The organism is Rhodococcus sp. MT28 (assembly GCF_058792695.1).
The window spans coordinates 1-57,671 of the sequence record NZ_JBXAFD010000015.1; the positions used below are offsets into that span (position 1 = coordinate 1).

Genomic DNA, 57,671 nt, shown 5'->3' on the forward strand with positions numbered 1-57,671 from the left:
GCGGTTGATGACTCCCTGGTAGCCGATGACGCCAAATAGCGATCACAGAACGCCGCCAATTATTGTTCAAGTCCACACCATATTTTCCCAGGTGAATCCTCTAACAGGCCGGGTTTGCGATCGTCCAGTATGACGATGGTCAAAACGCACACCCAAACACGCAGGGAAGGGCTCAGCGGACTTTCGAGTTACGGATCACGACGAAGTTCACCGAACTCCGACGCATCGAGCTCGGCGCCGGGCGTGGTGAGAATCTGCGCGGGACACCGTTGCTCACCTTGATGCAAAGTCGAGCGGCGACGATCAAGATCAACTGAAATGTGCTGATCGCGCGGATCTGCTGCACAGATATGTGAAATCGTTGACCTGTGCAGCAGATCCAAGATCCACTCGAAAGCTGTGGCTCTGCGTGTACTTCGTCAGTCGAGGACGGCAATCGCTTCGATCTCTACGAGAACATCGGGCTCGAAAAGTATTTCCACCCCGATCAGTGACGCGGGCGGCATCGGCACTGGCAGGCCTACCTCCTCTGCTACTGCTTCTACCCCTGCCATGAAGTCCACGATCTTGTCCGGATGCCAGTCAGTGACGTAGACAGTCAACCGCACGACATCACGGAACCCCGCGCCGGCGCCGGCCAATCCGTGTGCGACATTGCGGAGTGCCTGGGACACCTGGCCTGCCAGGTCTGGGGGAATCGACGAATCGTCTCGGGTGTGTGCCACCTGGCCGGCCACGTGGACCTGGCGGGTTCCCGTCGCGACGGCCACATGGTGGTACGGGGTGTTAGGCAGCATACCTGTGGGGCTGAACATCTTTACGGACATAGAAATCTCTCCTGATTTCGAAAATCGAGTAAGTATCCCGTTTATACTTGGTGTCAGAAGGTAACTTCAACGAAACCAGGTTCCATGACGAATACCACGACAGACCACGACTTGTTGGTCATCGCAGCGCATCGAGAACTTCTTGGTCAGGTTCTCGACAAGTGGTCGCTGAGTGTGCTGAACGAGTTGTGCGAGGCGCCGTGCCGTTTCAATGAGCTCCGCCGAGCGATTCCGGCAGTGTCACAGAAGTCGCTGACGAACACCTTGCGCCGCCTCGAGCGGAACGGGATCATCGACCGTCGCATGCTCGACACGCGACCGGTCGCGGTGCAGTACCGGATCACACCGTTGGGCAAAACTGCGCGCGAGCCGATCGATGCCTTACTGGCGTGGGCGTCGACGAACCTGCCTCATATCGAACTGGCTCGCCGGAACTTCGACGCTACCTTCGAAGCCTGATCGTCAACCGTTCTACGGATTGTCGTCTCACGGTGGTGGTTACGGCCCGCGCCCTGATCGAACGAGCAACTGGTATCCCACTCTCGAAGCACTTCCAGGGGGACACTTTCGGCGAATGGGACACCCTGATCAGTGCGCTACCACCTCGCCAGCCTGCCGATCGGTGCACTGGCAGACCGACGCCTGACCCGTCCACTTCCTCGTAGTGCAGCGACATTGTCATCTCTCTAAACTCCGGGACAATAACAGCGAAGTCCACTACAGGGACCGTCGGCGTGGAGCTACTAGCTTTGCGGGATCCGCTCACATCGCATCGATGACGCATTCCCCGCTGGCCAACCTTTGCAGGCCCGACTTTGCCAGGCCCACTATGTCGGAAGTCGTTGCCCTGTAAGGGGTCGGCGCGAATTCGATCACGTGGTTCGCGAGCATCCTGATGCACGGTGCGTGACCTACTAGGTTCGGTAATAGTTTTCGGAAACCCGGATGTGAGTGTGCTATTCCGCTGGTGGGCTAACCCATTGGCGGCGACGCGAACGTCCTACCGTCCTGAGGTGAAACCATTTGATTCAATTGCCGATTCAATTGCCTAGTGCGGCAATCGATTCCGACTTTTATTGCGGGACAATGATGTTTTCGCGGTTGGCGGCTCGCAGCGCTGTGATCGCTCGATGCTGTTCGATTCGGATCCGGTGAGCGGTGCTGGCCAAGGCGACAGAAACGTCATCGATGTGTAGGGCGCTGATAGTGCGCAGTGCGAGGATGTCGCGTTCTCGGACGGTGAGTGCCCGGCCTGCGGGAAAACCGACAGTGGATGAACCGAAATCGGAGGTTCGTCCGACCTCTTCGATGGCTTGTGCCGTGCATTCGTAGACCACGGCGAGTGCGGGGCGCAGACCTGGGCGTGCGATGAGCGCATGAAGAAACTTTCGGCAGGATTGCCGCGCGGCGGATTCGCGCAGATGTCGCGGCAGTGCAACAGCGGTGAGGACGTCGACGACCGGCCAGGTTGCGCTGAGAAAGCGAGATACGGCGCCCCTTTCGCCGGAGGTGAGTGAATCGGCCAGGCCGTCGACACGGTCGCTGATGGGGCTGAGGGCGTTGGAGGAGGGCATGTGCTCGTTGGGGAGCTTTCTGTTGTGCGCTGGATGCCTTGAGTAGCAATATGAGCAGAAACGGGTCGTTAGTAATGGAAAGGATCTCACGTTTCGGGCGTTGCCCGGAATGTCGGTTGTTCCTAAGGTCTTGTTCCTGACAGAACTGCACAGTCCGCCGTCGAACTTTGGTCAGTAGTGACCATCCGGACTGTGATGTGGGTCGCTACAGTTGTGCAGTCGGCGGCCGCACGTTTGAGCGAATTGTCACCATGTCCGGATTCAGTTCTCGGACTGCGCAACTCGGCGCAACTCGTCATCGAAGAATTCGCCGCAGACATCCTGCACGGACTGCAGGCGCCACAGCCTAAGAATCCGGGCGCCGCCGCCGCGCAAACATCATCGAAAAAACAACTCATCCAAGGAGAAACCATGGCAAAGGCCCTATTGATCGCGCACGTCCACCCCGCCAGCGCGGAGCAGGAAACCGAGTTCAACCGGTGGTACGACGAAGTTCACATTCCTCAGGTCCTCGAGCGGATTCCCGGTGTCGTCGGTGCATCGCGGCACAAGTACGCTGGCGCGCAACTGGTGCCGGAGGAAGCCGCGCCTATCCAGCGCTACTTGAGCTTGTACGAACTCGACACCGAGGACCTGGCTGCGACCGCGCAGCACTTCGGCACGGCACTCGCCGACGGCACGCTCGAATTGTCCGAAGCGCTCAACCGTTCGACTGCTGCTCCTGTGCTGCACTTTTACACCCCCGCGGTGTAATTCACGAACCCCTCGTGCCGGCCAATTGCCTTTTCGTCGGTCGGCACGAGATTGAGGACCGATCGCATCGGAGTGCATGCATGGTTCTGACGAATCAGGCGCAACTGCGCTCACGCAGGGTGGCTCTCGGACACGTGATTGTCACATGTGCACAACAGGCCGTGTGGAGTTGGTCAGTTCAGCCCACGCGAAGTGTGACCTACGTCGCCTACGGTTGGTTCATCGCAGCAATCTTCCCGGAGGCTCGTCAGGTTTCTGGATGAAATAAGAAGGGCCGAAGCATGATTCACACTTATCTGCCATGGAACCACCCGGACGAGTGGCTTCCACGCCCTTGGCTGCGCGACGCGAACACGGAATTGACCTACGGAAAAGCGGCCGCTTGGATCGATGCTGTTGCAGCGCAGCTGCATTCCAAGGAGATCGGGGAAGGCGACGTAGTTGCGGTCATGATGTCGAATCGCGTCGAGTTTCCCGTCGTCATGATGGCGGCATGGCGCCTCGGGGCTGTGGTGACACCCGTCAACCCGACACTGACGACGATGGAAGCGGACTACCAGATCGTCGATGCCGCAGCCAAACTGGTGATCCACGACAATGCCCCAGCAGACCTATCCGCCCACATGTCCCTCTCGCTCGACGATCTCGCCCCACCGCACAGCACCCCTGACCCAGCGATGTTGCCCCCCATTCCCTCCGACCTTGGTGACGCTGTCGCTCTTCTCATCTACACCAGCGGGTCGACCGGTCGGCCGAAGGGCGTGATGCTCACTCACGACAATCTCGTGTCGATGGCTGACATGCTGGCCACCCACTTTCACCTCACCGAAGTCGACCACTGCCTGCTGGTGCTGCCTCTGTTCCACGTCAATGCCATCTGTGTCAGCTTCCTCGCCTCGACGTACCGCGGCGCTCAGTTGACGATCCTGCGCCGCTTCGACGCTCCGTCCTTCATGACGGCAATCCGCGAGCACGGACCTACCTATTTCTCGGCGGTTCCGACTCTGCTGGCGCGCATCATCGAACTTCCCGAAGAGCAGACCGGACGGATCACCTCGGTGCGGTTCGTGCTCTGCGGAGCTGCGCCGGTCTCGGCGGAATTGTTGGACCGTGTCGAGAAACGGCTGGGGATCACGCTGGTCGAAGGATACGGCCTCACTGAAGGTACCTGCGTGAGCTGCTGCAACCCGATCGACGGGATCCGCCGCTTGGGAAGCGTCGGACCAGTCTTGCCCGGGCAGGAGGTGCGTCTGGTCGACGAGTCCGGAAAGACTGTCGCCACGGGTGAGACCGGTGAGGTGGTGGTGCGCGGTAAAAACGTCATGCGCGGCTACCTCAACCGTCCCGGTTCCACAGCAGAGACCATCGTTGACGGGTGGCTCCATACCGGCGATGTCGGCCGCTTCGACGAAGACGGTTACCTGACCTTGGTCGATCGGATCAAGGACATGATCATTCGAGGCGGAGAGAACCTCTACCCCAAGGAGATAGAGAACGCTCTGTACGGTCACGCCGATGTCCTCGAGGCCGCCGTCGTCGGACGATCGGACGACGTGTATGGCGAAGTTCCGGTCGCGTTCGTCGTTCCCTATCCCGGCGCCGAGGTAAGTGAGGAAACTCTCCGCTTACATCTCGAGAGCACTCTCGCCAAGATCAAGATCCCCGTCCAGATCCACATTCTCGCGAACATGCCGAAGAACCCCGTCGGCAAGATCGACAAACCCGGTCTGCGCACTCAACTACGCATGTAGGCAGACGAACCGACCCCTTAATCGCCGCATCAGGTCATCGACCTTGAAGCGAGGATCGTTGCGCCCAAAAAGCCCTCCACAGATACGTATTCATCATCTTTCAAGGAGCCCGTCATGGGATACAAGACTCCCGATCTGCCCGCTGCCGATGCAGCGGACATCGTTGCCATGCCCACCTTCGAACGCATCCGCTACCTGGCCACCCACTGGGTGGACTACGGATTCGGCACCGCGAAGAAAACCCACGTCGGTTACGTATTCAAGGTTCTGCTCTACATTGCCATCGGCATCACCGTCGCCACTGTCTCCACCGGCGCGGGCGCTCCGTGGGATGTGCCGGCCTGGTGGAACGAACCGATCGTGTATCAGAAGATGGTGATCTTCACGATCCTGTGGGAGATGCTGGGCATCGGCGCATCCTCCGGCCCGATGGCATTTCGCTTCAGTCCCAGGGTCGGTGGGCACCGCTACTGGCTCCGCTCGGGAACTTTGCGGAATCCGCCGTGGCCCGGAAAGATACCGTTCACCAAGGGCGGCGTGCGCGCCGAGATCGACGTCGCTCTCTACGCCTCGGTGGTCTTGAGCCTCATCGTCATCTTGACCCTGCCCGGCATCCACAGTGACTCGCTGTCCTCGGTGCACCCGAGTTCCACCGCAGGCCTTATTAATCCGGTTCTGTTGTGGCCGATGCTGATCCTCGCGGTCGTCATGGGGTTGCGAGACAAGATCACCTTCCTCGCCATGCGAGCGGAACAATACCTCCCCGCCGTGGTCTTCTTTGCGACCCTCGAATTCACCGACATGATCATCGCCTGCAAACTGCTGATGGCCGTCATCTGGATCGGCGCCGGAGTCTCGAAGTTCGGCCACCACTTCACCAAAGTCGTACCCGTCATGATGTCGAACGCGCCGATCATGTTCAGCAAGATCCTCAAGCGATCTCTGTACCGGAACTACCCGCACGACCTCCGTCCCTCGCGCGCCGGAAGCGGCGTCGCCCACATCTTGGGAACGACAGTAGAGATCGCAGCGCCCCTGATCCTGCTGTTCTCGACCAACCACACGGCAACTCTGCTCGCCGTCATGTTAATGGTTGCCTTCCACATCACCATCTTCTTGACCTTCCCGGTGGCCGTGCCCCTCGAATGGAACATCATGTTCGCGTTCGTCACCGTCTTCCTGTTCCTGGGATTCCCGACATGGGACGGCTACGGACTCGGCGACATGTCTTCTCCATGGCTCACCGCGGGCATCGTTGCCGCCCTGCTCTTCTTCCCCGTGTTGGGTAACCTGCGCCCCGACCTCGTCTCGTTCCTACCCTCGATGCGTCAATACGCCGGCAACTGGGCGTCCGCAATGTGGGCGTTCGCCCCCGGCGCGGAGAAAAAACTCGCCGACAAGGTGCTGATGTCGTCACCGAACCAGGTCGACCAACTCGGCGGCGCGTACGGATACGATCTCGCGGAGATGCTGTTGCAGAAGGCAATTGCCTGGCGGTCGATGCACACCCAGGGCCCGGCGATGCTCTCCGCTCTCGACCGCAACCTCGAAGACATCGACCGCTACACCCTCCGCGAAGGTGAATCGATGATCGCGAATCTCGTCGGATGGCACTTCGGTGACGGCCACCTCTTCAACGAGCGACTGCTCATGGAAATCCAGCGCCGCGCCGACTTCGCACCTGGCGAGGTCGTGGTCATGTGGATCGAATCACAGCCCTTGCACAAAAACCACCAGGAGTACAAGGTCATCGATCTCGGGCTCGGTGTGATCGAACGCGGCACCTATCGCGTCAAGGACACCCTCGAGACGCAACCGTGGCTCCCCGACGGGCCGATTCCGATGAACATCACCTGGCAGCGCGCGGCCCATGCCGAGCGAGTGACCGCAGAAGCAGGTAACTGACATGCCGACAGCGGTGGTGGTGGGAAGCGGACCGAATGGGCTTGCTGCAGCAATCGAACTGGCCCGCAACGGATTCACGGTTCGCGTCATCGAGGCCGCAGACAAGGTCGGAGGCGGCACCCGCAGCAGCGAGCGACTGGTGGACGGGCTCATTCACGACGACTGCTCCGCTTTTCATCCCACCGCGTTGGCTTCACCGTTCCTCCGTGAGCTCGACGCCACGTTCGACCTGGCCTCGCACGGCCTGCAATGGTGCTGGCCCGAAATCGATTTGGTACACCCCCTCGATGACGGCAGCGCCGGAGTCCTGTGGCGCGATCTCGATCGCACCTGCGCGCAGATGGGCATCGACGGCAGCCGATGGCAGCAGATATTCGGAAAGACCGCCGATCACTTCGACGAAATCGTCACCGACGTCTTCCGTCCACTGATCGACATCCCAGACCATCCGCTCCTACTCGCGCAGTTCGGGATCCGGGCGGCCCTGCCGGCATCGGTGCTCGCGAGAATATTTCGTACTCCACAGGCGAAGGCGCTTTTCGGAGGCGTTGCCGGTCATGTCTTCGGGTCACTGACGACCCCGATGTCGAGCGCGGTAGGGGTCATGCTCATCGCTGCCGCCCACGCACACGGTTGGCCCGTCGCCAAGGGAGGATCGCAGTCCATCGCGAACGCACTGACGTCGATCCTCACCGATCTCGGTGGCACGATCGAGACCGGTCGCATGATCACCGACATCGACCAGATCGACGACGTCGACCTCGTCATGCTCGATATCGCTCCCGATGCAGCAGCGCGGATCCTCGGGGACCGGTTGCCTCCGAGGATTGCTCGCGCATACCGGCGGTACCGCTTCGGGCCGGCCGCCTTCAAGGTCGACTTCGCCGTCCAAGGCGGACCTTCGGGCACTGGCGACGTCGTACCGTGGACCAACGAATACGCACGACGCGCCGGCACCCTGCATCTCGCCGGAACCATGGACGAACTCGTCACTGCGGAGGGCGACACCGCACGCGGCGACATGCCCGCCCGCCCCATGGTCCTGATCGGACAGCAGTTCCTCGCCGATCCCACCCGATCGGTCGGCACCGTACATCCAGTGTGGGCATATGCACACGTCCCCAACGGTTACCCGAACGACGTCACCGAGGTCGTCATCGATCAGATCGAGCGATTCGCCCCCGGATTCCGAAATCGCATCGTCGGCGTCCACACCCGCACCGTCCCGCACATGCAGGCGTACAACGCCAACTACGTGGGCGGCGACATCTCGGCGGGTGCAAACACCGCTCGCCAGATCGTCGCTCGCCCACGACTGGCGCTGGACCCATACTGGACTGGAGTACCTGGGATCTACTTGTGCTCCTCGGCCACACCGCCGGGCGCCGGTGTGCACGGGATGTGCGGACTGAACGCCGCGCGATCGGCACTACACGGAAAGAAACGGTGATCGACCATGCAGGCCGAGGGCGATAGAGCTCAGGCTGACCGCGACCGAGCCGAGAATGTGCGCCGGTTCGTCACGGCCAGCGGAAGTCGCCTCTATGCCCGGCAAGATGAAATCACCGAAGGTATGACCGCTGTCCTTGCAGGGGAAATCGAATTCATCGGCGCCGACCGACCGCTGATCGAGCAACTCGAGCGAAGTATCCGTGGAAACGTCACCACCGTCTTCAACGCCATGGCAAACGAAGCGATGATCGAGCGTCTCGAACCTCCCATCGGTGCGCTCGACTATGCGCGGTTGCTCGCCCAACGAGCCATTCCTGCAAGCCATCTCGTACGGGCTTACTCCATCGGGCAGAACTACCTTCTCGAGGCAGCGTTCGACGAAGTTCAACGCGGGAACTGTCCGAAGGACATCGAACACGAGGTCCTTCGGACCATCAACAAGTTCCTGTTTCACTACATCGACTGGGTCTCACTGATAGTTGGAAAGGCTCACGCAGACGAGCATGCACGATGGTCCCAAGCTAAGACGTCCTCCGCGCTACCACTGATCCGGGCACTGCTCGATGGCCGGACTGTCGAATCCCGCGAATTCGAACGGGAAACCGGCTACCGACTGACCGAAACACATCTCGCCATGGTGCTGTGGGTCCACCAGGCCGACAACGACACCCCGGATCCAGATAAGATGCGACGGTTCGTCCACACCATCGAAACGGCCTGCGGTGCCATAGGTCGCCCACTGCTGCAGATGATCGACAGCGCGACAATGTGGATCTGGATGCCCGTCGCCTCCGACGCGACCGGCCGGGCCATGACGCAACTCGGTGCCAGGCTCGAACAAGCTGGACCGTACCGAATAGCAGTAGGCGCTCCCGGCCGAGGACAGACCGGATTCGCACGATCGCACCGACAAGCGATAGCAACCCAAGACGTCGCAGTCACGGCATCTCGATCAGCTCAACGAACAGTCACCTGCTACCGAGACCGCGGCGTGCGTGCGGTGTCACTGGTAGTCAAAGACATCGATGTCACCACAGCGTGGATCGACGAGGTGCTCGGCGAACTCGCCACCGACGACGAAACCACCGCACTGCTGAGGGAGACATGGCGAGTGTTCTTCCACACCGGCGAAAACTACCTCCGCACCGCAGAACTACTCAATGTGCACCGCAACACCGTGAAGTATCGGCTCGGGAAAATCTCACCCCACATCGGCGACAGTGCTGATGACGACCGCACCGACATCGTCCTGGCCCTCGAAATATGCCACCTTCTCGGGGCACGGGTACTCAGGCCCGAGCCCAGAAAGAGAACATCGACCCACCGGCACAGCGGCGAGATATGAACCTTACTCGGATTCAGTAACTTTCACTCGCCGATTGCACGACGAAACATCACCGTAGACGGTTCCACAACAATCGAAAGGCTTGATCATGGGAAGAGTTGAAGGCAAGGTCGCACTCATCACCGGTGGCGCAAAAGGCATCGGCGCCGCAACGGCAAAACTACTCCTCGAGGAGGGAGCAAATGTTGTACTGACCGACATCGACCCAGACGGCCGCGATGTCGCGACCACACTCGACAGCACCGGGACGCGAGCCCATTTCTTGCGCCAAGATGTCACCGACGAAGACCAGTGGGCTGACGTTCTCGAGAAAACCGTGTCCGTATTCGGTCGGATCGACATCCTCGTCAACAACGCCGGCGTCGCATCAACAGCCAACGTCGAAGACGAAACCCTCGAACGCTGGAGATGGCTGCAGTCGATCAACCTCGACGCCGTGTTCCTCGGCACAAAGGCCGCGATCACAGCAATGAAACACACGGGGGGAGGCTCGATCGTGAACCTGGCGTCCATCGAGGGGCTGGTCGGCGATCCGTCACTCCCCGCATACAACGCGAGCAAAGGCGGCGTCCGCATCTTCACCAAATCCGCCGCACTGCACTGCGCTAAATCAGGTTACGGAATCCGAGTGAATTCTGTTCACCCGGGCTACATCTGGACGCCGATGGTCGAAGCAGTCGCATCCGAGGGCGGTGACATCGACGCTGGCCGAGCTGCACTCACAGAACTGCACCCGATCGGACGGCTCGGAACCCCCGAAGATATCGCCTACGCAATCCTCTACCTGGCCTCCGACGAGTCCTCCTTCGTTACCGGATCTGAACTTGTCATCGACGGCGGCTACACCGCTCAATAATTACACCGCACAAACAGCTCGGATGGCGACCGGATCAAACCCGCAGTATTCGAATACAGGCTGTGAGCGGCATTGGTTACGCGGGGGATGGATCTTTACCCGCGTAACCAATGCCGCTCATCCAGGCCGTCGTCTTGTCGTGTCGGTCTGGCAGCAGACTTGAAGAACTCTGTGACGATTCGGCAGTCTCCCCATTGTCTCCTCCTCACACGTCTGTCTCCTCCTCACACGTCTGTCTCCTCCCCACACGTCTGTCTCCTCCCCACACGTCTGATTCGAGTTTGTGCAACAGAGGCAAACACGACAGCGGGGTCGAGTGGGTGCTGCATCATCAATTCTCCAGACCCTCGGAACCGGGGTTCTCCGCGAGCTGAAGAAGAATTCCAGCAAGGTCGTCTGAGAATAGTGCACGTTTTGAATACTGCATATCCGCCAGTCGACCTACCCGGACGCCACTGACCACCGGAAACGACGGGCAGCCGGCACCACATCAGATGCATCAATCTTGCATCTGATGCAACCCGTCTCCCTGACCTCCGGACATGACGAAACCGCCGGCACCGAAAGGTGTCCAGCGGCTTCACAGGGTCGGTGCCCGCCTTGCGCCTCTCGGCAAGTGGCCGCTCGAAGCGGCATTTCTGGGGTGGTACCCGGGGCAAAGAACCGAACATCGACAGCCGCTACAACGAACACTCGCGCAGAGTTATTCCACGTTGCCGACCAGCGTATTGCTCATTTTCTGGTGACGATCGAGCGCAACACGAAGTGGAACACGAGGGCGGTACCGGCAGCGACCGCGACACCGGCCACCACCTCGCCCAGAAGAACCCCGACAGTGACGCCGAGGTGGCGGACGTGACCGCCAACGTGACATCAGCAGATGCCGGACGAGGACTGTTGATCGCAGAACCCCCTTCGAAGGTGGCACACCTACCCCCGGAGATAGTCTCACGCCGCAAAAACGGGAGTTGTACCTACACATATAGTGCTGGGCACGATCGACGGGTGGTCGACGGCTCCGAACGCCGCGTTGAACTTTCGAAGAAGAAGGCTCCCCGCTGGGATTCGGTGGGGAGCCTTCTTCTCAACCGACCGCACGATCAGGGGTGACTACTTGTGCGAATGCCCATCCTGGGACTTGTTCAGGAGGTGTATGCCTCCGCCGACCACCACGAAAGCCACTGCACCTACGCCCAGGACCTCGGCGAACAGCGACCATGAGGACGATTGAAGACCGGCGGTGACAGAGCACACCACCAGAATTATCAGGCCGGCAGTCAAGCCACGGGTTTCGTTCTGGCTCATTCGCATGTGTAATCCTTTAGAGGCACTTGATGTTCGGGCCGGGGTTCAGGAATCCTCCGAAGTGAACCTCCATCTCGTTCGGGCAGATCCCGTATGAAGCAACGTACGACGCCGCCGCAACGAGTGCACCCGCGACACCTCCGCAAGCCACGACATTGATGCCGGGCAAGCCGCAGATGATGATTCCCATTGACGTGGCACTGCCGGCCGCGAGAGCAGTCTGGTCTGCGCGGTTGAGGTAGATGTACACACCGTTCCCCACACCGACATGTAGACGTGGGGCGATCTGACCGGGATCGAGCGGTGCGGGCTCGGTGGTCTCGATGACCACACTAGGTGACCCTGCCTGCGTGACGTCGTACTCCTTGGTCAGGACGCCGCCATCGGTGCTCACGGTCGGAACATAACCCCGCCTTCGAGTGACTGTTGCAGCGCTGCTACCGATTCGGGGGTGGGCTCGGGAAGGACGTCCACCGGAACCGGCTCCACCGGCGCGGATGGTTCTGCCATCGCCGTGGCCCCGGACATTCCGATCAGCGAGAGTGCCATCGCGGCTCCCACAATGACAGCTTTCAATTTCATGACTCGTCCTTCCGTAAAGGAATCACCATGCCATGCGCATTCCGGAAGGCAGACAGGTTCCGTTAATCGCCTGTGTGCCAAAGTAATTCGCAGTAATTTCGCATTGTGCTGGTGATGCATCATTGGTTGTGGGTCGACCCGGGCCGAGTCAAACATCTTTACTTTTGCTTTGCAACCGGTCCTGATTCGGACATCTCACCAAAGTGCAGGTAGTTGATCCAGGAAAACCGAACGGTTCGAAAAAGTTCCTACTTTCGGAGGGTTTGACGAGCGAGTCATGTCGTCGTCCCTCATGTATCGAATGCTGGAGCAGTCAATAGGAATAGAACATGTGTTCGAGTAGAGTGACGTACGGGAGTAGCGCGAGGGAAGAGGTACGGCATGACTGAACTGGCCGACCAGGTCCCGCCAGCGGCGGCCACTCTCAGCAAGGCGGAGAAGCTCGAACAGCTCCGACGCAAAATGGCGTCGATCGCCGCACGATCCGACGGCACCGAACCAGCCACGCCATCCGTCGTGCTCTGCCCGGTCGACGAGCGTGAGCCGATTCCAATCGTGGCCACGGCGCAATCGACTCTCCGGATGCTCCCGGTGCCGGGGCCGATCGGTGATCTGCTCCCGCGCGGGGGACTGGCACGAGGAACCGTCGTCAGCGTCGACGGCGCAGCATCAGTCCTGATCGGACTACTCGCCACCGTCACCGCTGCCGGTGGGCACGTGGCGGTGATCGGAATGCCTGGCCTCGGACTTCTCGCCTTCCACGAGCAAGGTGGCGACTTGACGAAGGTCGCGCTGGTGCCGCAGCCCAAGGACGCTGCAATCGACTGCGCCGCAATTCTGCTGGAGGGTTTCGACGTCGTTGTCCTGGGCCTCACCGGAGGCACTGTGACGCACTCACGGGGAAGAGCGGTCGCTGCACGTGCGAGGAGTAAAGGATCGCTGCTCATAGTCGCTGAGGGACAATGGGACGGTCCGGATCTGCGGATCTCATCTCGCGTCTCCAGGTATTCGGGATTGTCAGCAGGGAGAGGGCGAGTGACCGGCGTTCAGCTCGACGTCGCGGCCGCCGGCAAAGGATTCCAACAACGCACCGGGCCCATGGAGATCCGCGACGACACCGGACAACTCCGCTGGGCCGTCGACGACACCCACCCTCGCATCGACGCCGCCATTGAGGGCAGCACAGTGATCAACACCGACCGTTGGACCGAGCGCTGGCCCGATCACCCCGTGATCAGGACATTCGACCCACCGAGGGCAGTGAAAGTCGACATCGGCCGCGCTCCCGCTCGGGCGCGGGGGACCCTCACGCGCCGATCACGTGAGCATGCGCGTGAAAACCTCCGCGCTCTACATGTCCGGGTATCTTGATGCAGCTCAACAGTTTTAGGTCAAAATGCACGACGGACCATGGTTGGCCGGGGTAACCGTGCGAGTCGCCGATGCCGGCGGAACCAACCTAGTAGAGATCGACATGCTCGTGACCGCCGACGCCATCACCGAAGTGCCGGCCGCCTCCTGAGCGAACCAAAAGGGCCGGTGAGCAATGCACTCACCGGCCCCACGCGTACAAGCTCGACCTATGTCACCACTCTTGGACGATGTCGACGGTGCTGCGCCAGATCGCGGGGTTGTTCACGCTGAACGAGACCTGGCCTTGGTGATTTGCGGTCTCGTCCACCAGTTGGCCGATCGTGGCGCGGACGATGGTCCCGTTGTTGTAGACCGATCCTTCACCGGAATACACGCCCCAGTATTCGCCGGGGATGGCGTTGAGGAAATCAGCGGCGTTGGTGTCGGCGAGGAAGCGCGTCTCGTTCTGATCGAATCGAACACCGACATATCCGTCTCCGGAATACGGCGTAGCGGCAGAGGCTGCACTCGCACCGAGGAGGGCGACAGCGCCGGCTGCGACCGGGACCAGCAGCGCAGCTACGGCCATACGTGAACGGGACATGGAAACCTCCTGTGACGCGAAGGCTGCATCGGCCGCAACCAACTTTGATGTAACTGACGGTATCGCAAAAAGTGGTAACCGAACATTTGCTACAAGATGACCTCGATCACGTTCGAGTGGAGGGGAACTGCCACCGATGGTTGCGCTAGTACGAATTGACTAAGTCAAAGGTCGCAGGTGCGGCGAAAATCCACTATGCAACCGTGCGACCCCCGCTGGATAGGTTGCTCTCCAGTGAATGCTGGGCACTCAATCCGGCCGGTCGGGTCAACCTCGCCTGGCGATGACACCTGTTGTCGAGGTGCTGCGGAATAGCGCGCAGGTGACTGCGTGAAACTTACCTCTGAACTGCAGAAACAAAAGTGTGTACCCCTCTTTACTTGAATCGCGTAGGGGGGTACACTTATTCTTGTGACGAAGCGAACGGAACTTCTCAAAGAGATACGAGCATTCGCCAAGGATGCGGGGCTCGAGATCGATGAGACCGAAGGCGGAAATCACACCAAGGTGGTGGTCGGGGGACGGCGCACCGTTGTCGCCCGGCACTCGGAAATCCCCGAGTTGACCGTCAAGGCAATTCGCAAGCAGCTCGGGATGACCGAGGCACGGAAGGGGAAGAAATGAAGGTCACAGCACACGCAGTCCGGTCCGGAGACTGGTGGTCGGTGGACGTTCCCGAGGTCGACGGGCTGTTCACGCAGGCCCGGCGTCTCGATCACATTCCGGCGATGGTCGCAGACGCAGGAGAGTTGCTCACCGACATTCCTGCAGCCGAGTTCGAGGTCACCCTCGACTACGACTTCGATCCGGCCGCACGCCGCGAGATCGAGGAAGTCAAGCAGCTCAACGCAGCCGCTCAGCGAGCGGTCGACGAAGCCTCGCGCCAGTCGCGTGCAGTCGTCCACGACCTGCGGCAGCGCGGTCTGTCTGTCCGCGAGATCGGCGTCATGCTGGGCATCACCCCCTCGCGGGTCTCGCAGCTCGGCAAGGACAAGGCCACGGCCTGAACCATCCATGTGTGGCGTTGCTCGCGCGGGTTTTCGAAGTGGGTGGTTTCACGGGTTCGTGAGAGTGGCAGGGACCTGCGCCCAGACAGCTCTGTGTCGTCGCGCAGTGCGGGCTTTCCTTGCTGCGTTGATCCATTCGATGGCGTCAACAGGCACTGCGCGTGTTCGAGTGGGTCGCGGCGGGGCGTCTGCCTGTCTTCTGTGCCGCCAACAAAGGGCCGTGATGACTGCTGTTGCGACGAGGATGACGGTGGGTGCAGTCAGGTCCTCGGACTTGGCCGTGGCGATCATGGCGGCTATAACGCCGGCCAGCGTTGCGATGAGCGCGGCCGTTGCCCAGTGATTCTTTACTCGGGCGGTGCCGCTGGCGTGTAGTTCGTTGAGGAAGGCGCCGCGCCATTCCTTCGCGTGTGAGGAGTTCACCGCGTTCATTTGTTCGAGTTCGCGGCAGCGTTCACGTTGCGCGTCGAGTTGTGTTTGTGCGCTTGCGGTTTGTGAGGCGGGCGCAGGCACTGTTGCGGCGCGTGGCTTACGCGCCCTGTTCCTTGCGAACAGCTTGCGGACGAGTTCGTGTCCGAAAGCTGTTGGAGTCGAGAAGTGATCTACTGCAATACGTTCCGCGTTGCTTGTGTGATCGGCGGCGTGTCCGATCGCAACCATGACCGGTACCGGGCATTGGTGTATGGCACGAGCGAGTTCCGGATCGTTGAATGACCAGAGATCGGTCCAGTGGCCTCCGCCGCGAGTGATCAGGATGAGGTCGGCGCTTCCTTGGTCTATAGCTGCGAGGGCCTTGACGAGCTTTTCTGCAACAGTGTGGCGGTTCATCGAGACGGGTACATGCGTGAACTTTGGGAGTTGGATGCTTCCTTTGCCCTTATTTTCGATGACCGCTTGAATGTCTGTGACTGCTTTGGAGTTGTCGGGAGACAAGACTGTGACACGTTCAAGCCTCTCGGGCCATGAACCCTTGGGAATGTCGCCACGATGGGTCAGCTGCTGCACGGCGGTGAGGTGCAGCTTCTCGGCGGCACTCACTGGGCCTTGAATTGTTTTCTCGGGTTGTGCTTGCCGTGCCTGCAAGACCAGTCTGTGAGTGGCGGGATGGTAGGTGAGGTCGCCGGCGATGGTTACTCCGGCTCCTACGGTGAAGTGCTGGAGAAAGTTTCGCTGTGTGTGACGGTATAGGTACTGGCCAACTGCGTCTGTCGTTGCGCGGTCGAACTGAACAGGGATGCTGACTACGGCTCGGTCAACGGGGACTGCGAGTTCCATGGTCCAACCGGACTTTAATGACTTCAGTTCGCGGCACTCTCCGGTGATGACCACCCTCATTTTCGAGCTCGAGGCCAGATGCGAACGTACGAGTTCGCCTGCCTCTGCGATGGCAATCAAGGGCCCACGCTTTTCGGCCCACTGCTCCAAGTTTTCCATCCCCCGCTTACTTCCCCCGTAAATTCGACCTTGGGTACGAGCCTGTCAGAGACCTCCGACAGGTTCACCGTCGAGGTGCAGGAGCCAGACAGAGGGCGAGGTAGCAAGACGATCCGCGAACATCGCCGCTCAGTTCGTGTTCCCACCAGGAGAGATCGAGCGCGTGGTCGTTGTGAGTACTCGACGAAAAGGGGTCTGAGTTGCTTGGAAGGTTCGAACGATTTCGATTCGAGTTGTTTCCGTCGCTCTGCTCGCATCGCGCTTGCGGAATTCTGCGCGTCGTTTGGCTTGTTCCGAGCGCCGAAGGCGATCGTGTTCGAGCCTTCGTTCCGTCGGCGAGCTGACGGTCCAATCTAGTTGGGTCATTCGCCAACGCAGGAAAGTGCCTGGTCGTGGGATGTGGTTGGGCCATGTCCAGCCTCGTTGTTGGGTGTCTGTGGTGAGTTGGTGTGCGATGTCGCGGCCGGTCCATCGGGTGGTGTCGATTCCGGTTTGTTGGAGGGTGTCGCAGATTGTTCCGATGTGGCCGGCTGGTGTGAGTGATGGTGCGTGGGCGATGAGTTCGGCTGCTGCGCGTTGGAGGTGGAGGGGTCGGGGTGTGGTTGTTGGTTGGTGTGTTGTCTTGCCCGCGTGTGCTTGTGTGCGCGTTGGTGAGATTTTGAAAGCAAGAGCTTTAAGTGCAAATCCCCCGGAGGGGGATAGGGGGTCACGGTGACCGGATTGTGGATGGTTCCGTGTGGTGGTTTTGGACCGGTATGCGTTGGTGCGCAGTGTGGCTCGGGAGGGTTTTCTGGGTTTTGTGAAGGGAGGGGTGACGGTCGTGGCTACCGGGCGGGGTGTGGTGAGCGCCCAGGTGGAGGCTGCGCGGAATTGGCGGTGGCCGTGGTGTGATTCTGCGGCCATGGCTTCGAGGCGGTTGAGGTAGCGGCCGCGGACGAGTTCTACTGCGACTCCGAGGGCTGTGAGGACTCGTCGGGCGCGTTTGACGGTGGAGGTGCTCACTCCTGCACGGCGGGCGATGGTCTCGCGTGAGGCGGTCACTGAGCGTCCGGTTGCGCTTTCGGCGAGGGAGGCGTGGATGACGGCGACGGCGAAGACGGCTTCGGTGCTGATGGTGTGGCTTGTGCAGAGTGTTGTGCCGGTGGGGGAGTTGAGGAGGGTGCGGACTTGGTGTTGCCAGTGTGTGCGGCTGGTCCAGGTGGGGGTACGGCTGTAGGTGCCGTCGGGGATGGGGAGGGACCAGGAGTTTCCGCGTTGGTTGCTGGTTCGATTGAGTGTTTCGATGCGGGCGACGTTTTCGGTGGCTTGTTGTACAGCGTGGGCCCATTCGTCGTCGGAGACTGGGGCGTGGCGCGTTGATGGTGAGCGGTCGAGGATTGTGTTGTGTGGAAGTGTTGAAGCTGGTTCAGGGTGTGCGTTACCCTGAGATGTACCTGTCACAGGTAAATCCCTTCATGTGAGTGAAGAAGTAGTGCAGTACAGAAGGCGGAGCGGTGACTTCGGCTTCATCAGTGACAGCGAGCCGGGCATGGCTTGCTGTTGATTTGGCTCAGTGTGTGGCGAACCCCCGTAAGGGGGTTTCGTCGTTTCTGGACTGCGTCTATGGAGTTGTGTGTCAAGGTCTTTCGGATGTCATGCTGGGTGGTGGCGGGGCTCCCTTTTTGGCGGTGTTCGGGTCAGGCCGGGTGTTTATCGAGGTCAGTTGCCGCTGGCGGTCTGTGACGGGCGCCGACCCCTGATGTGCGGATCTGTCGCGTGTCGAATGTCAGGAACGTGTGGGGCGAAGCGAAAACACCGCTCCCACAACACCTGCACATCCCAACGCGACAGCGAGAACGAGCGCAATCACGAATGATTCGCTCGAACGGGGATGTGCAGATCCAGAAGCCCGCGCAGCGCAACCGCGACCTCGTGAATCTGATCGACCGACGCAGTTTCCGGATCGGAGGCAACGAGATCTGCCACGTCGATGAGGTTGTCGCGTAACCCGACCGACAACTCGCGAGGTCCTGCGAGTGCGTCGACGGTGTCCCGGACGAGTGTTTCGGCGAGTTGTCGTACCTCGGCCATCTCGGCGTCGGTGGGGAAGGTGATGCCTACTTCTTTCAGGAGCGCTGTGGAGGCGGTGCTGATCATGGATTCGATCAGCGGCGATCGATGCGGTGTTGTTGTCATGATGCTGCCCCCAACTGTGTGGAAACAGATGATGTGGTGGTGTGTGTGGGATGAATCCAGTGTTCGACGGCCGCAGTGATAGTCGTGCGGGCGGTGGCAGCGTCCTGTGCGGTGATGACGGCGGTGAATGCTGATGTGACTGCTTCGATCCCGGAGGTCTCGAGTCCGTTGCAGTGGTCGAGTCCGTCGGTGATCAGCTCCAGGGCAGTGTTGAGGACTTCCCAGTGACCGTCCTCGTGCGGGGAATGCGCTGCGATGAGTTCGGTGGTGGGGAGTTGTTCTGCGGCCCACAGTTCTCGCACGTTGAGGGGGTGGATGGGGTGGGCGGTGAGCTGGCACAGCCGGGCGACGGGGGCGCAGACGTGGTCGAGTCCGTCGACGATCGCGGTCATTCCCCAGAGCGGGTGGGTGAGGAGGTCCGCGAGCCATTGCCATCGTTCGGCGGGAAGGCCGGTCGAGGCGGGGGAGGGGAGGGCCCCGGTACTGATCCCGTAGATGATGTCAGGGAGGGGGCGGTGGGGGTTGTTCAGTTCGTCGAGCAAGCGGTGTGTTGTCATGTGGGGCAGTCCAATCGGGTGACGTCGAACGAGGCTTGTGACGTGCAGGGGTGAAGGTGTGCGGAATCCGTCGCACCGGTACGGATCGGTGCGAGGACCGCGGCAGGGGAGGGGTCGACCCTCAACGGGCCGTGAGCGTCGATCAGATCGCGGGCATGAAGAACTGCGCGGGAGTCCACGTCGATCAACCCGTACACATCCGGTGAGTCACCGATGTCCGGGTGATCGTGAATGAAGGTGCGGCGACTACGCAGGCGGCCGGCGACTTCGACGAGGATCCACAACCGGTCATAGCGGTCCCGTACCGGCACATGGCCGTGAGTGTCGGCGAGGATTCCGTACACAGACCACGCTGATTCGAATGACCTCAAGATCAGCGCCGCAGACTCCTCCGATGCCGGTGTGCCGCGCGGTCGTGTGAAGATCGGATCGAACGTCCCCATTGTCGGGGTCACGCAGCGCTCCCACGAGAAGTACCGCGATGCCCGTCGACCCGCCGATAGTACGAACGCAACACCGCATCCGAGGTAATCGGCCGGCCACGATGACTGAACGGCACACCCGCCCAAATCATCGACCGAGGCGGAGTATCCGCCGCCACCATCGACAACAATTCCTTCCGGCAATCCGCCAAACGCGGGCACCGGAAACACTCAGCCTGCGCATCCACACCCGCGCGATACGAACCCTCGTCCAGATCCCACGATTGAGGATCGACCGCGCACGCCAACACAGTCGGCGGCGGCACCGCGGCCCTCACGCGGCCACCTCCGAAGCCTCGCGACGACGCGTTGCTGTCGTCAACGACTCGTACAGGCCCAAGCGTGCACCGTCGACGATATTGCCGTGACTGTCATACGCATTGCCCGCCATGATCATTCGCTGCGGACCATCCCCACGCTCCGCCGACGCGGCCGCATCAATGCGGCACTGCGCCAACAACGGGCACGCCTCACACGAGGAGATCGCGCGACGCCACTCCACCACCGTGCGGCCATCCATCTCCCACGACCGCGACTTCCCCGCGCACAACCCCTTGCCCGGCCCGGCACCGCCAATCGGCACCACACCCCGAACCTCCAACTCCACACGAACAGCCCGCACAGTCGGGCACACATCGCACTCCGACGAGAAAACGAACCCGCACCGCGCGCACCGACCAACCCGATCAGGATGATGCAAAGCAGCAACCCGAAGAAGATCGTCAGTACTGAACTGCGGCCACACGACCGCAGATGATCCCCGGCCCTCACGGTGCGTCAACTCACGCAACGCGGCCGCAGCCTCCGGGCACAACGGAACAAGCTCCGAAACACTGAAACCGCAACCATCGCAACGCCCGCCGATCGACGAATGGCGCGCAACAAGCCGACGAAGCGTCATTGTCGACAGCGCCACATACCGGTTGCGGAACACGTCATCCGGACCTGATGGGTCCATTAAGATAGACATCGCAGAATCCTTTCTGCATCTGAAGAAATGCTGGACGGGTTGCATCCCGTTTGGTCTGGTCCCTCGGTCGTTGGCGCGACCGGGGGACTCTTTCGTTTTTTGCTCTAGTTGTCTCCCTTGAGTTCGTTGACTACGACCTGACCGCCATCTAAAACCGGTCATCTAAAAATAGCCGCGTGTGCGAATGGTATCGAGGAGGCGGCACAGTGTCTACTAATGACAACGAGATGCGAAGGGTGCTGGCTGTGAGTCGGCGAGTGATGCGGGGGTTTTCCCCGTCAAGTCTTGTGGCTGCGCGCCGCGCTGCGGGGCTGTCACGTGCGGAATTGGCGCGGCGGGCAGGAGTGGGTGAAACGACGATCCGGCGCTGGGAGCAGTCGAATTCCTCTCCGCAGGTGGATCTTTTGGCGACTGTGGTGGCGGAGTTGGGTGTAGAGATCGCCGATATCGTACGAGTGCCTGAGGCTGACAGGTATCCGGGTGATTGGCGCGTCTTGAAGGGTTTGACCCAACCACAACTTGGGATGCAGGCCGGCTTGCGGACACCGATCGTCGGAGGCATCGAACGGGGCGAAATTCCTTTGTCAGACGTCGTGGCGGAGAAACTTGCTCCGGTTCTAGGTGTCTCGGTTGACGAGTTGCTCGCTGCGCATATGCGAGTTCGTCATCGGGGGCCTGAGGCACCCGCCTAGGTCCAGGCTTCTCTTTGGTCGCCTTCGCTGTTGTGCTGACTGATGAAGATGGGTCGTTTCGGCTGCGGTGGGTCACCGCCTGTCGGTCCTGACTCTGTAAACCATTGCTGCCCCTCACGGTCGAGGTCAGCCTAAAACTGAAAACTTACTATTGCAAGTTGCATTGGGTAGCGAGACTTGCCAGTATTGGAAATTGAACATTGGACCAGTGCGCCCATCCAGCACGGCGATTGAGGACGGAGGGACGAACGATGAGCACATTCGCAGAACGGCTCCGACATCTCTTCGACACGGTGCACCCCAGAGGTCGTGGTCCGTACACGCAAACCGAGGTTGTGGACATAATTCGCTTCGGCGGCGGCAAGATGACTACCGGTTACATGTCTCAACTGCTGAGTGGTAAGCGTCAGTCACCGGGCGTAGAAACGGTTCGCGATATCTGCAACGTCTTTCATGTTCCGATGGACTACTTCAGTGACGAAGAAACGTATGAGTTGGTCAAGCACACCATTGCCTGGATCCAGGATGTTCGCGACAGTGACCGTGAGCAGGTTGCAGCGCGTGCGTACGACCCGTTTCGGAAGATGATGCAGTCCGACGATGACTAGTTTCTAAGCGATCAACGCATATGTAATCCCCGTTGTGACTGCTCCGGCGATAGCTCCGACGATGACCTGTCCCTTGGTGTGATCTCCCAAATGAACCCGTGACCATCCGATCAACGGGGTCAAGGCGAGAGCAAGCAGCCACCAGGGCGACAGCGCAAGTGCCAAAACTATGGTGACCCCGGCTGAAACTCCAGTGTGCACGCTGACTTTCCAGTGAAGAACACTAGTGATCAATCCAGCCACTACCAGCGCCGCCAAACCGGCAGTCATGAACGCGATCATCTGAATGGGTGCGCTCGCGACAATCTGAATGATCAACCCAACCAAGGCAACTGCGAGCAATACAACAATGAGCAGGTGTCGTTCGCTGATGCTGGTGACATGGTGGTCGCCGATTTTGGACTTCCGCATCCCGTAGAGGATGACGCCCATAGGGACCACACCTGAGCAGATCGCGACGAAGATTCCCCATCCTGGCGCCCCGATGGAGCACCCGAGGATCAATGAGGTCACGATGTTGATGACCCAGGGCGCGCCGACCTCGGTAAGTAACCGTGCGATCCGGTCCTGTCCCGAGGTATTCCCCTGTACTCGTGTTTCTGTCATTGCTCGAGGACCAACTTTCGTTCGGTTTCACGGGCGTACGCCTCACCCAGTTCTCGCGCCCAGCGGACATCTGAAGTAGCTGCCCGTGCTCGGAGGTTGTCCGATCCCAGTCCCTCAGGAATCCGATCGGTAATAATCCATTCCGCAACAGCATGTGCCACCTCTGTCCGGCTCAAGGCTGCACCTTGGTTCGGTAGAGCCTGTCTCTTGGCTTCCAAGCTCAGTGCGTCCAACAGTTCCGCTGCGCGATCGGCGGTCCGATCTGCGGCGCCGCTTCCGGGCTCGGATGGCCGTAGGGCGCCAGGCCAACGGGCAAGTAGCTCGGAGCGAAGGTCGTCAAAGGCCCGAAGTTGCGCTCGTGAGACAAGCGCGGTTCCAATCGCTGTAACCAAGACCCCCGCTGCGACAAAGAGAACGCCGACAACGGCCAGGAAGCGCGAGATAGCAAAGGGTGTCGGGGTCGGATCGATCAGTCCCCACCGTACCGACCCCAGGTAACCAATTCGGAGTGCGGCGTATGTGCTGAGTGCTGCGGCTCCGGGGGAAATGATGATGAGCCCCCAGCCGGTTGCCGTCCGCCGGTCTGCCTGCCGAATAGCGACGATCGTCACCATCAAGCACAACAGAAACGGATAGGCCATGCCCAACATCAGGCCCTCTGCGTAACCCGGAAGAAATGCGTATTGGTTGTCGAAAGTCCGGTTGTCGGGGTTCGATGCCGGCCACGGAGTCTTGAAGAAGAAGTAGAACGAGAGCGCTGCGGTGACAACTGACAGTGAAATATGTAGCCAAAGTAGCTTTTTGAGATGCTGGGAGCTGGTAACGGTTGTGAACACAATGGCGGTGCCGACGCAGATACCGCAGACGAGCAGCATTTTGATTGTTCCGGGTATGCCAGCCCCGAGTGTGACTCTGACAGCGCTCTCGACCGTTTTCACGTTGAGCGTCATATGAATCGACATACACAGTAGAACGATGATTGCACCTGCCAGAGTCCATGACCTGGAAAACCACCAACGCTGGATCCGGGTGGCCGCTGCAATGGCGAGTACTGCCGCCGCGAGAGCAGTGATCAACCGAGTGCCTCATCCAGTTGTGAACGAACCGACGGATTCTGTGCGCGCCGTGTGACGTGAAGCCGCCGCAGAAGCAGACTCCCGAATGCTTCAGCCTCGGCTTCTTCCGTCGAGACGGTGTCCACACAATCGCGTCGAAGCATCAGAATTCCAAGATCACGCAACGCGGGTGGGAGGAAGTCGGTGGCCAAATCGATGGCCGGCCTACCGGAGTGGTTCAACGCGATATGTCCCAACTCATGAGCAATCGTTCGGTCGCGCGCATGAACCCACCCTGCACAGGACACTTCATCGCGGTCGTGGTGCCGGACCCATTGACCAAATACACCTGGCGGGAGGACTGCGTCGTCCAGCACGGTCAGTGGGCGTCCGCGGTCGCGCGACAAAGCTTCGGCCATACCTTCAAGGGTTCGCGCTTCGTCGCCTACGGCAATGCGGAACAGGCGCTCGATTGCTCGAGCGACGGTTTTGTCTGCCACTTCGGGGCACCTCCTTACCGAGTATCCCCTACGGCCCCAACCGAACACCGTAGTCGTTGTAGTTGATATCGCTCAACTGAGCGCTCAAGACTAGCGCAGTCACGGGCTCGCGCAGTCGAGCACGAGACACGCTAGGGTCGTCCGAATGTCGCCTAACTTGCGCCCCTCACGTCGACGCACTGCCTGCGTGGCTATTGCGGCAGCAGGTTTTCTGCTGACAATGAGTGCGTTGGCGCCAACCTATGCCAAGGGCCAACTGGTGAAGATTCCGTTGAGCATCGATGCGGCAACAGTGTCGACGGGTACTGCGGTGTTGCTGGATGCTGCGGCGTTAGCCAAGGGCAAATTGGTTGTGGACAGCAATGTTCCGATCACGGTCCAGCAGCGCGTAACTGCCGAAGATCCGTCGGGCTCCGACGCGGTGACCCTGCAGTCGGCGGTTCAGATGGTGCGTGACGATCGAGTCGGTTCGGCAGCAATTGTGAATGCAAGCATCGATCGTTCCACCGTCGACAGGATCTCGGCGATCCCGGTCGAGGAGCCGATCGGCTCGATCCAGACCGTGATGGACAAACCGGCGGAAGTCGTTGCCCATGAAGGACTTCAATTCAAATTTCCGTTCGACACACAGAAACGAACATATCCGTATTTCGACTCGACACTGCGGGATAGTTATGACGCGAACTTCATCGCGGAGGGTGAAATTGAAGGCGTTGACGTCTACAACTTCCGTCAGGAAATCGCACCTGTGGAGATTGGCACGGAGATCACATTGCCCGCCTCCAACTGGGGGAAACCAGGAACGAGCCCAGTCACCATGAAACGTTTCTACGGCATCACGCGCGAACTGTCCGTCGAGCCAATTTCCGGCGCCATAATCCAAGTGCAGCAACACTATAGGCAATATTTTGCGACATCCGCTTCAGCCCCTGAAACCATCACGATCATCGATGTAGCCCCCAAACTCGATTCCCAGACGCAGCACGAACAGATCGAACGAGCAGTCATGTACAGAGACCAAATCCGCTGGGGTACGGACTACGGCCCGGCAATCGGGGGCTCAGTCGGGCTACTGCTTCTTCTTGGTGGGATATATCTCGGATGGGCAACGACGAGACCCGGACCACAATCTCTGATAGTCCAAAATGGGAAGTCCGGCGATCTTGTCGCTCGATAGATGCCGGAACTGATCGCGCCGGACCGCACTTTCGCTGTTGCTAGTGGGAGCTGCAATCGACATGCATGGCGAGGTTAACCTTTTCGGCTGATTTGATCACCCAGTGTGGGGGTGTTCGCTCGTTGAGTTGGATTTCCACGTCACCGGGCAGGGGGACGTCCCAGGTGACGCCTCTGAGGAACTGGTTGGTTGTTCCGAATTTCTCGTTTGAAGCGATTTCGTGGTCGAGCGAACTCTGCGAAGTCGTGAATTCTTGCGCGGCGTAGTTCAGTTGAAGGTTCTCGATGGTGACGGTTTGGGATCCGTGGGTGAGGACTGCATGCCAGCCGTTGGGTTCGGTGATGTCGACGGTGAGGTTGTCGCCTTCGCCTATGCACTGTGCGTGGACCTGGTTGGCGGCAGGGAGTGTGATTTTGTCGTCGGCTTGTTGGTCGCCGACTCCGATTACCAAGTCTCCTCGCCACGAGGAGGATTCAGCTGGTGTGACGGTGCCGGCGCGACCGCTGCTTGCGCTGCTGCCGTTGTCGTTGGCGGGTGTCGAGTCCGAGCATGCGGTCAGGATCAGGGGTGCGGCAAGGATCCCGGTGACTGCAATGGCGGTGGTGGTGCGCTTCATGTGTGTTTCCCTCCAATGTGGGTTCGCGGGCCTGTTCGGGTCCGTTTCTCCTGCAACCGTTTGTGCCTGTGTCTCGTTCGGCGCCCTGTTGGTTACGAACCTAGTCGATCGGTACGAATCCTTTGTCGTGCAGCCAAGGTTGGGAGTGGTGGTCAGTAGCGGATGGTGTCGAGGAGCCACTGGTCACCACCCTTGGTGAGGGTCACCCAAACCGTGGTATCCGTTGCGACAGTGCTGATTTTCTTTTCGTTGATTGCGGTTTGGTGGATGCTTGCGACTCGGTGGATGAGTGCGTCGCTGTCGGGTGGGCAGCCGGAGCATCCCAGCGTTACGTCTGCGACCACTTTGGCGTTGCCGGAGGCCCATTGGATCCATTGCGCTCCAGGGCCTCGTTCGGTGTGCGTGTCGACGAGCAGGGTCTGTGCCAGGGTGTCGGTGAACCATTCGCGGGCGCGTGCGTATCCGTCGGTGGGGCTGCGGTCCGTTGCCGGGTACCAGGTGAACGCCACGGAAAGTGCCTGGCGAGCGATGTTTTCGGCCGCCTCCGTATCCGGATCTTCGGTGATGTCGATTGTGGTCGGAGCCGGCGAAGTCGAGATGGTCAGCGGCGCCGGTGCTGGTGTGGCTTGTTCAGCTGTTGCGGTTCCGGTCTCGTTGCCCCGGCAGGAGAGGAAGTACACCAGTCCCCCGACGAGGAGGACAGCGACGGCAAGCAGAACCAGCTTGCGTGCGTTGCTCACAGAACCCTCCTGGCTTTCATATCGCTCTGCAGTGGAGCTTGTTTGACGACGTCCCCCGTAGTGGGAGCATGGATCATCTGGCCTCCGCCGATCGCGACGCCGACGTGCCCCGGACCTGCTCCGGCCCACGAACCGAACACCAGATCCCCGGCTTGTGCTTGGTCGATCGGGATCTCGACTCCGACGTTCCACTGCTGTTCGGATGTCCTGGGCAGGGTGATCTTGTTGCCACTTCCCTGGTAGATGGCGTAACTGGTCAGTCCGGAGCAGTCGAATCCACCGCCGGTGGTGCCGTTGATGTTGCCGCCGCCCCAGACGTACGGGGTGCCGAGGAATTGGCGGGCAGCGTCGACGACCTGGGATCCGGACGCCGAACCGGGCGAAATCACGAGTTCGCCGCTACCACCGGGTGAAGCGAATTCTGTCTCGTATGCAAGGACTTTCGCGACGTAGGGCTGTGTCTGGGTGGTGTAGTCGCCGCCGCTGGGCATTCCGCCCGCATTCTTCACCGCGCCTTCCCCTGCGTTGTAGGAAGCGATGTAGAGCGATTTCGGATCGCCTTTGACCGATCCGTCGGCGATCCATCCGTCGACCTGGGCCGCGATAGCGCAGAAGTATCGGCCTTGAGCCATGATCGCATCCCCATCGTCCCAGATCGAGATCTTGCCGTTGCCGTCGTCGTCCTGGCCGTAAGAAGCAAATGTTCGCGGCATGAACTGCGTGACACCTTGCGCTCCACTGCCGGAGGTCAGGCCACGGACCAAGCCGGATTCGGCGTTCGCGTCTGCCGCCAGCAGCGAGGGCTTGATCTGGAGGCACAGCGATCCGGCTTTGCGGAACCACGGTTCCATTTCCGGAGGAACGGAACCGGCTTTGAGATCGCCACCACCTGCCACGCCGAAGCCGCCGCAGTCGATCTCCGATGACGACGCCGCCAGTTCGATGGCAGGAGAATCACTACCCGCCTCGCCGGCGGGGGAGGGCGCTCCGCCGAGTTTGGTCATCGGATCGACGGCGGTTCCGCCCTGCAGTCGTCCGCCGTCCCAGTATTCGAAATGCAAGTGTGCGCCGGTGGATTGGCCGTTGTTCCCGATGTTCGCGATGTGATCGCCGGCCTTGACCTGCTGGCCTTCCGTGACGAGGACACCGTCGTCGAACATGTGGCCGTAGACGGTGCTCACGGGTTTGCCGTCGACGAGCGAGTCGAGCACGATCCAGTTCCCGAACCCGGATGCGGGCCCGGCCTTGACCGCGACGCCGTCGAGTGCCGCGTAGATCGGTGTCCCGACGGGGCCGGCGAAGTCGACGCCTTTATGTTCGGTTCCCCAGCGAGGCCCGAACGGGGACGTGAACGTCGTCGTTCCGTTCTTGGCTGGCTGGGTGATCGGCCCCGATGCTTTCAGTTCGGTGCTTCCGGTAGAGGATCCCTTGTCGTCTTGCTCGTTCGATGAGGTTCCGCTGCAACGGTTGTGGGGGATCACCGGCTGCTGGGTGCATCCGGACAGCCCAAGGATCGCGGCGGTGGCCGCGGTGACGATCAGGGCTACCGCTGCACGGCGGCGACTCACAGTGTTCCCGGGAGCGGTGTGTCGAGGTCGGGAATCGGGATGGGGCCAGGGACGGGAACAGGCGCCGGTTCGAGGTCTACCGAGGGAACAGCGACCGAGGTGGTCGATGTCGGCGACGTGGTCAAGGTAGTGCTCGGTGAGGTGGGCGATGTCGGAGCTGTGCTGGTTGTGGAAGTTTCCGAGGTCGGTGGGCTCGCAAGGGAAGGTACGCTGAGCTTGTCGATCTCGCTGCGGTCGAGGGTGGGCAGCGGGGTCTGGACCTGCCATGTCGAACCCTTGGCGGTGTCCGAGGCTTTCAGGGTGATCCGCAGATTCCCGGCCTGCGTCGGGACGATGACCTGCACCGCGCCCACACCGCCGGTGCCGGCCACGATCTCACTGCGCGTCGGGCCGATGATCGCGACCGGTACGAGCGGGCGGGCATTGACCACCGTCACGCCGGGCGCTTCGGAGGTGTGCACGCCCAGCTTGGTCTTCCATTCGCTGTTCGAGAGTGACTGACCGACGTAGACGTGCGCGTAGGCCATCGCTGTCGCCGGTGCGCTCTCGGCTACCGACGCGATCGACTTGCCGGCAATGGAGGATTCGGTCACTTCGGTCAACTCGTAGCTCAGATTACCCGGGGTCGCGGACGCTGCTCCTGTCGTTGATGCGGTGGAGGCAGTGTTCGACGGGGTCGGGGACTGGCCGAACACTGCTCCCGCCACGAACAGCACACCGAACGCAGAGACGATCGTGATCGTCAGATTGGTGCGCGAATAGAGAACCCACCGCCGGATCGGTGCTAGGACGGGATTGGCTGTGCTGGAAGGCATCAGCTGAACCTGTCGGTCGAATCGGATGAAGTGCCTGCTGAGGTCAACGACGGCGTCCACAGTCGTGCCGTCGACCGCGGAGGAGTCGCCGAGTTCGAGCGCGTCGCACCCGAACGGGGTGTCGTAGACCCGGTGGGGGCATCCCGCAAGGGCGGTGTGAACACCTTCATCGGCGCGATACTCGACCGCGGGCCTCCGTCCCATGTCTCACTCACCGACGAAGTGCTGCGCGGTGAACCGGCTTCGGTTCCGATCAGCTGTCGAGCGAGGGTGCGGCTAGGTTTGGCAGCGGGACCGGCGGTTTGTGGTCGATCCGACATGGGCCGCTTGGTGCCCGCGGAATTCTTGGCGGTACCGGCGAGGCTTCGGCGCCGCACGTCCTGGGCGTCCTTCCGTGAATCCGTCAGACGCTGTTGGCGATCCATCGTCTTACGCGCGTCGACGCGCGATTTGTCGACCTCGTGGCGACGTCGCTGATTCAACTCGCGCCCTTCCGGACGCACTGGTGTCACTGAATCCTTGTCGAGGTCACCACCGCGTTTGGTCGCCTTCCGAAGCGCGCCGACACCTTCCTCGGCCATCGACGCCGCGGGACCGCCCACGACGGCGCTCCCGGCCTTGAAGAACTTCTGCTTCATCGACGTCTGCGCGTGGCGAGCCTTGCGATTGAGTGCGCCTGCTTGGTTCTGGGTGAAGGTCTGAGTCATCCGCTTGAACGGACGCATGATGAACCAGCACACCGCCGTCAAGATGACCATGAACCACAGCCGCCACGTGCCGTCGACGAGACCGTTGTCGGTGTCGTACAGCTTGACCAGCGCCATCAGATACAGCGCGATGATGACCGCGCCGGCCACGCCCCACATGTAGGCGGTGGCGATCATGCGGCACACGCGCGAAAGGGTGCCGCCGTGTGCGGCGGCGATCGGAACCCAGATCGGTGCGAAGAGAATTGCGAGTCGAATAGCCAGTAGCGCAGTGAGTTTGAGGATGGATGCACCGATCCAAAGGATGGAGGGCATGGCGAGTTTGATCATCGCCATGAACCCTGTGCCGGTGCGTCCGGAGTCCTTGCCCTGGAACTGGCCGTACGAGAGGTTCAATCCGTCGAGTTTGTCGATGATGCCTTCTTGAAAGTCTTTCGCTTTCGTGTCTGCCAGCTCGCTCGCGGCTTCGTTGTCGCCGGCCACTTCTCGCTGCTCCGCGTACGAAAACGCGAGGGAATTCCGGAGCTTCGGTCCAAGTTGCAGTTCCTGGTCGTTGAAGTTCGTCCCGAACCATCCCTTGCGCCAGTCGTCGAGGAAGATCTTGTCGATCAGCACATTGCGGGGGTCTCCGGTGTTTCCGGACACGGACAGCATCTGACCTTGTGTGTCGGTGATGACCGATCCGAAGGTGTCGTCGGCGACCTGGATGGCTTTTTGCGGTGCGCCGACGAACAGTGCTCCGATGGCCATTGCAGCGCCGGCGATCGCGACGGTGCGGGTCACGGCCGCGGCGTTTGATTTGAGGGCGTTCCAGATGATGATCGTGGCGACCACCATCAATGCCACACCCAGCCACGTTCCGTAGACGCCGAGCATTCCGTTGGAGGTCGAGGCGACGATCTGGTCGAACTGCACCATCGCCGGGGCGATTCCGGCCTCTTCGGCCGCTGCTCCGGTCTTGGTCTGGTCGTCGAGCCAGAACGCGGCAGCTGCGAATCCCTTGCCGATTGCGAGGAATGTGTTGCCCAGGGTGGTGTCCGCGACTGCGTCGGGTGCGCGGACCAGGTCGTTGCCGCAGCCGAGGTCGTAGGTGTACCAGCGCAATCCGGCCCATCCGTAGGTTTCGTAGCCGGTGCCGCCCTGTTTCGGTTCGCGGTCTTTGCTTGAGGAATCGAACTCGGCGGCCATGACCGAGTTCGGGAACTCGGGGGAGGGGACGTCTTTGCAGTCGAATCCGCCGGCAGATGCGATCGGTCCACCCGGGGCGACGAGGGGCACCAGCACCAGTGCTAGAACGGCGAGAACCCGCGCCAGATTGACGGCCAGCGCCCGAACGCGCGATCGGTGAGGGATTGCCCCATTCAGCTCTGTAGAGGGTGGATTGAGCCGCCTGATGGTGTTCATGCGGCGCCGCCGAGGGCGTTCTTCGCCGAGGAGGAATTCAGCGCTGCGAACACATGCGCGAGATGCACGTAGTGAATCCAGCTCGAACGCACCCGCTCCACGTCGTCGGCCATCCGGATCATCCAGCGCCGCGCTTCGTCCTGATAGGAGGTGTCGGTGTCCTCGTCGAGAGTGTCCTCGCCGCCGCTGCCCAGTTCAGCGAGGAACTGCTCGAACCCTTGCCCAGTGGGAAGTTTGAGTAGTTTCAGGGCGCCTTCGATTGCATGCGGATCACCGCCGACGTCACCGACGAACACCTCGTAGGTCAGGGCGGTCTTGTCGTCGCTGCCGTCCAATCCGAGGAAATCATCCGGAAGCTGCGAGCAGACCAGAGCGCGGACCTTGAATTTGCGTGAGTCGCGGGCGATTCGGAGGTTGAGGGTGCGGCCGGCACCGGTGGATTCGAGGTATTTGTTTTCGTCGAGGAAGAGCACCTTGCGCACGTGGCGAGGCTTTTCGTAGACGAGCCTGTTCGCCAGCCACGCGGCCATGTGCATCAACGGCGCCGTCATCCGTTGCTGCGGTGTCCACTGCGAGGACGGCGTGCCTTCGGGCGGCAGCTGCAGGCCCGGCATCGTCAAGATCGTCAGACGGATGTCGGCGTCGAATGCATCCGCGCCGCTCCCGATCGTGCCCTCCTCCGGGAACAACACCCGCGCCTCGGTCAGCTCCGACATCAAACTGAGCTGCTGGTACAACCCGTTCGCGCAGGTTTTGACGGCTTGGTCCGGATCGCTCACTCCGATCGATTGGATCGCGGCCAACACCTCTCGGAGATTGTGGTTGCTGTCGCCGCCGACCATGTTCGCGGCCATATGCAGCACGGGTTCGGTGTGTTCGAGATGCAGATGCCGTTCGGTGAGCATCATCTTGAGCACCGAGACGGCGACCTCGACGCGCTCGGCGGCGGCTGCACGCATATCCGCATCGAACTTCGACTGCGCCGCCGCGAACGGATCTGCATCCCGGGCGAACTCGACGTTGCGGGCGTCGTACTCGGGATCATCGCGACGTGGATCGGTGATCACGCGGTACGGGTTCAAGGCGCCAGCGCGTGAATCGCGACCGGTGAGGGCGTAGACGCGGGCGATGTCGCGAAACTCCGGTAGTCCGGCCAACGCTGCGAGCGGACCGGAGGGGTCGAGGACGACGCCGTACGCGCCGGCTCTCACGGCTTGGTAGACGATCATGCCTGCCAGGAACGTCTTACCCGAACCGGGTACGGCGACGATCGGTGTCAGCCCGGACTTGTGCTTGATCTCGTGCGCGGCGAACAGGTCCCAGATCACCGGGCGCGGCGAGATGGATCCGGTCTCGCCCAGGACGACACCGCGGCGGTCACCGATCCGGTCACTGACGGTCGCCATCCCGGCGGCGACTGCTTCGACATCCATGTGTCGCCTGTTGGCGATGTTGGCTTGCGGCTCACCAGGTATGAACTCGCGCAGCAACTGGTATTGGCCGTGCTCTTGTTCGAGCGCGATGTGCGGTGAGTACATCTCCTGCAGATCGGAGACTTTCTGCCGCGCCTCGTCGGGGTCGGTGCCGACCACCGCAAGGCGGTACCACCCGGTGGTTCGAGTCGAGAGTCCGGAATGGTCTTCCTCGACGTCGGAGATCACGTCCTGTGCGCGGGCGTGCTGCTCCGCCAACTCTTTCGGTGGGACCTGATCGTGTTCGACGGTGTAGTGGTCGAACTGCGATTCGATCTTGCCGGTCAGCGAGCGCATGGTGCGGATCGTTTTCGCTTTGTCGTGCAGCTCGATGCGATCGGACCATTCGAGAGGTTCACCGGACGGATCGCCGATGATCTGCCACGGCAAGATCCGTTCCGGAATCGGTAGAGGAGCCATGCGGCCGATCGTCAGCACGATCACCACGCCGGTGTACTTGCGGCCGTCGACGACGCCGGAGACGGTGGTGTACCCGTCGCCTGGGGTGAGGGAGAGGTCGGTGAGATCTTCCAGGGCGGCGACGTCGGTTTCTTCCCAATCTCCGGCGCCGGCGATCGCACCGCCAGCTTCCAGTGGCAGACCGATGGTCGCTGATCGGCGCAGCAAGTAGTCGATCGCCGCCGGTGTGGCCGGGGTTGCTTTCACTCCGCGGCCGGACATGATTCGTTCGAGTGTGGCGAGGTGATCGGCAAGGGCCTTCTGCTCCCGTTCGAAGGCGTCGTCGGCCCAGCTGTTCACCCCGGTGCACACTCTGCCCAGCAGCGGCCAGCGAGCGAGGTGACGCAGCATCCGGGCGGTCCAGTCCAACCCCTGGCCGAGTGAGGAGCGTTGCGGCAGTTCGATACCCCAGTAGCGGCCTTTGATCGTCGCGTTGGACCACAACATCGCATGCTGCTGCCCGCGCAGGTAGTCCGTCCATGACAGTGCGCCGGGAACATCGGGAATCGGGGTTGCCCACGTGTCGTGATCGACTGCCCACTGTGCGACGGGGAACGGGGTGCGCACGAGGCGGCGATGCACCTTGTTGACGCCGGCCTTCTGCAGGTTGGTCAGGATGATCGCTTCGTCCTGGATGAAGCGGCGCTGCTTTCCGGTGGTGCGGAAATTCCACGGCCCCTGGCGTTGGACGAACCATGCGGTGGAGGTGGTTGCGGTGCGGGTGATGTTCGCTGATGTGCCGGTCAGTTTCAGGCGTACCGCTTTTCGTTCGCGGTCTGCACGTTTCTTCGCTGCGGCCTTGTCGCGATCTGTTGCCGACTTTGCCCGTTTTTCGCCTGTGCGGCGACGCTGACGGCCGAGCGCTTTGTCTGCGACGTGGTCCGGATCGGGTGCAGGGGAAGTGTGGCCGTCGGTGTCGTCCTGGCCGTGGTCGTATTCAGAACCATCCGGTGCGTGTGCGGGTTCGGCTTCGGACCACGCACGCGCCGGTTGCGGAGCATGCGACTGCACTGCTGCCCACGACGGAGGGAGGGCACCGGGAGGAATGACCGGAACCGGGTCGTCGAGCTTCGGATCGAACAGAGCCGCAATGTCGTTCTCGGGAACGGTCATCGGTGATCCTCACCGTCGAGGCGAACAGGTACGACGGCACGTTCTCCTGTCGTCAACCGCTCAGGGAGCGAGATGGACACGGGTGCACCGCGCTTCGGTGGGCGCGGCGCAACGAGGTCATTGAGGGCGGCCTTGAGAACCGACCGCAGTGGGCGGTCCGGGGTGACGAACTTCGAGATCCGAGTCGTAAGCCACACCGTGATCACGGCCATCACCATCAGAGATTTGAACCCGAGTGGGACGTGCAGAATTCCGCGACCGATCACGAACACCACCACGAAAGCAACCACGCCGACGATGCCGGCCGTGTAGCGGATCCGCACGGGCAGTGGATAACCCGTCGGACCGAGGTAGTGCCGGTCCACGCGGTACATCAGGTCGTCGTTGTCGATCACCGAGCATCCCCTTCGAATATTCTCTGCGCAGGCATCAGCGGTCAGGTCGAGATACCGACGAGCCCGAGAATCCAATTGCCGATCCCCGTGGCCGCCGATTCCGATGTCGCAATACCGAGGTAGGCAAGCCCGAACAACCCGAGTCCGCCCACGGTGAAGACCCGCGACAAATTGCCCTTGAGCCCGCCGACGAGAACCACACACGCGAGGGCGATGAGGATGGTGAAGACGATGTTGTCCTTGATCCACGCGCGCAGACCACCGGTATTGACGTCCGTCGACTGGGCGAGGGTCACCGCGTCTGCGGCGTGCGGTGGATGCGTCGGCGGGATCGACACGTCGATCACGGTGGAAGCAAGAGAAAACATGAGCACTCTCCAACACAGTGGTGTAACCAGACCCCACGAATGTGGTTGTGCGGAAACGTAGAAGAGTGGCGGTAGGAATTTCAATGCGACCTGTGGATAACTTTTTGGCCCCCGCAGTTGGCGCGTCTGTCGATCAGCGCTGGTGCGTGTCGTCGTGAGCAGTGTGGTCAGGTGTCGCGATTCATCCGTCGGGGATCTCTCGGCGATCGCGGGAACCAACTCGAATGCGGGGGAGCGCGGCCACGGAACGGTCTTCGCTTCGGGTGTCCGCTGGAGGCTTCCCAGACCTCGGCGGGGGGTTCCTTCAGTGGAGCGGCAGAGAGATGCGAACGGGCATCGTCGACGGACCCGCCGCAGACCATAGAGATCGACACTTGTCTCCCTCGCTGTGCTTCATGGCCTTCGTCCGCCTGAACAATCTGGCACAGAACCATTTTCGGAACGTGTCCGCCAGCTGTGTAAGTCACCCCCGCTGGAACTTGCTCAATGCACCCACGCCGTGGCCATGATCAGAAGTTCGAGGAACCGTTCGTCGTCACTGCCTGCGTGGTGTGCATGCTCTGCGTGCATAGCGTGTTCAGCACGCACGTGTGGCAGGCTGCGCACCCCGTGCTCGAACAACCCCGCATCGAGGGTGCCTGCAGAGGGTGTGGACAGAGGTGGAATTCAGGAGCCCGATTCACGCTTCCCCTTCGGGGTCACTCCCCCGGCCCTTCGGGCCTAGGGGGAGTGTACTGCTCAAAATTGCTTCGCGCCAACATATTTCAATCAACTGCTGGTCAGGGTCCTGTACGGAGCATCCCCGGATCATCCTGGCGCGACGCCTGCCACGGTGTCGTCCACACCGCTCTCGGCTGTTTGAGCATCGGGTTCCGTACCCCACGAAGCGAGGCGTTCGAGAGCCCTGCAGGGGTCCGCGAACAGTGACACAGGAAGACGAAAACCACTCGAGATGTACATCGTCATCGGTCCCGTGCCGTAGGGGGTCGAACAAGTCCTCACGCGGTGTATCAGCCATGCCGCCGCGCGGTCTTCGACCGGTAATGCGCAGCGCCACAACCAGAACCGTTTGCGGGTAGAGGCGATGGGTGTGTATCACGCCCCGGTATCACCGCTAGGGCATGTGATGCGCGCTCCAGCCATGCACCCGCGAAACAAGTTATCCACAGGCGGGTTGAGATCGCTTCCCACGCTCTGTGACAGTGCACCCCACACACCCCCACGCGACGATCGCCTCGGGGCTGGAAACGAGCGAGAGGAGTAGACGGTGAGCAGAAGCCAGCAGGACCCGCTCAAAGACTTTCTCGTCGACCTCTTCGGATCCGACAAACCCCACGCGCGAACAAGCCAGGCGGGGGAGTCCGCCATCCGCCCGTACAGGGCGTGGGCGCCTTTCGCCGTCATCGCAACAACACTCGCATTTCTCGCGCCGCAGCTCCTCGACCTCACCGAACAATTCTCGAACCCTCAGCTCGACAGCGCAGTCTCCACCGTCCACCAATACCGGTGGCCACTCGCCGCCCTCACTCTCGGCCTGCTCGCCTGCGACATCGCACGGTTCCTCACCCACCGCCACCGCGCCGGACTCGACGCCCAACTCCGGCAAAGCACCCGCCACACCCCGATCAAAATCACCGTCGGATACCCGCCCGGCATCACCACCCTGCGCACCGCCACCATCACCCTTGCACGCGGCGCCATCATCCGTCCGAAAGAGCTCGACGAATTCACCACCGCAGTACGAGCTTCCGCGAGCAGGCACACCAGCAAATGGACCTACACCGTCGTCCACGACGCCCACCGCGACCGAATCCGCATCACCCGCACGCTGACTCAACCCGACCTCCGATCACCGCGGCACAAGGCACTGGCGAACTCCCTCAAAGACGGACCGCTGAAGGAGCCTGCCGTGAGCGTCGCCGCACTCGACGGCGACGTCGAAACCGCCTTCAAGATCACCTTCACACCCACCCTCTCCAGCGGAGCACGCGGATTCCAGAAGAAGGTCGACGAAGCCCTCGCCGCCCTCGCCGGCGCGCACGAATCCGGCCGCACCTGGGCCACCGACTGGTTTCCCTCCGAGGGCTACCTCCTGATGAGCCTGCGCGCCCCACTACCCACCCGCGTCGATCACCCTCTCGAATTGGTCGACGAAAACCTGCGCCACCTGCCCTACGCGACGGCAGCATCGGAGGTGAACATGTTCTGGGACATCTCCACCAAGTCGAACAAACCTCACTGCCTGATCGTCGGACCCACCGGCGGCGGCAAGACATCGGTGATCCGCACCCTGCTCACCGAAGCATCGCGACGAGGAATCCCGTTCCTGGGCGTCGACCCGAAAATGATCGAACTCGACGGACTCGAGGGCTACCCCGGGTGCGCCGCCATCGTCTACGACGCAGTCCGCTCCGCGATGCTCGTGCGTGCCCTGCACAGCGAAATGATGGCCCGCAACCACTACGTCCACGTGAAGAAGATCGAGCCGTCCCAACTTCCTCTCCTGATCGCCGTGCTCGACGAGTTCTTCATCCTCTCCGGCAAATGGCAGCGCCTCGCCAAGACCGGCGACGACGAAACCCGCGATCTCCTCAAAGAACTCGACCCACTCGGGGCGTGGGCCGATCTCGCCGTCCTCGCACGCTCGGCCGGTATCCGGCTCCTGCTCGGTGTGCAACGACCCGACGCGTCCCTCTTCGGCGGCGCCTCGGGCAACGCGCGCGACAACTTCGGCACCCGCATCTCCCTCGGCAACCTCTCGCAGGACGGCGCGATGATGCTGTGGGGCGACTCGCAGGTCGGCCGCGAGATCGACACCTCCGTCCCCGGCCGCGGAGTCGCCCTCGGCAACGACGGCGTGCCCGTCGATGCGCAGATGTGGTGGACACCGAACGTCGACCCGCACCCCAACAAGTGGAACCAGCTCTCGACCTCGGAGAAGAAGATCATCGAAGGGCTACGGCCCCAGCAGGAACCGCACATCGCGTTCTACTCGACCGAACTGCGCCACTTCATCGAATCCGAACGCTCCGTCGCGGTCGCTGCCCGCGCCTACGGCCGAGCTCCCGAGCCCACCGTCCTCGGCCACCACGACGACACGCCCACTGCGGACGCAGGGGATGACTTCGCCGACGCGATACCCGCCGCCGCGGTCACCGAAGGAATGACCGTCCTCGTCGACGACGGACACGGCAACGAACACCCGGCCACCGTCGCCGCGGTCACCGTCATCCGAGACAAAGACAGCGGCGCCGTCACCGAAACCACCTTGACCTTCCACGGCGCCGGACGGGTCAAGAACCACATCACGTACGGACCACACGAAGTCGTCCTGCTCCCCGAACCTGACACCACCGCACCCGCGACCTGACCCCGCGACTCGACTTCGCTGCACACCTGCACAACTCTCACCCGAAAGGTCCACCCATGAGCCGCCGCATCTCCCAATCGATCACCCCCACCGCCGACGACATCACCGTGCTGCGCAACCCCTTCGCAGCCCCCAAAGGCGGCGGCGACCCCGTCATCACCGAACTCCGCCGCGTCCTCAAAAACGCCATCCCCGCATGGCTGCCGAAACTCAGCGAAGACCAGGAACTGACCGCTCCGCGACTCGACGAAATCAAAAGAGCCGTCGCCACCCGCCGCCAGATCATCGAAGTACTCCCCGACGGCAAAGCCCGCGACGACGCTCTGGCCGCCCTCGACAAGGCCGACACCATCGTCCTCGAAATGGACACCGAACTCTCCGGCGTCGGAGCCTTCACCGGAACCACCGCGTGATGGTGACCCTTGCCATCGAAATCACTTCCGAGCGAACCGCACTCGTGAGCGGGGCAGGGGACGAGAAGGTGGAACTGTCCGCCGAGAACGGGCAGTCGATCCACGCGGTGATCGCACAGTTCAGCCGACAGCACTCCGCCGACGCCGGCTCACCCGTCGAGGTCACCGTGCAGGAAGCGGGCCGCTCCCGCCAACTCACCGTGGCCCCGGACGGGAAGGTGGCGCAATCGCTGCCCACCGGACCCATCCCCGCACCGGCCGACACACCACAGACGCAGCCGGATCACCCCGTGGAGGAACCGGTCACAATGGCGGTGACACCCCTCGACGACTCACCGCCAGCCGTGGGAGCCGACACTCATGCCCGGCCAGCCCGTGCGGCGCGCACACCGACCTCGACATCCGTGCTCGCAGCACCCGAGATCGCGGCAGGCTCGCACGAACCCGCCCGCACCGGACTACGCGGCCGACTCAATACCCTCCTCAACCTACGAATCGCCCCGAAACCCGAGTCCGCCGAAATGCGCCACCGCGCCGCCATCGCATCCATCACCGCCCCCCTCCCGGGGTTCTCGATCGTGACCATCGCCAACCCGAAAGGCGGCGTCGGCAAAACCCCACTCGCGGTAGGGCTGAACGCGATCATCGCCGAACACCGCGGAGCCGCAACCACGGTCTGCGTCGACGTCGCCGACGTCGGCGGCAGCCTCGCCGACCGCGTCAGCATCCCACCCCGCGACGGACACGACGTGCGCTCACTGATCGCCGCCGAGACAGCCGAGCCCGGCAGCATCCGACCCTCGGCGCTCTCGCAGTACCTCACCCGTCAACCAGGCGGGGACGACATCGTCGCCGGCAACAACGGCGCCCACGGATCCAGTCTCGGCTACGACGACGCCCTCGCGGCGGCGCAGATCTTGTCCCAGCACCGCGAGATCCTCATCGCCGACACCGGCAACAACCGCCTCGCCGGCAGCTGGCACTGGGCAACCAGCCACGCGGACGTCCTCCTCGTACCGGTCCCGCTTCGCCGCGACGCCGCCGCAGCCGCGCACCGCATGCTCCTCGACCTCACCGCCACCGCAGGCCCGGCGATGATGGCTCGCACCATCGTCGTCATCACTGACGGACCCGGGGACGCACCGATGGTCGAAATCGACGCTGTCGACGCCTTTCTCGACGCCGGCGTCCATTCGGTCGCCCGGATGCCGTTCGAGCCACTCTTCGCTTCCGGTGAGCGCATCGCGCCCTCGAAGCTCCGGCGCAGCACCACCGAAGCACTGACCGTCGTTGCCTCGACGGTCATCGATCTCATCGCCCACGCCGCTGACTGACCCCGTATCAGCCGGATTCCGCACACCGGCGCTCCTCCTGGCACCCATCTGCACCCTCCTGAATGAAAGGCACCACATGAGCATCGGCACCACCGCAGGAAACCGAGCCGCCCGCCGCGCACACCGACACGGCCGACATCGCCGCCGCACCCTCGCCCGCCAGAGCGCCATCGCCGCCGTCGCTGCCGCAGCAGTGGCCGCCGGAATCACGCTCGCACCACCGGCACTCGCAGCGCCCGGGCAAGCCGGCATCACCGACGGAGGAGGACAAGCAGGCATCACCGACGGCGGCGGACAGTCCGGAGTGACCACCGAACCCACCCCGCCACCGGCCACGACCGAGCCCATCTACTGGGTCGACCCACCCGCGCAATACCAGAACATCGACTACCAGCCGCTACCGAACTGGGACTACGACACCAACACCTACACACCACCCACCTACACCGACACCACCCCGACCGACTACACCCAGCTCCATCTCCCCGGCCCCGTCGACGTCGTCGCACCGATCATCGCCCCCCGCGACACCCTCCGCATCGGAACCTTCCACATCGCACAACCGAACTGGGTCTCCGACGTCGACCTCGAACGGACCAACAACACCACCGCCATCATCGAATCCGGAGTCGCCACCGGCTGGAACTCCTTCGGCGTCCCCGTCGACAAAGCCAGCCGCGACGCCGCCACCCAAGTCGGCGGTGCCGCCGCCGGAGCACTCGCCGGAGGAATCGGCCTCGCGACCCCGTTCGCCATCGGAGGAGCATTGATCGGCGGCACCGTCGGCGGAAACATCGGCCTCGGACTGGGCAACGTCTTCGTACCCGGAATCGGCTGGGTAGCGGGCGGTCTCGCCGGAACCGCCGCCGGCGCCGGTACGGGCGCACTCCTCGCCGGCGCACCCGCATTCGTTCTCGGCGGACTGGGCGGAGGAATAGCAGGATTCACCGCCGCCGTCGCGTATGGCGCAGGTGAACTCGGCGATCCCGTCGAAATTGCGGTCCCCGACGTCGACCAACCCGCCGTCACTGCCCAGACCCAGGACACGCTCGCCGACTGGGAGAACTCCGGCCCCATCGGTGAGGCGGTGGCCACTACTGTGCGCGACACCGTCGCCGCTGCCCCCACGATTGATCAGCAGGCCCGCGACTTCGTCGCCGGACAGCCCGGGGGCGAGCAGATCATCGAACACGTCGACACCTCACTCGCGGACTTCCTCACCAACGCGACCCCTGGCCTGGCGTCCTCGCTGATCAGCGACGCAGTCGGCGCGGGTATATCGGCGTAAAGGTCGCATGATCAGAGCCGTTCAGGGCGGGCGGCAACGCGCCGCCCGTCCTGAACTTATTCATGCTCCACTGCAGAACCAGGCGCGAGCACCGAAAGGACGACAGCGATGACGAACATGACAAGGCACCCCGCAGTGATCGACCTACTCGGCGGCACACCCCAGCGCGCAACCGTCGACACGGCCACAACAGTCACTGCACCCACGCCCCCGACACCGCCGAAGCGGCCGCGCAAGAAGGATTCCCGATCGCCCCGCCTGCGCTACATCGCTTCCCTGATTGTCGTGGTCGCGCTGCTCGGTTGGTTCGTCCTGCGTCTCCTCTCCGGCAACGACGAGAGCGCACAGGAAAGAATCACCAACGAGACAGACACCTCGGAAACGGCACCTACCCTCGACGTCACCCCGCCCGCTCTCGCCACTGCACCCACGACTGAAACCGACCAGACCGCATGCCGCACCGACCCTGGTGACCAGAAAAGCGGCCCCGGAGTCATCGCAGCGTTCGAGCACGCCTACTACGTCACCCGCTCCGGAACAGCCGTCCGTGCACTCACCACCCCCGACACCTCCCTGCCCACGAAGGAGAAGATCCAAGCCGGAATCGACACCGTCCCAACAGGAACCACACACTGCGTGCGCATCACACCGATCTCGGCCGGTATCTACTCCGTCGCTCTCACCGAAATGCGTCCCGGCCAGCCGCCCGCACAGTTCCCACAGACCGTCACCGCCAAAGAATTCGACGGTCGCTGGTTCGTCGACGTCATCAACTGAAACGGCACCAGTTCCACACTCGCCAAGGAGATTTCGTGAACACGAGAACACTGATCGCGGGCGATACATCCTCGCCCGTCATCTTGCACGTCCCGCACGCCTCACGCGTCATTCCACCCGAGATTCGCTCGTCTCTGACCGTCACCGACGGTCAACTCGCCGCCGAACTCGACGAGATCACCGACGCGCACACCGACGTGATCGCCCAGCACGCAGCGCAATCAGTGACACCCCAGCCGTGGACACTGCGCAACGACCTCTCACGCTTGGTGATCGATCCCGAACGATTCCCCGACGAGCGCGAAGAACTCAACGCCGTCGGCCGCGGCGCGGTCTACAACCGAACCTGCAACGGAGAGGTCCTGCGCAACGCCGACAACACCACACGAGATGCACTGCTCGATAACTACTTCCATCCCTACGCTGCCGCGATGTCCGACCTGGTGACGGACCGCATCGCCGCGACTGGCCGTGCCGTGATCATCGACGTCCATTCCTACCCGACATTGCCGTCGACGTACGAGCTGCACTCAGATGGACAGCGTCCCGCGCTATGTATCGGCACCGACCCACACCACACGCCGCCTTGGCTTGTAGAGGCTGCCTTCGCCGCGTTCTCCCCGCTCGAAGACATCGGCACGGATACCCCATTTTCCGGTACGTACGTACCACTCGACCGCTACAACACCGATCCCCACGTGTACTCGATGATGATCGAACTGCGCCGCGACCAATACCTCACCGAGAAAAGCGAACTCGTCGACATCGCCGCCGAAAACCTCGGCGCCATGCTCGGCCGTCTCGTCGACGCGGCAGATCGGGGGAGCCGATAGATGTGCCAGAAGTACCCCGGCCCCCGCTGCACCCCGCACGTGCGAGCGCGCCTCGACAGCGCCCGCCGCAGACTCGACGCCGCACAGACATTGTTCGACGCGAACCCCGCAGACACCCGGAACCGACAACGATTGGACACTGCGAAAACAAACCTCGACGCCAGATCCGCCGAATACGACGCGACCCCCGGTGGACAAACCGAGTTGCGCACTCAGCTCGGCGCGGAGGACGATCCAGGTAAGCGAGAAAAGCTGCAGCATCGCCTCGAAACAGGCAAAGCGCGACGTCAACAGCAGATCAGATCAGTCTCAGAATTCACCCAAGACGACTCGAAGGACACTAGCCATGACCGAGAACGAGACACCGACCCTGACACAGGAGCAACGCGAAGCGTTCTGGCGTCGCAGGGGATGGACGCCGGAACTGCCGGACAACGCACGGGCGACGATCGAACAGGAATGGGACGACCTGGCGATCGAGGAAGCCGAATCCCACGGCTTCTGATCGGTGACCGCGAGGTTGTTCCCACACAGGTCCACACGCTCGATACCGTTCGGGCCAGTCAGCTTCGACGCAGAGGAGACAGCACTCCGGACCTGTACGAGTTGACGTCCTCCGATGCCGATCTCTACCGGCAGCAAATGGAACAGCTCAAAGTCAGTAACCGCTTCGCCTCATCCGTACACATATACAGCGACGACGAATACGCAAATATGCGGCTGTTCGTGACCGACGACGGCCGTTCCGGCATCGCACTCAACGACGACGAAATCGTCTCCGCTTTCTCACATCGAGACAGCAAATATCCAAGCGCCGCGAAATCCATGCTCGCCGTTGCCGTCCAGCAAGGCGGACGACGACTGGACTGTTTCGACACAGCACTACCGAGGATCTACTCCGAGGCTGGATTCGTCCCTGTGGCCCGCCTGAAGTGGAACGACGATTACGCACCCGACGACTGGAATTACACCGTCTACAGCCGGTACAACGGTGGACGTCCCGACGTCGTGTTCATGGCCCACGACCCGACATCCGTGGATTTGCGCTACCAGAACGGGTCCGGACGCTACGTCGAATTGTATGACGATGGAATCGATGCGGTCCGTGCCCGACTCAGACGGTGAGAGATCGGCGGCCCTCGAAACCGCCAGTCGACTCGACGGCCGGCAAACCATCATGACACCCGAACGAACCGAGCTTGCTGTTGTACTGCGCGAGCAAGGAACAGCGTCGACGCCTTAGGCACCTATCAGCTAGTCGCGCGCATAGAACGGCTGCTCAATAGATCGAATTCTTGCGGCCGTTGGTAACTAGCATCATCGAGTCCTTGCGGTCGATCACTCTAGACGCGACACCTACCGAACTATTGAAGAAGACGAAATCGTGGTCGTTTCGTACCTTTCCTGTCGTTGTCACTTGGAAGACCATGAGGTCGACCGTTCAGGGGATGACGCCCGTGACGTTGACCGTGAGCTGCGGCGAGTTCAGTGGTGTGTTCTGGCCGCGAGCAAGTGAAGTCATATTCTCTCCTGGAGCGGTCGTTGCCTGTTTGGCCTGAGTCGATGGAGATTCGGGTGTGCCTGGGTGACTTGATGTTTCGCGCCGATGGATGCAGAAGGGGGCTAGCCGAAAATGACAGGGGGCGATCTGGATTGTCAGCCGGGAACGGTCAGCTCGGTGCTACGTGCCATCGTTTCGGTTTGATCCACGTTGCTGCGCAGAAAACTTTCGAGGCACTTGCCCTTGTCGGCGTCGTCGATGATGCGGAACATTCAGGGCCCGGCGAACTGGTAGCCATCCTTGACCGCACTCTTGACGGCCAGTCTGATATGGAAGATCAGCGCCTTGAGCTCACATGGTCCGACGCCGCCCCTCAACTCTGGCCAGTCCAGATCGGGACGATGGCCGTGTTCAGTGGTCATTCCGTCCTCTTCGAACACCATTCGGATACCGTGGGGCGGGCGGGTGTGACCGGGCCGGATGGCCTTTGTACGACAGTATTGCGGCGCTTCCGCTTTGGATTCTCCCAGTTCGCCGACTTCAACAACGTGACAGTGCCCCCCAAAAAACCGGGCCCATAGCCGTCACCGAAGAGACCGGCGAGTTCCACGGCTACAAGGACGGCAACGCGCCGGACGGCATATCGTACAACCACGAAACGGTGCTGGACGTTTGGAAGGAATGCCAAGACCGCGACGGCAGTTAGGCGACGAAACGGGCGGTGCCAGAAGCGATCCTGCGGCTGGCACCGACAACGCTTTACGGACGCAGTGTGCCATCGATAGTGGTGATGAACTCGATACACGTTTGCGCTGCATGTTTGATCGAGTCCTCAGTGAGGACAATACGAATGCCATCCAAGGCGATCAGATGGCGCCCCAGCTTCACCTTTAGCTCGTCTAGTTGTCCGCGCTGCTGCATCCACGTGAGCTGGCCGGAACCGTGCGCGACGGCGTTGCGGGCGTTCGTGAGTTCGATGATCTTCGTCCACGATCCACTCGGAACGCCGAGCCACTTGTTGTACGCGTCCTTCTGATTTGCCCAGTTTTGAATGGCGGCCTTGTGCGCCCCTTCCCACATCTTCAAGGCGCCCTCATGACCGAGCGTCGACATGACCGTATCCATCTCCGCGAGAAGTCGCTCGCTACTGAACGACTCGGTGATTGAAAGGAATCGGACGAGCGTAGCTTGCCGCTGGATCTGTGCACGATCGGAACCTGTAGGTGACGGAAACCGCCTGCGAGACGCACGACGGGACGTGATCGAGGCGATCGTATCTTCGTGGGCACCGAGGGTTTCGTTGATCAGGGTGCAGGACTGTTCGGCATCGAGGGACAGCGTCGAGCTCTTCATGGTTGCGCCGGAAGCATCAGACGCTCGAGACCGTTGTCAGCGATCGTCTCAGCGAGCTCGGCGTCGATTCGGCCTAGTGCCCACATGATCGGTAGTCGATGCTCCGGCGTGACTCGATCGCGCGCCGCCGCGAGGACGGCGCCATCACCCACCTTCAACTGGCCAAGTGCATCGGCTGCGTAGGCGGCGAGGATGTGGGATCCGGTCTGGACACAGTCGCCGAGCCATTCCGCCATCTGCGACGTGACCGGTGCCAGAAACGGGTTGGGCTGCAACGACGCGGCCGCGAAGGCGAGCCAGATCATTTGCCACTCGCTGAGCCTGTCGGACTTGACGAGGCCGAACATCCGACGGTCGACGCTGCTTCTGTCCAAGCTGTTCCGGGTCGCGAGATTCGCCAGGTAGGCCGCGATCTTCGGTGTCAGGTTCGGGGCCGCGTCGAGCAGGTCCTCGAGCCGGTTCATCGGCCGTACATCGCCGAGGCTGCCGAGCACAGGTAGCGCCTCCCCGAGAAGTTGACGGAAAGTTTGGCTGCGGTGGTGCTCGGGGAAGTTCTCCCACACCTGCCACACTCCACCGACTAATTCGTTGCGTTCGAAAGCAGCGCCGGAGTTCTCTTCGTCGTCCATTGACGGCGTGGTGTCGTTGATCTGGCCGAAATCCGGTTCGAGAGTTTCATCGGTGTCGGAGTACTCACCGTGCAAGAGCATCTCCGCGGCCTCTTGGAGGTTCATGGATGTGAGGATGCTGTCCTCGGCAACGGTGCGCCTGTTGAGCGTTCCCGCGTACGTATCGCGATGGTATGTATACGTTTTCGAGTCGTTGAGAACAAGTCCGATCTCGCGGGCCGCTGAGGTACACAGTTCCAACGCTGCCCGCGCCTGTCCCAGGGTGCTGCATCCGACCCGGAAGTCGTCGGCATAGCAGTAGGCGTCGTATCCGGCGCGGATCAGTTTGCGGCGAACAGGATCGATGTAGGTGTCACCGAGGACATCACTCGAGTCGTGCACCTGCGGGATTCCTACGCGCCCGCCCATCACCTGTCCCAGAAGCTCCACCAGGGCGGTGACGACGTGGAAGTCGCCGGTTTGGGCGATCAGCTCGTCGGCTAGGACATCGTGGTCCACGTACTGGTAGAAGGCAGTGATATCGGTGCAGTCGATGTAGGTGTTCAACTCATTGTTGTAGGGCATTGCCTCGAAGTCGGCGTGCGAGCCGCGCTGCTGCAACTGCTCTGGGAGCTTCACACGGAGACGATCTGTCAGTGCGCGGTATAAGACTCGATCTTGCAGCCGCCACATGTTGAGAGGTCGTGAGCCTTTCGTCTTCGAGGCGAGGACGACACTGGCAGGCTCAGCGGTACGGTCCTGACGTAGTGACGCTTCGATGATTGCGACGACTCGGTCGATGTGATGGGGAAGGATGCGCTGTTCGGTTCGGATCGGCAGCAGTTTCGTCGTGTACCCGAGTTCGGCGGTGACTGCTGCCGTGATGTCGAGTTGGTTGAGCAGGGAAGATGGCGTCATGAAGCGAAATTATGCCTGGCTGTCCAGGTGGGCGAGTTTGCCCCGCCAGCGTAAGGCTGGCGGGGCAACGTAGACAGTTCGGAAAGTGCGCTCGGTTACCCGGTGAGGTAGTCGGTATCGGAGATGTGGAAGCGATATGCCGCCGTTTCCAGCACACCGGTCAGGCTGTTTGTTCGGGATCTGCAGGTGACGGACGTGTTGTCGGCGTGTGAGGGCAGGATCGTCATCTTCGTGCCGATGGCGAGCAGTACGGAGTCGGTGGCATTGTCGGATCCGGCGCCGTTGGTAGGGTCCACGGCAAGAACGGCGAGAAGCTCGGTGAAGGCTGGCATGGTGATAAGCGCTACCTTTCTGCTTAGCCTTAACGCCGATGGCGGCCCCCCTGTTTTATACGGGCGAGTTCGCTGTAGCGGATGGCGACGACAGGGGCGGCCGGTGGACAGTTCAGGTTCGTCCGAGATCGGGCCCGCCTGAACGATTCATCCAGGAAGCACCCGCTCGGGTGATGCAGCCCGTTGATCCGTACGTGCTTCCGGATCGACTCCGGTCGGTGGTTGACTTCACCATGTCCATTCAGGGATCAGTTCCAATTGTGCACGTTGTTCGTCGGTGAGCTGGTTCTTCTTCGTGCGTTGGCCGTACACCCAACTTCCAAGCTTGATCTCATCTTCGATGTGGCTGTGGGGGACTTTCGTGTGGCCCTCACGCTTCGCGTAGTTCTGTAACGCTCCGTATTTCTGTGCCCATGCGTCAGCGCGCAGATTCCAGCTCCACCGGGGCAGCGATTCCAGCTTCGCGCGTCGCTCGTCGCTGAGTTCGTTCTTCTTGGTGCGCTGCACTACAACCCAAGAGCCGACGTTAATGCCGTTTTCGATGTGACTGCCAGGGATGCGGGCGTGCCCTTCGCGTCTTGCGTAGGCGCGCGCAGCCGCGAAGTTTGTAGCCCAAGCATCGACGAAGGGATTCAATATCCATCCAGGTAGAGCTTCCAGCTGCCGTCTTCGCTCGTCGCTGAGTTTGTCTCTGTTCGCACGTTGTTCCCGGACCCAGGAACCAAGCTTGAGAGTGTTTTCGATATGACGGTCAGGTACGCGCGCGTGACCTTCCCGTTCAACGAAGGATTGCAGCGCGGCGTAGCTCTGGTCCCACGCATTTGCATGGGGGCTTTTCCAGGTCCAGTCGGGAACGGTTTCCAACAGAGCACGCCGTTCAGCCCGCATCTTCTCTCGGTCCTTCCGCTGCGTCCGGACCCAAGAACCTAGCCTTACACCATTCTCGACGTAGTCGACGGGTACACGGGCATGCCCTTCACGGTCGACGAACATGCGGAGAATCGCGAGCTTCTCGGACCACGCGTCGGACGCTACTTCCCAGCTCCAACCGGGTACGGCTTCCAGTTGTATTCGTCGCTCGTCGCTGAGTTTGTCTTTGTTCATACGCTGCTCGCCGACCCACGAACCGAGTTTGATGTCGTTCTCAATGTGTTCTTTACGAACGCGGGCGTGACCTTCACGGTCGACAAACTTTTCAAGGATTGCAAAGTTCCGGATCCACGCATCTGTGTAGGGGTTCCAGCTCCATCCGGGTACGGCTTCTAGTTTTTTTCGTCGCTCGTCGCTGAGTTTGTCTTTGTTGCCGCGCTGTTCCCGAACCCAAGAACCGAGTTTGATGGTGCCTTCGATGTGGCCTTGAGGGACCAACGCGTGGCCCTCACGCTGAACGAATATGTGCAGGCTGGCGAATTTCTCCGCCCATAACGCTGCCCGAGCATCCCAACTCCAGCCCGGCAGTGCTTCCAGGTTCGTGTGACGCCCGGGGAGTAGATTGTCCTTGGCCTGGCGCTGTACGGTGACCCATTTGCCGAGGTTGATTCCGTCCTCGACGTATTTGTTGGGGACGTTGGCGTGGCCGCTGCGATCGACAAACACCTTGAGGGCCTCGTAACTGCGGTTCCATGCGTCGCTGTTCGGATCCCAACTCCAGCCGGGTAGGGCCTCAAGCTGTTCTCGGCGCTCCGAAATTAGTGTGTCCCTTTTTCCCCGCTGAATCGCAGTCCAACTGCCCAGGTTGATGCCGTTTTCGATGTGGCGTTGAGAGACGCGTATGTGGCCTTCGCGCCGCGCGAAGGCCTTCAGCGCGGCGTAACTGTCAGCCCATAAGTCAACGCGAGCATCCCAACTCCAGCCGGGCAGCGCTTCGAGCTGGGCGCGGCGATCAGGCGTCATACGCTCCCTGGTCGAGCGCTGGACGACAACCCACTGACCAAGCTTGATGCCGCTCTCGACGAGGTTTACGGGTACACGGGCGTGTCCTTCACGTTCGGCGAAGGCGTGGACAGCTGCGAGGCCTGCAGCCCACGCGTCAGCGAGGGGATCCCATGTCCAACCGGGGACAGATTCGAGCTGCGTGCGGCGTTCGGGGATGAGGCGGTCCTTGTTCGCACGCTGTGTTGCAACCCAATCGCCCAGCCTGATGCCAGCCTCGACGTGGCCCTTAATTACGCGGGTGTGCCCTTCACGTGCGACAAAGGCCTGCAGTAGGCCGAGGTTGTAGAGGAACGAAGAAGTCGTGTGCTCGATCATCTTGAGCTGGATAGACTCTGCGAACGCCCGGCCGGCCCAGGTGGGTAGATCGAGCGTGATCTTGCTCAGCTTGCTATCGCCCATTGCCCCGCGTCGACCGAGATCGGTACGAAGTGCATCTACTTCTTCGGCGAGAGTGTCGTCATGATCGCGCAGCGCACCGAGAACGTCCCACACACGGGAGAAGGCGCTGCCTGCTAGAGCCGTTTCAACGTCTTCGTCGCGGTTCAGGGCTACCGGAATAATGACGAGTCCACGGGACTTGTTCTCTGCCAGTCTGATTGCCCGGCCGACGGACTGAATAACGTCGATGCGGGATCTGCGGGGATCGACGAAGATGACGCCGTCTAGGGTCGGGATATCAACGCCTTCAGTAAGGCATCGCGCGTTGGCAACAATGCATGCTCTGTCGGATCCGGTGGTGTCGTGGGTAAGACGTTTCAAGACCTCACGCCGTTTACCAGCTGGCATGGTGCCCTTGACCGCGTGAGCAGAAACCTGCACGGTACCCAGGTTTGAGATCAACGATGGTGGAAGCGTGGTGAGGAGTCGAGCAAAGTTTTCAGCACGCGCAATCCGAGAGTGGTAACTCACCAAGCGTCGCGCTCCGTGTTCGGTCAGGGTGCGATATGTGGCAATGGCGGCGGCGAGCGTCGCCGCATCCGTGGTCGTGTCATCTTCGCTGTCCAACGTGAGAAGCCTACGGCTCTCGACCATCGCGGCGACCTCTGCGTCGTCGATGCCGAGAACCAGTACCCGGTAGTCGGTGAGCAGCCCATCAACAAGGGCCTTAGAGAACCGTAGTTCGTGAGCGACCGGGCCGAAAACAGCGGGATCGTCCATGGACACCACGTCGTGGTCGCGCCCATCCTTGGCGAGGGTGTCCTTGAGCTTCGTGGAGATGATTCGGGGCGTAGCGGTGGCGAACAAGCGACGGCGCGCATGAACCTTGGTGGCATCCAAAGCAGTCGCGAAGGCTCTCGAGGCTTTTCCAGCGAGATAGTGCGCCTCATCGGCAACCAACAGATCGAAAGAATGCTCGCTCGATTGGGCAATGAGCTCCTGCGCGGCCGCCACCACCGCAGATGAGTGATAAGTGGAGAACACCACTGTTGGCCACTGTTGCTCTGTTGGCTGGGTGCTCTCATTCGAGAGAAACACAGCAAGAGTGGCCGGATCCGTCGTGACGGGGGCAAGTAGCTCGTTTGGGTCGACGACGATGTCGTCGTTTCGCCCAGAGACGACGGATTCGTCGCTGCACACCGCAATAACACGTAGCTTCCCCTGGGACTGGGTTTGCCAGGCGCGCATGGTCTGAGCCAGAAGGGAGAGGCTCGGCACCAGTACCAAGGTCTGCTTAGCGCGGAGCAATTCCGCCGTCGCATGGCATGTCAGAGTTTTGCCGGTGCCGCACGGCATGAGTAGTTTGGCCCGCGCGTCCGAGGAATGCTCTGATTGGCTAGCCAGACAGGTGACTACGTCGTTGACGGCAGCTTCCTGATGCGGAGCAAGCTCGTGTCGTCCCTCTACAAGGGCTCTGTGCGCGGGACCGTGCCCTCGACCGGCTGACTCAACAGCACTGCGTAACTCTGCCAGGTCGGCCGGCCAATCGACGTCAAGCGAGTCCAGCCAGGATCGGTCGAGGATGCGCGTAGGAACCGACTGACGAGCAACAATCTTTCTCGCATTATCGGCGATGCTGTCGCTGCTGGTCACTACTAACTGCATCGTGAACTGACCGGTCCCGGCAGCGGCCAGGAACGTGGCGATGCCGCCCTTGCCGGAATACGTCAGGCTGGTCGAAGATGAGTAACCTTTCGCTTGTACGGCCCATAATTCGCCGTCGACCGTGCTGATCACCCGATCTATCCCGAGGTCTCGACCCTGTGCCTCGGGCCATTCTTCCCAACGCCATATCTGCCTGATCCGCGCTCCGAACTCCGGACTCGACCACAAAGCGAGGTCGGCCACATATTCGAACGCGTCACCAAGTGCACTCGTACTGGCAGTCTCCTCCGACAGCGTCCGAAGCAACCTGTCTAGAGGGTGGTGAAGAGTATTCAGGGCAGCGGCGGTCATCTCCTGATCTTGCCAAGACCCACCGACATGACCATGAGGGTGGGTACATAACTGGCGTGCAGAATTGATCCGGCCCAATAGTGTCCGTGACACCCTCGTTCCAGAATCGGGTGCCCCCGGCGTGGTCATGAGGCAAAAAGGGCCGTCGATAGCGAGCTTCGAGGGATTCGTAGATAACTTGTCGAACCATCTCAGAGTTCGTGTTTTTACGACGTTATCGGCTCGTTGTTCCGTTGGCAATCAATACTATTTTATGCCGCCGAACTAGAATCTCAGTTCACTCAGTGCGCTCAGTGCCGAATTACTGTCGCCGTGTGGTTCAACGTGCTGCCTTTTAAGTGGTCACGTCGGGCCAATGGATTGGAGCCCCATCGATATAAGTTCGCGGGGGTAGAAGCCGCGAACAGCTTCAAACGCCTTCGCTTGCGTCCTTGTCCGCTAGCGACGTTGTGAAGGTGTGGCGAAGCTGTTGCACCAGAGACGCTTTCGAGCGTTATCCACTAATTCTGGCTCGGCGGTAGGCGCGCTCGACTCGGCACTGATAGTCGAGCCCGTGATGCGCTGCGCTCACCGTTCTCGCCCACGAACGGTGCGTCCCTGGCACGAAGTTTCAGCCATGGCGAATTAGTGGGGAGGAACGGGCCTTTCCGGTACCAGGAAATCGTTGGACACGAAACTAGACGTAGTTCGTAAGGTCGTCTCCGAGGGCTGCCTCTCTTGTGAGCACTCGCTCTTCGTTTCGCTTGCCGTGCGGAGCGATTGCCTTGTCGTGCGTCCGGAGAATCAGTCCTGCTCTTGTGGGCTGAACGGAGGAGCTGTGACGAAAGACGATTCCGATTCGCGGCAGCATTGCCACCCTCGTCCGGACTTTCCGGTGAGCCACAGGTTCGTGAACCCGTCGGGCAGTTCAGGCGAACGGGTGGGCATCAAGGCGAACTCGAGCGGCGCCGCGAAGTGGCGATGTTCGGTGAACTCAGAGTCGGACAGAGGTTCTGGAGCGCCATCGAGGTAGGTATACGCCGTGATAACGGAGCTCCGGTTCCGACCTGACTTTCCTGCGGATACCGATAGGGTGTTTTCTCTCGCCGGGGAGGAACGCCTCGACCGACTCAAGGGTGCTGTCGGGGTTGGTTGACGACGTTCTGTGCCACATGAAATCGATGGCCACTTGGCTCTCGTATTCTCCTGTAAGCGTGTCGATTGCCGCAATTTGTCGTTTGGTCAGATAATCAGGTGTCTACCAATGAACTGGTTGACCGGCATTGGTGGTCTCTCTGCGCCATTTCCGTATCAGGCGGGACGATGTGCTCGAGTAGGACCGGCTACAAAGTGCATATGAACCACGATCGAGTATTGGACTTGAGGTTTCGGGTGTCTCACAGGCAGATAGCTCGGTGGTGCGAGTGCCCGACAGCGAGAGGGAGGAGGAGAGATCGCAATCGCAACCAAAGGATCGGCGAAAACTACGAGCGCAAAGGTAGCAAAACAGGCGCGTCGAAAGCGCTCACCGATGGTCGTTCGTCCAGTAGGACGAAGTGCATCGCGGCGAGCGCATTAGCGCGAGCTAAGGGTAGCAAGAAGAAGTAGTACCAGTGTAGACAGCCCGAAGTCGGTCCTTCGTGCTGTGCGATGGTCGGAGTACTTTCAGTAGCCGAAGGCGCGGTGAGAAGACAGGTTCCCCGAGTTCATGACTCTCAAAATGACCAATAAGATCCGATGTCTCAGGAGTAGTCATCCATCCAAAAGGGTGCGCGACGCAGCCGCCAAGCTACTTTCTACTGTAAATAGGTGATGATTTGAGAACGCGACTTGCTAGCGGAAGTTCTACGGGATGAGTCCGCGGTCAGGTGGTGAGACCGACAAGTTCGGGAACCGGTACGAATCGGGTTGGACTGTGCGCCATCTGTTGTATGTCCTGCATGGTCGTGGCTCATCGATAACGGTGGAGCCGACCGGAACTGCGGGCGACGGAGTCGAGTTCGTCTACGTGAATGGCGATGGCGTAGAAGAAGCCCATCAGGTAAAGAGGCAAATCTTCGGCGCCAACCATTGGACGGTGCGGTCACTACATTCTCTAGGAATATGGACAGCGGCAAGGCGCCACGTTGAGTTGGGACGGCAATTCCATTTCGTTTCGATTCTGCCCGCTGCGTCTTTGCAAGACCTCACAAACCGAGCCCGACAGGCCCCTGACTTGCAGGAGTTCATCGGTTCTTGGTTAACGAGCGAACCGATAACAAAAGCGTTCAACGAACTCTGTGCGGCCGACGTCTACGGATCCCCAGACACTGCATGGCATGCGCTGCGAGGCATTTGGATCGAATGGCATGACGAGCGGGATATACACAACGTCAACGCCGTGCTCTCCGGCTTGTTGCTGAGCGGAGCGTCGGAGGATTTGGCAGTGGTCGGACTCGGCGACCTTGTGCTCCACAACCTCGGAACCCCGCTCACACAATCCGTCATGGGGGCACAACTGCTTCATTACGGTCTGACCCTTGCCGGTGCCATTCGAAACAATCAACTCGCGGCAAGCATCGACGGACCGACTCAGCGCTGGCTAGCCTCCGTTGAACGTGAGCTGCTCCGAACGCCCATTGTGCGCAAGGAAACTCGCCAGCTGCGTGAGACCATCCTCAATCCCGACCAGCCGCAGCTCACTTTGGTCAGCGGGACTGCGGGGGCGGGAAAGAGCGCGGTGCTGGCCGAGACGCTCCGCCAGTTGACGTCGGAGGAGGTGCCGGTTCTCGCGTTTCGACTCGACCGTCTGGAGGAGTTCGACACCACCACCGAGCTGGGTAACCGTCTTGGCCTCCAAACATCGCCTGTTGCCGCCCTTGCTTCTCGCGCCGGAACTCGGACATGTGTATTGCTTGTCGATCAGCTCGATGCAATCAGTCTGGCGTCTGGACGAATGCCGAATAACTTCGACGCCATCGCGGACCTGGTCGGTGAAGCCAGAGCTTTTCCCAACCTACGGGTAGTCCTGGCTTGCCGTCAGTTCGACATCGAGAACGACTATCGCATTCGGACGCTACGCGAAACCACAGGTGGGACAACGATTGCGATTGCGAAGCTCACGGACACCGAGGTCGATACCGCTGTTGATGGCATGGGTCTGAGATCCGAGACGATGTCGAGGTCTCAGCGAGAGGTGCTGCGCTTACCCCTGCATTTGGTGCTACTCGCGAGCGTTTCGTCCGATGCAGACGCCTTGAGCTTCGAAACTACTGCGCACCTCTTCGATGCCTTCTGGTTGAGGAAGCGTCGCCTCGTTGAGTCCCGCAAGGCAGGCATCAGGTTTAACGAAGTGATTGTGGCCGTTGCCACCGCGATCAGCGACAACCAACGGCTGTCGGTGTCCGATGCGCTCCTCGATCAAACTGACCTTGCGCTCGACGCTGATGTATTGGTCTCCGAACACATCCTGACCCGAGACGGGAACAAGATCGCGTTCTTTCACGAATCGTTCTTCGACTACGCGTTCGCTCGCCAATGGGCAATGCAGAGGGAGACGCTCGTTTCATTCCTCACGACTCACGAGCAGGAGCTCTTTCGCCGGGCCCAGGTCCGCCAAGTGTTGCACCACCTCCGCCAGCGCGACCCGGACCGCTACGTGCACGAGCTGCAAGCAACGCTATTGGACCCCCGAGTGCGCTTCCACATCAAAGATGTGGTGCTCGGGCTGCTGGGTGACCTGCCCGACCCTACTTCTGCTGAACTCGACGTCGTTCTCGCTTACGGCGGAGCAGGTGGCGAAGTAGCGGCACGCTGCTGGCTGGCGGTACGGACAGGACCGTGGTTCATTCGGATGGATGCCGACGGCCGAATAGCCGAATGGCTGAGCAGCAACAACGACGTTGAGGCCCAGCAGGCACTCGAGATGTTGACGGCCGGCGTGCGGACCGCTGCTGATCGGGTGACCGAGGTGCTCTCGAACTTTGCCGGTTCGCCGATGTATGGCTCGTGGTTGCGACGGATCGTGCGCTTCGCTCAGCCGCAGACCAGTCGCCCATTCTTTGAACTGGTGCTTGCCGGGATTCGGTCCGGTCTGTTCGTCGCGCACGACAGCGATTTGTGGCTGTTCGCCCATACGCTGGCAGAAACACAACCCTTTTGGGCAATCGACCTCCTCGCGACCTATTTAGCTGAACGGCCAGGCGCCCTTTCTCCCGATGATTCCGGGACAATTTCGCTTCTCACAACGAGTGAGTACGAGGCAGCGGAGCTGATTCAGACTGCCGCGAAAGCGGAGCCCGGGCGCTTCGTCGAAGTCCTTCTTCCCATCATGCTTGAGATCACCGCAGCCACCATGTCCGACCAGGGCAGTTCCGGTTTTCCATCGGATCCTCATTTCTCCTACGCCGACAAGGATTTGGCTGCCGACTCCGAGTTGGATGACACGCTTTACAACGCGATGCTAGAAGCAATCGCGGTGGTCGTTCGTCAAGATCCGATATCAGCACGCACGATGCTCGAAAGGCTCGCGGCGATGGAATCGGCCAGCGCGCAAATTCTGCTGTATTCCGGTCTCGTCGCGGGAGGCCCGGCTCATGCGTCCTGGGCGGCGGTGCTGTTACTACAGGGCACCCCGCGCCTGCTCGCCGGTGATTTATGGGACGACACCAAAGCCACTCGCCAACTGCTTTCTGCGATCACCCCACACCTGAATAACGATGAGCATCGCGCTGTCGAGGCCTGCGTTCGCGACCTACGCCTGCCGGCAGAAGAGCGAGGAGCTGGAAGCCATGCGTTCTCATTGTTGTCAGCGCTGGACGAAGATCGACTCACCGAAGCCGGACGGCGCAGACTCGGTGAATATAGAAGGAAGTTCGGCGTCGAAAAGTTTGAAGCGCCAAGAGGTATGAGCGCCGGCTCGTTACTTTCACCCATCCCATCACACGCGGTATCGCATATGACAGATCGAAACTGGCTACAGGCGATGACCCGCTACGACGTCGACACACATGACTGGGACACGTTCACCGGGGGAGCGAGAGAACTGGCAACCGAACTGTTCAAGGAAACCAAGGCAAACCCAGTCAGATTTGCACGGTTGGCATTGCAACTGCCAACCGACTCCAACTCTGAATATGCAACTTCTATATTGAGGGGTCTGGGCGAGCAGTCGGTTGCACCCGACGACCAGGAGGTTGTGTTCGACTGCGTTCGCCACCTCGCCAAGCCCGGTCAGTCCGATCAAGATCGCCGGCTCGGGTGGGCACTACGGCTCTACCTCAACACGACACCTCTCGATTTGGTCGAGCTCCTCGTCGCGCGACTACTCTCCGCAAAAGATCCACAGTCGGACAACAGTTTCCACTCGTCGAATGAACGTCGACCCGGATATCGGCTTCGTCAAGCTGGGATGAACAGCGCACGGGGCAG

52 protein-coding genes (1 of these 52 running past the window's edge) are annotated in these 57,671 nt (G+C 61.2%); 24 read left to right on the plus strand and 28 right to left on the minus strand.

Features of this window, described 5'->3' with window-relative positions; translation table 11 throughout:
* Positions 1–419: 419 nt before the first annotated feature.
* Complete coding sequence (locus AC1Q6C_RS29775) at positions 420–827, minus strand: RidA family protein (protein WP_007734815.1); 408 nt, start codon at positions 825–827, stop codon at positions 420–422.
* 84 nt (positions 828–911) lie between these two features.
* Between AC1Q6C_RS29775 and AC1Q6C_RS29780 the strand changes: the two genes are divergently transcribed.
* A complete protein-coding gene (locus AC1Q6C_RS29780; RefSeq protein WP_007734814.1) occupies positions 912–1,286 on the plus strand; it encodes a winged helix-turn-helix transcriptional regulator in 375 nt (124 codons plus the stop codon).
* A 614-nt stretch (positions 1,287–1,900) separates the two neighbouring features.
* On the opposite strand, the gene AC1Q6C_RS29785 is transcribed toward AC1Q6C_RS29780, so the two are convergent.
* Positions 1,901–2,401 (minus strand): hypothetical protein, encoded by a 501-nt coding sequence (locus AC1Q6C_RS29785; protein ID WP_019749882.1) that lies wholly within the window; start codon positions 2,399–2,401, stop codon positions 1,901–1,903.
* 411 nt (positions 2,402–2,812) lie between these two features.
* Between AC1Q6C_RS29785 and AC1Q6C_RS29790 the strand changes: the two genes are divergently transcribed.
* The 7 genes from AC1Q6C_RS29790 to AC1Q6C_RS29820 all read left to right on the plus strand — a co-directional run bounded on the left by AC1Q6C_RS29790 (position 2,813) and on the right by AC1Q6C_RS29820 (position 11,573).
* Entirely contained in the window at positions 2,813–3,154 is a 342-nt protein-coding gene (locus tag AC1Q6C_RS29790; protein WP_037134838.1) for a hypothetical protein, read from the plus strand.
* Between the two features lie 281 nt (positions 3,155–3,435).
* The gene (locus AC1Q6C_RS29795) at positions 3,436–4,905 is read left to right on the plus strand and encodes a class I adenylate-forming enzyme family protein (RefSeq protein WP_019749885.1); all 1,470 of its coding nucleotides are present in this window, start codon (positions 3,436–3,438) and stop codon (positions 4,903–4,905) included.
* 114 nt (positions 4,906–5,019) lie between these two features.
* Entirely contained in the window at positions 5,020–6,810 is a 1,791-nt protein-coding gene (locus AC1Q6C_RS29800; protein WP_492666953.1) for a DUF3556 domain-containing protein, read from the plus strand.
* 1 nt (position 6,811) lies between these two features.
* Positions 6,812–8,260, plus strand: a complete 1,449-nt coding sequence (locus AC1Q6C_RS29805; RefSeq protein WP_492666954.1) for a phytoene desaturase family protein — start codon at positions 6,812–6,814, stop codon at positions 8,258–8,260.
* Between the two features lie 6 nt (positions 8,261–8,266).
* A complete protein-coding gene (locus AC1Q6C_RS29810) occupies positions 8,267–9,607 on the plus strand; it encodes a PucR family transcriptional regulator (protein ID WP_492666955.1) in 1,341 nt (446 codons plus the stop codon).
* A gap of 88 nt (positions 9,608–9,695) precedes the next feature.
* Positions 9,696–10,463 (plus strand): glucose 1-dehydrogenase, encoded by a 768-nt coding sequence (locus AC1Q6C_RS29815; protein WP_019749887.1) that lies wholly within the window; start codon positions 9,696–9,698, stop codon positions 10,461–10,463.
* 765 nt (positions 10,464–11,228) lie between these two features.
* Complete coding sequence (locus AC1Q6C_RS29820; protein ID WP_492666956.1) at positions 11,229–11,573, plus strand: hypothetical protein; 345 nt, start codon at positions 11,229–11,231, stop codon at positions 11,571–11,573.
* On the opposite strand, the gene AC1Q6C_RS29825 is transcribed toward AC1Q6C_RS29820, so the two are convergent.
* The 3 genes from AC1Q6C_RS29825 to AC1Q6C_RS29835 are packed head-to-tail and all read right to left on the minus strand — an operon-like array spanning position 11,574 to position 12,350.
* Entirely contained in the window at positions 11,574–11,768 is a 195-nt protein-coding gene (locus tag AC1Q6C_RS29825) for a hypothetical protein (RefSeq protein ID WP_238565254.1), read from the minus strand.
* A gap of 16 nt (positions 11,769–11,784) precedes the next feature.
* The gene (locus AC1Q6C_RS29830) at positions 11,785–12,162 is read right to left on the minus strand and encodes a hypothetical protein (protein WP_492666957.1); all 378 of its coding nucleotides are present in this window, start codon (positions 12,160–12,162) and stop codon (positions 11,785–11,787) included.
* Positions 12,159–12,350, minus strand: a complete 192-nt coding sequence (locus AC1Q6C_RS29835; protein ID WP_492666958.1) for a hypothetical protein — start codon at positions 12,348–12,350, stop codon at positions 12,159–12,161. The genes AC1Q6C_RS29830 and AC1Q6C_RS29835 overlap by 4 nt, the downstream gene beginning before the upstream one ends.
* 381 nt (positions 12,351–12,731) lie before the next feature.
* On the opposite strand from AC1Q6C_RS29835, the gene imuA' reads away from it, so the two are divergent.
* On the plus strand, positions 12,732–13,721 hold the full coding sequence (imuA', locus tag AC1Q6C_RS29840; RefSeq protein ID WP_492666959.1) for a DnaE2-dependent mutagenesis accessory factor ImuA': 990 nt from the start codon (positions 12,732–12,734) through the stop codon (positions 13,719–13,721).
* A gap of 25 nt (positions 13,722–13,746) precedes the next feature.
* Positions 13,747–13,872 (plus strand): hypothetical protein, encoded by a 126-nt coding sequence (locus AC1Q6C_RS29845; protein ID WP_492666960.1) that lies wholly within the window; start codon positions 13,747–13,749, stop codon positions 13,870–13,872.
* Between the two features lie 63 nt (positions 13,873–13,935).
* On the opposite strand, the gene AC1Q6C_RS29850 is transcribed toward AC1Q6C_RS29845, so the two are convergent.
* Positions 13,936–14,307, minus strand: a complete 372-nt coding sequence (locus AC1Q6C_RS29850; RefSeq protein WP_492666961.1) for a hypothetical protein — start codon at positions 14,305–14,307, stop codon at positions 13,936–13,938.
* Between the two features lie 411 nt (positions 14,308–14,718).
* On the opposite strand from AC1Q6C_RS29850, the gene AC1Q6C_RS29855 reads away from it, so the two are divergent.
* Both AC1Q6C_RS29855 and AC1Q6C_RS29860 read left to right on the plus strand, forming a co-directional pair.
* The gene (locus AC1Q6C_RS29855) at positions 14,719–14,931 is read left to right on the plus strand and encodes a type II toxin-antitoxin system HicA family toxin (protein WP_080910997.1); all 213 of its coding nucleotides are present in this window, start codon (positions 14,719–14,721) and stop codon (positions 14,929–14,931) included.
* A complete protein-coding gene (locus AC1Q6C_RS29860; RefSeq protein ID WP_259120269.1) occupies positions 14,928–15,314 on the plus strand; it encodes a hypothetical protein in 387 nt (128 codons plus the stop codon). Before AC1Q6C_RS29855 ends, AC1Q6C_RS29860 begins: the two co-directional genes overlap by 4 nt.
* Positions 15,315–15,362: 48 nt before the next feature.
* Here AC1Q6C_RS29860 and AC1Q6C_RS29865 read toward each other — a convergent pair whose 3' ends face one another.
* The 5 genes from AC1Q6C_RS29865 to AC1Q6C_RS29885 all read right to left on the minus strand — a co-directional run bounded on the left by AC1Q6C_RS29865 (position 15,363) and on the right by AC1Q6C_RS29885 (position 20,548).
* Positions 15,363–16,748, minus strand: a complete 1,386-nt coding sequence (locus AC1Q6C_RS29865; protein WP_080910999.1) for an exodeoxyribonuclease VII large subunit — start codon at positions 16,746–16,748, stop codon at positions 15,363–15,365.
* 1,845 nt (positions 16,749–18,593) lie between these two features.
* On the minus strand, positions 18,594–18,923 hold the full coding sequence (locus AC1Q6C_RS29870; protein ID WP_492666962.1) for a hypothetical protein: 330 nt from the start codon (positions 18,921–18,923) through the stop codon (positions 18,594–18,596).
* Positions 18,920–19,480, minus strand: coding sequence for a hypothetical protein (locus AC1Q6C_RS29875; RefSeq protein WP_492666963.1), 561 nt, complete (start codon positions 19,478–19,480; stop codon positions 18,920–18,922). The genes AC1Q6C_RS29870 and AC1Q6C_RS29875 overlap by 4 nt, the downstream gene beginning before the upstream one ends.
* Complete coding sequence (locus tag AC1Q6C_RS29880; protein ID WP_492666964.1) at positions 19,477–19,935, minus strand: hypothetical protein; 459 nt, start codon at positions 19,933–19,935, stop codon at positions 19,477–19,479. The genes AC1Q6C_RS29875 and AC1Q6C_RS29880 overlap by 4 nt, the downstream gene beginning before the upstream one ends.
* A gap of 301 nt (positions 19,936–20,236) precedes the next feature.
* Positions 20,237–20,548, minus strand: a complete 312-nt coding sequence (locus AC1Q6C_RS29885; RefSeq protein WP_492666965.1) for a hypothetical protein — start codon at positions 20,546–20,548, stop codon at positions 20,237–20,239.
* A 611-nt stretch (positions 20,549–21,159) separates the two neighbouring features.
* Between AC1Q6C_RS29885 and AC1Q6C_RS29890 the strand changes: the two genes are divergently transcribed.
* On the plus strand, positions 21,160–21,624 hold the full coding sequence (locus AC1Q6C_RS29890; protein ID WP_492666992.1) for a helix-turn-helix domain-containing protein: 465 nt from the start codon (positions 21,160–21,162) through the stop codon (positions 21,622–21,624).
* A gap of 251 nt (positions 21,625–21,875) precedes the next feature.
* Positions 21,876–22,232, plus strand: a complete 357-nt coding sequence (locus AC1Q6C_RS29895; RefSeq protein ID WP_054187082.1) for a helix-turn-helix domain-containing protein — start codon at positions 21,876–21,878, stop codon at positions 22,230–22,232.
* 3 nt (positions 22,233–22,235) lie between these two features.
* Here the strand turns inward: AC1Q6C_RS29895 and AC1Q6C_RS29900 are convergent, their stop codons facing one another.
* Genes AC1Q6C_RS29900 through AC1Q6C_RS29910 form a run of 3 tightly spaced genes read right to left on the minus strand, consistent with a single transcriptional unit; the run spans position 22,236 to position 24,393 of the window.
* The gene (locus AC1Q6C_RS29900; RefSeq protein WP_492666966.1) at positions 22,236–22,838 is read right to left on the minus strand and encodes a hypothetical protein; all 603 of its coding nucleotides are present in this window, start codon (positions 22,836–22,838) and stop codon (positions 22,236–22,238) included.
* Positions 22,835–23,914 carry a hypothetical protein gene (locus AC1Q6C_RS29905; protein ID WP_492666967.1) on the minus strand — a complete coding sequence of 360 codons (1,080 nt, stop codon included), beginning with the start codon at positions 23,912–23,914 and terminating at the stop codon, positions 22,835–22,837. The genes AC1Q6C_RS29900 and AC1Q6C_RS29905 overlap by 4 nt, the downstream gene beginning before the upstream one ends.
* Positions 23,911–24,393: a hypothetical protein gene (locus AC1Q6C_RS29910; RefSeq protein WP_492666968.1), complete on the minus strand. Its 483-nt coding sequence runs from the start codon at positions 24,391–24,393 to the stop codon at positions 23,911–23,913. The genes AC1Q6C_RS29905 and AC1Q6C_RS29910 overlap by 4 nt, the downstream gene beginning before the upstream one ends.
* 187 nt (positions 24,394–24,580) lie before the next feature.
* Here AC1Q6C_RS29910 and pgfA point away from each other — a divergent pair, with 187 nt between their 5' ends.
* Positions 24,581–25,570 carry a cell envelope lipid trafficking protein PgfA gene (gene pgfA, locus AC1Q6C_RS29915; RefSeq protein WP_492666969.1) on the plus strand — a complete coding sequence of 330 codons (990 nt, stop codon included), beginning with the start codon at positions 24,581–24,583 and terminating at the stop codon, positions 25,568–25,570.
* A 40-nt stretch (positions 25,571–25,610) separates the two neighbouring features.
* On the opposite strand, the gene AC1Q6C_RS29920 is transcribed toward pgfA, so the two are convergent.
* The 8 genes from AC1Q6C_RS29920 to AC1Q6C_RS29955 all read right to left on the minus strand — a co-directional run bounded on the left by AC1Q6C_RS29920 (position 25,611) and on the right by AC1Q6C_RS29955 (position 35,227).
* Positions 25,611–26,186 (minus strand): hypothetical protein, encoded by a 576-nt coding sequence (locus AC1Q6C_RS29920; RefSeq protein WP_054187077.1) that lies wholly within the window; start codon positions 26,184–26,186, stop codon positions 25,611–25,613.
* A gap of 152 nt (positions 26,187–26,338) precedes the next feature.
* Positions 26,339–26,926: a hypothetical protein gene (locus tag AC1Q6C_RS29925; protein WP_492666970.1), complete on the minus strand. Its 588-nt coding sequence runs from the start codon at positions 26,924–26,926 to the stop codon at positions 26,339–26,341.
* Positions 26,923–28,494: a peptidoglycan DD-metalloendopeptidase family protein gene (locus AC1Q6C_RS29930; protein ID WP_492666971.1), complete on the minus strand. Its 1,572-nt coding sequence runs from the start codon at positions 28,492–28,494 to the stop codon at positions 26,923–26,925. Before AC1Q6C_RS29930 ends, AC1Q6C_RS29925 begins: the two co-directional genes overlap by 4 nt.
* A complete protein-coding gene (locus AC1Q6C_RS29935; RefSeq protein ID WP_492666972.1) occupies positions 28,491–29,309 on the minus strand; it encodes a hypothetical protein in 819 nt (272 codons plus the stop codon). The genes AC1Q6C_RS29930 and AC1Q6C_RS29935 overlap by 4 nt, the downstream gene beginning before the upstream one ends.
* Positions 29,309–31,420, minus strand: a complete 2,112-nt coding sequence (locus AC1Q6C_RS29940) for a hypothetical protein (protein ID WP_492666973.1) — start codon at positions 31,418–31,420, stop codon at positions 29,309–29,311. The genes AC1Q6C_RS29935 and AC1Q6C_RS29940 overlap by 1 nt, the downstream gene beginning before the upstream one ends.
* Positions 31,417–34,464 (minus strand): ATP-binding protein, encoded by a 3,048-nt coding sequence (locus AC1Q6C_RS29945; RefSeq protein WP_492666974.1) that lies wholly within the window; start codon positions 34,462–34,464, stop codon positions 31,417–31,419. Before AC1Q6C_RS29945 ends, AC1Q6C_RS29940 begins: the two co-directional genes overlap by 4 nt.
* The gene (locus tag AC1Q6C_RS29950; protein ID WP_492666975.1) at positions 34,461–34,859 is read right to left on the minus strand and encodes a hypothetical protein; all 399 of its coding nucleotides are present in this window, start codon (positions 34,857–34,859) and stop codon (positions 34,461–34,463) included. Before AC1Q6C_RS29950 ends, AC1Q6C_RS29945 begins: the two co-directional genes overlap by 4 nt.
* Positions 34,860–34,900: 41 nt before the next feature.
* On the minus strand, positions 34,901–35,227 hold the full coding sequence (locus AC1Q6C_RS29955; protein WP_492666976.1) for a hypothetical protein: 327 nt from the start codon (positions 35,225–35,227) through the stop codon (positions 34,901–34,903).
* A gap of 1,267 nt (positions 35,228–36,494) precedes the next feature.
* Between AC1Q6C_RS29955 and AC1Q6C_RS29960 the strand changes: the two genes are divergently transcribed.
* From AC1Q6C_RS29960 to AC1Q6C_RS29995, 8 genes are all read left to right on the plus strand, one after another.
* Positions 36,495–38,597 carry an FtsK/SpoIIIE domain-containing protein gene (locus tag AC1Q6C_RS29960; protein ID WP_492666977.1) on the plus strand — a complete coding sequence of 701 codons (2,103 nt, stop codon included), beginning with the start codon at positions 36,495–36,497 and terminating at the stop codon, positions 38,595–38,597.
* Positions 38,598–38,653: 56 nt separating this feature from the next.
* The gene (locus AC1Q6C_RS29965) at positions 38,654–39,010 is read left to right on the plus strand and encodes a hypothetical protein (protein ID WP_492666978.1); all 357 of its coding nucleotides are present in this window, start codon (positions 38,654–38,656) and stop codon (positions 39,008–39,010) included.
* Positions 39,010–40,344: a ParA family protein gene (locus AC1Q6C_RS29970; protein ID WP_492666993.1), complete on the plus strand. Its 1,335-nt coding sequence runs from the start codon at positions 39,010–39,012 to the stop codon at positions 40,342–40,344. Before AC1Q6C_RS29965 ends, AC1Q6C_RS29970 begins: the two co-directional genes overlap by 1 nt.
* Positions 40,345–40,420: 76 nt before the next feature.
* Complete coding sequence (locus AC1Q6C_RS29975) at positions 40,421–41,632, plus strand: insoluble domain protein (protein WP_492666979.1); 1,212 nt, start codon at positions 40,421–40,423, stop codon at positions 41,630–41,632.
* Positions 41,633–41,740: 108 nt separating this feature from the next.
* On the plus strand, positions 41,741–42,409 hold the full coding sequence (locus tag AC1Q6C_RS29980; protein WP_492666980.1) for a DUF8176 domain-containing protein: 669 nt from the start codon (positions 41,741–41,743) through the stop codon (positions 42,407–42,409).
* 35 nt (positions 42,410–42,444) lie between these two features.
* The gene (locus tag AC1Q6C_RS29985; RefSeq protein WP_492666981.1) at positions 42,445–43,242 is read left to right on the plus strand and encodes an N-formylglutamate amidohydrolase; all 798 of its coding nucleotides are present in this window, start codon (positions 42,445–42,447) and stop codon (positions 43,240–43,242) included.
* 346 nt (positions 43,243–43,588) lie between these two features.
* Positions 43,589–43,747: a hypothetical protein gene (locus tag AC1Q6C_RS29990; protein ID WP_492666982.1), complete on the plus strand. Its 159-nt coding sequence runs from the start codon at positions 43,589–43,591 to the stop codon at positions 43,745–43,747.
* On the plus strand, positions 43,702–44,367 hold the full coding sequence (locus AC1Q6C_RS29995; protein WP_492666983.1) for a hypothetical protein: 666 nt from the start codon (positions 43,702–43,704) through the stop codon (positions 44,365–44,367). The genes AC1Q6C_RS29990 and AC1Q6C_RS29995 overlap by 46 nt, the downstream gene beginning before the upstream one ends.
* A 154-nt stretch (positions 44,368–44,521) precedes the next feature.
* Here the strand turns inward: AC1Q6C_RS29995 and AC1Q6C_RS30000 are convergent, their stop codons facing one another.
* The 6 genes from AC1Q6C_RS30000 to AC1Q6C_RS30025 form a co-directional block, all read right to left on the minus strand.
* The gene (locus AC1Q6C_RS30000) at positions 44,522–44,671 is read right to left on the minus strand and encodes a hypothetical protein (RefSeq protein WP_492666984.1); all 150 of its coding nucleotides are present in this window, start codon (positions 44,669–44,671) and stop codon (positions 44,522–44,524) included.
* A gap of 344 nt (positions 44,672–45,015) precedes the next feature.
* On the minus strand, positions 45,016–45,165 hold the full coding sequence (locus AC1Q6C_RS30005) for a hypothetical protein (RefSeq protein WP_492666985.1): 150 nt from the start codon (positions 45,163–45,165) through the stop codon (positions 45,016–45,018).
* 337 nt (positions 45,166–45,502) lie between these two features.
* Positions 45,503–45,856: a hypothetical protein gene (locus AC1Q6C_RS30010; RefSeq protein ID WP_492666986.1), complete on the minus strand. Its 354-nt coding sequence runs from the start codon at positions 45,854–45,856 to the stop codon at positions 45,503–45,505.
* A 236-nt stretch (positions 45,857–46,092) separates the two neighbouring features.
* Positions 46,093–47,622 (minus strand): RNA-directed DNA polymerase, encoded by a 1,530-nt coding sequence (locus AC1Q6C_RS30015; RefSeq protein WP_492666987.1) that lies wholly within the window; start codon positions 47,620–47,622, stop codon positions 46,093–46,095.
* A 95-nt stretch (positions 47,623–47,717) separates the two neighbouring features.
* Positions 47,718–47,954 (minus strand): hypothetical protein, encoded by a 237-nt coding sequence (locus AC1Q6C_RS30020; protein ID WP_492666988.1) that lies wholly within the window; start codon positions 47,952–47,954, stop codon positions 47,718–47,720.
* Positions 47,955–48,182: 228 nt separating this feature from the next.
* A complete protein-coding gene (locus AC1Q6C_RS30025; RefSeq protein WP_492666989.1) occupies positions 48,183–52,283 on the minus strand; it encodes a DEAD/DEAH box helicase in 4,101 nt (1,366 codons plus the stop codon).
* 2,359 nt (positions 52,284–54,642) lie between these two features.
* Here AC1Q6C_RS30025 and AC1Q6C_RS30030 point away from each other — a divergent pair.
* On the plus strand, positions 54,643–57,671 hold the 5' portion of the coding sequence (locus AC1Q6C_RS30030; protein WP_492666990.1) for an NACHT domain-containing protein. It continues 907 nt past the right edge of the window; 3,029 of the gene's 3,936 nt are visible here — the first part of the coding sequence; its start codon is at positions 54,643–54,645; the stop codon falls past the right edge of the window.

Excerpts from the sequence above, each read along its gene's own strand:
- AC1Q6C_RS30010 (WP_492666986.1), bottom strand. The coding sequence starts at position 45,856 with ATGTCGACGCTCGGTCATGAGGGCGCCTTGAAGATGTGGGAAGGGGCG.
- AC1Q6C_RS29805 (WP_492666954.1), top strand. The coding sequence starts at position 6,812 with ATGCCGACAGCGGTGGTGGTGGGAAGCGGACCGAATGGGCTTGCTGCA.
- AC1Q6C_RS29780 (WP_007734814.1), top strand. The coding sequence starts at position 912 with ATGACGAATACCACGACAGACCACGACTTGTTGGTCATCGCAGCGCAT.
- AC1Q6C_RS29970 (WP_492666993.1), top strand. The coding sequence starts at position 39,010 with ATGGTGACCCTTGCCATCGAAATCACTTCCGAGCGAACCGCACTCGTG.
- AC1Q6C_RS29850 (WP_492666961.1), bottom strand. The coding sequence starts at position 14,307 with ATGTCCCGTTCACGTATGGCCGTAGCTGCGCTGCTGGTCCCGGTCGCA.
- AC1Q6C_RS29845 (WP_492666960.1), top strand. The coding sequence starts at position 13,747 with ATGCACGACGGACCATGGTTGGCCGGGGTAACCGTGCGAGTCGCCGAT.
- imuA' (WP_492666959.1), top strand. The coding sequence starts at position 12,732 with ATGACTGAACTGGCCGACCAGGTCCCGCCAGCGGCGGCCACTCTCAGC.
- AC1Q6C_RS30015 (WP_492666987.1), bottom strand. The coding sequence starts at position 47,622 with ATGACGCCATCTTCCCTGCTCAACCAACTCGACATCACGGCAGCAGTC.
- AC1Q6C_RS29825 (WP_238565254.1), bottom strand. The coding sequence starts at position 11,768 with ATGAGCCAGAACGAAACCCGTGGCTTGACTGCCGGCCTGATAATTCTG.
- AC1Q6C_RS29980 (WP_492666980.1), top strand. The coding sequence starts at position 41,741 with ATGACGAACATGACAAGGCACCCCGCAGTGATCGACCTACTCGGCGGC.
- AC1Q6C_RS29945 (WP_492666974.1), bottom strand. The coding sequence starts at position 34,464 with ATGACCGTTCCCGAGAACGACATTGCGGCTCTGTTCGATCCGAAGCTC.
- AC1Q6C_RS29965 (WP_492666978.1), top strand. The coding sequence starts at position 38,654 with ATGAGCCGCCGCATCTCCCAATCGATCACCCCCACCGCCGACGACATC.
- AC1Q6C_RS29870 (WP_492666962.1), bottom strand. The coding sequence starts at position 18,923 with ATGACAACAACACCGCATCGATCGCCGCTGATCGAATCCATGATCAGC.
- AC1Q6C_RS29800 (WP_492666953.1), top strand. The coding sequence starts at position 5,020 with ATGGGATACAAGACTCCCGATCTGCCCGCTGCCGATGCAGCGGACATC.
- AC1Q6C_RS29955 (WP_492666976.1), bottom strand. The coding sequence starts at position 35,227 with ATGTTTTCTCTTGCTTCCACCGTGATCGACGTGTCGATCCCGCCGACG.
- AC1Q6C_RS29865 (WP_080910999.1), bottom strand. The coding sequence starts at position 16,748 with ATGGAAAACTTGGAGCAGTGGGCCGAAAAGCGTGGGCCCTTGATTGCC.
- AC1Q6C_RS30020 (WP_492666988.1), bottom strand. The coding sequence starts at position 47,954 with ATGCCAGCCTTCACCGAGCTTCTCGCCGTTCTTGCCGTGGACCCTACC.
- AC1Q6C_RS30000 (WP_492666984.1), bottom strand. The coding sequence starts at position 44,671 with ATGGTCTTCCAAGTGACAACGACAGGAAAGGTACGAAACGACCACGAT.
- AC1Q6C_RS29810 (WP_492666955.1), top strand. The coding sequence starts at position 8,267 with ATGCAGGCCGAGGGCGATAGAGCTCAGGCTGACCGCGACCGAGCCGAG.
- AC1Q6C_RS29935 (WP_492666972.1), bottom strand. The coding sequence starts at position 29,309 with ATGCCTTCCAGCACAGCCAATCCCGTCCTAGCACCGATCCGGCGGTGG.
- AC1Q6C_RS29895 (WP_054187082.1), top strand. The coding sequence starts at position 21,876 with ATGAGCACATTCGCAGAACGGCTCCGACATCTCTTCGACACGGTGCAC.
- AC1Q6C_RS29990 (WP_492666982.1), top strand. The coding sequence starts at position 43,589 with ATGACCGAGAACGAGACACCGACCCTGACACAGGAGCAACGCGAAGCG.
- AC1Q6C_RS29775 (WP_007734815.1), bottom strand. The coding sequence starts at position 827 with ATGTCCGTAAAGATGTTCAGCCCCACAGGTATGCTGCCTAACACCCCG.
- AC1Q6C_RS30005 (WP_492666985.1), bottom strand. The coding sequence starts at position 45,165 with ATGACCACTGAACACGGCCATCGTCCCGATCTGGACTGGCCAGAGTTG.
- AC1Q6C_RS29860 (WP_259120269.1), top strand. The coding sequence starts at position 14,928 with ATGAAGGTCACAGCACACGCAGTCCGGTCCGGAGACTGGTGGTCGGTG.
- AC1Q6C_RS29785 (WP_019749882.1), bottom strand. The coding sequence starts at position 2,401 with ATGCCCTCCTCCAACGCCCTCAGCCCCATCAGCGACCGTGTCGACGGC.
- AC1Q6C_RS30025 (WP_492666989.1), bottom strand. The coding sequence starts at position 52,283 with ATGACCGCCGCTGCCCTGAATACTCTTCACCACCCTCTAGACAGGTTG.
- AC1Q6C_RS29995 (WP_492666983.1), top strand. The coding sequence starts at position 43,702 with ATGGGACGACCTGGCGATCGAGGAAGCCGAATCCCACGGCTTCTGATC.
- AC1Q6C_RS29815 (WP_019749887.1), top strand. The coding sequence starts at position 9,696 with ATGGGAAGAGTTGAAGGCAAGGTCGCACTCATCACCGGTGGCGCAAAA.
- AC1Q6C_RS29900 (WP_492666966.1), bottom strand. The coding sequence starts at position 22,838 with ATGACAGAAACACGAGTACAGGGGAATACCTCGGGACAGGACCGGATC.
- AC1Q6C_RS29795 (WP_019749885.1), top strand. The coding sequence starts at position 3,436 with ATGATTCACACTTATCTGCCATGGAACCACCCGGACGAGTGGCTTCCA.
- AC1Q6C_RS29940 (WP_492666973.1), bottom strand. The coding sequence starts at position 31,420 with ATGAACACCATCAGGCGGCTCAATCCACCCTCTACAGAGCTGAATGGG.
- AC1Q6C_RS29790 (WP_037134838.1), top strand. The coding sequence starts at position 2,813 with ATGGCAAAGGCCCTATTGATCGCGCACGTCCACCCCGCCAGCGCGGAG.
- AC1Q6C_RS29835 (WP_492666958.1), bottom strand. The coding sequence starts at position 12,350 with ATGAAATTGAAAGCTGTCATTGTGGGAGCCGCGATGGCACTCTCGCTG.
- AC1Q6C_RS29975 (WP_492666979.1), top strand. The coding sequence starts at position 40,421 with ATGAGCATCGGCACCACCGCAGGAAACCGAGCCGCCCGCCGCGCACAC.
- AC1Q6C_RS29890 (WP_492666992.1), top strand. The coding sequence starts at position 21,160 with ATGCGAAGGGTGCTGGCTGTGAGTCGGCGAGTGATGCGGGGGTTTTCC.
- AC1Q6C_RS29920 (WP_054187077.1), bottom strand. The coding sequence starts at position 26,186 with ATGAAGCGCACCACCACCGCCATTGCAGTCACCGGGATCCTTGCCGCA.
- AC1Q6C_RS29875 (WP_492666963.1), bottom strand. The coding sequence starts at position 19,480 with ATGACAACACACCGCTTGCTCGACGAACTGAACAACCCCCACCGCCCC.